At 50.6% G+C, this 57671-nt stretch carries 55 protein-coding genes and 1 pseudogene (2 of these 56 only partly in view); 30 read left to right on the top strand and 26 right to left on the bottom strand.

Features of this window, described 5'->3' with window-relative positions; all coding sequences use genetic code 11:
- The 6 genes from bamA to LVJ85_RS12585 form a co-directional block, all read right to left on the bottom strand.
- Window positions 1-276: the start of an outer membrane protein assembly factor BamA gene (gene bamA, locus LVJ85_RS12610; RefSeq protein ID WP_244740158.1), read on the bottom strand. It extends 2124 nt beyond the left edge of the window; 276 of the gene's 2400 nt are visible here — the first part of the coding sequence; its start codon is at window positions 274-276; the stop codon falls past the left edge of the window.
- 5 nt (window positions 277-281) lie between these two features.
- Window positions 282-1622: an RIP metalloprotease RseP gene (gene rseP, locus LVJ85_RS12605; protein ID WP_244743227.1), complete on the bottom strand. Its 1341-nt coding sequence runs from the start codon at window positions 1620-1622 to the stop codon at window positions 282-284.
- A gap of 224 nt (window positions 1623-1846) precedes the next feature.
- Window positions 1847-3037 carry a 1-deoxy-D-xylulose-5-phosphate reductoisomerase gene (ispC, locus tag LVJ85_RS12600; RefSeq protein WP_244740156.1) on the bottom strand — a complete coding sequence of 397 codons (1191 nt, stop codon included), beginning with the start codon at window positions 3035-3037 and terminating at the stop codon, window positions 1847-1849.
- Window positions 3038-3103: 66 nt separating this feature from the next.
- Complete coding sequence (locus LVJ85_RS12595) at window positions 3104-3862, bottom strand: SIMPL domain-containing protein (RefSeq protein ID WP_244740153.1); 759 nt, start codon at window positions 3860-3862, stop codon at window positions 3104-3106.
- Window positions 3863-3916: 54 nt separating this feature from the next.
- Window positions 3917-4714, bottom strand: a complete 798-nt coding sequence (locus tag LVJ85_RS12590; protein ID WP_244740151.1) for a phosphatidate cytidylyltransferase — start codon at window positions 4712-4714, stop codon at window positions 3917-3919.
- A 3-nt stretch (window positions 4715-4717) separates the two neighbouring features.
- A complete protein-coding gene (locus LVJ85_RS12585) occupies window positions 4718-5467 on the bottom strand; it encodes an isoprenyl transferase (RefSeq protein WP_244740149.1) in 750 nt (249 codons plus the stop codon).
- On the opposite strand from LVJ85_RS12585, the gene LVJ85_RS13385 reads away from it, so the two are divergent.
- Window positions 5429-5551, top strand: a complete 123-nt coding sequence (locus tag LVJ85_RS13385) for a hypothetical protein (RefSeq protein WP_255733922.1) — start codon at window positions 5429-5431, stop codon at window positions 5549-5551. The genes LVJ85_RS12585 and LVJ85_RS13385 overlap by 39 nt on opposite strands.
- A 33-nt stretch (window positions 5552-5584) precedes the next feature.
- Here the strand turns inward: LVJ85_RS13385 and frr are convergent, their stop codons facing one another.
- Both frr and LVJ85_RS12575 read right to left on the bottom strand, forming a co-directional pair.
- Window positions 5585-6142 (bottom strand): ribosome recycling factor, encoded by a 558-nt coding sequence (gene frr / locus LVJ85_RS12580; RefSeq protein WP_054600055.1) that lies wholly within the window; start codon window positions 6140-6142, stop codon window positions 5585-5587.
- 243 nt (window positions 6143-6385) lie between these two features.
- Window positions 6386-6574 carry a hypothetical protein gene (locus tag LVJ85_RS12575; protein WP_244740147.1) on the bottom strand — a complete coding sequence of 63 codons (189 nt, stop codon included), beginning with the start codon at window positions 6572-6574 and terminating at the stop codon, window positions 6386-6388.
- Between the two features lie 186 nt (window positions 6575-6760).
- Between LVJ85_RS12575 and LVJ85_RS12570 the strand changes: the two genes are divergently transcribed.
- Window positions 6761-9358: a TonB-dependent receptor gene (locus LVJ85_RS12570; protein ID WP_244740144.1), complete on the top strand. Its 2598-nt coding sequence runs from the start codon at window positions 6761-6763 to the stop codon at window positions 9356-9358.
- 84 nt (window positions 9359-9442) lie between these two features.
- On the opposite strand, the gene LVJ85_RS12565 is transcribed toward LVJ85_RS12570, so the two are convergent.
- Both LVJ85_RS12565 and LVJ85_RS12560 read right to left on the bottom strand, forming a co-directional pair.
- On the bottom strand, window positions 9443-10411 hold the full coding sequence (locus tag LVJ85_RS12565) for a DUF4349 domain-containing protein (RefSeq protein WP_244740142.1): 969 nt from the start codon (window positions 10409-10411) through the stop codon (window positions 9443-9445).
- 49 nt (window positions 10412-10460) lie between these two features.
- Complete coding sequence (locus tag LVJ85_RS12560; RefSeq protein ID WP_244740140.1) at window positions 10461-11039, bottom strand: gamma carbonic anhydrase family protein; 579 nt, start codon at window positions 11037-11039, stop codon at window positions 10461-10463.
- Window positions 11040-11258: 219 nt separating this feature from the next.
- On the opposite strand from LVJ85_RS12560, the gene LVJ85_RS12555 reads away from it, so the two are divergent.
- From LVJ85_RS12555 to pyrH, 4 genes are all read left to right on the top strand, one after another.
- Window positions 11259-11462 carry a hypothetical protein gene (locus LVJ85_RS12555; RefSeq protein WP_244740138.1) on the top strand — a complete coding sequence of 68 codons (204 nt, stop codon included), beginning with the start codon at window positions 11259-11261 and terminating at the stop codon, window positions 11460-11462.
- A gap of 164 nt (window positions 11463-11626) precedes the next feature.
- Window positions 11627-12352 (top strand): 30S ribosomal protein S2, encoded by a 726-nt coding sequence (gene rpsB / locus LVJ85_RS12550; protein ID WP_085363721.1) that lies wholly within the window; start codon window positions 11627-11629, stop codon window positions 12350-12352.
- 137 nt (window positions 12353-12489) lie between these two features.
- Window positions 12490-13344 carry a translation elongation factor Ts gene (gene tsf / locus LVJ85_RS12545; RefSeq protein WP_085360038.1) on the top strand — a complete coding sequence of 285 codons (855 nt, stop codon included), beginning with the start codon at window positions 12490-12492 and terminating at the stop codon, window positions 13342-13344.
- 276 nt (window positions 13345-13620) lie between these two features.
- Window positions 13621-14340, top strand: a complete 720-nt coding sequence (pyrH, locus tag LVJ85_RS12540) for a UMP kinase (protein ID WP_054600429.1) — start codon at window positions 13621-13623, stop codon at window positions 14338-14340.
- Window positions 14341-14417: 77 nt separating this feature from the next.
- Here pyrH and metE read toward each other — a convergent pair whose 3' ends face one another.
- The gene (gene metE, locus LVJ85_RS12535) at window positions 14418-16697 is read right to left on the bottom strand and encodes a 5-methyltetrahydropteroyltriglutamate--homocysteine S-methyltransferase (RefSeq protein ID WP_244740136.1); all 2280 of its coding nucleotides are present in this window, start codon (window positions 16695-16697) and stop codon (window positions 14418-14420) included.
- 178 nt (window positions 16698-16875) lie between these two features.
- A complete protein-coding gene (locus LVJ85_RS12530; RefSeq protein WP_244743225.1) occupies window positions 16876-17559 on the bottom strand; it encodes a 2,3-diphosphoglycerate-dependent phosphoglycerate mutase in 684 nt (227 codons plus the stop codon).
- Between the two features lie 334 nt (window positions 17560-17893).
- Between LVJ85_RS12530 and betB the strand changes: the two genes are divergently transcribed.
- On the top strand, window positions 17894-19357 hold the full coding sequence (gene betB / locus LVJ85_RS12525) for a betaine-aldehyde dehydrogenase (protein WP_244740134.1): 1464 nt from the start codon (window positions 17894-17896) through the stop codon (window positions 19355-19357).
- 87 nt (window positions 19358-19444) lie between these two features.
- Window positions 19445-19723 carry a hypothetical protein gene (locus LVJ85_RS12520; RefSeq protein ID WP_244740132.1) on the top strand — a complete coding sequence of 93 codons (279 nt, stop codon included), beginning with the start codon at window positions 19445-19447 and terminating at the stop codon, window positions 19721-19723.
- A 72-nt stretch (window positions 19724-19795) separates the two neighbouring features.
- On the opposite strand, the gene LVJ85_RS12515 is transcribed toward LVJ85_RS12520, so the two are convergent.
- A complete protein-coding gene (locus tag LVJ85_RS12515) occupies window positions 19796-21655 on the bottom strand; it encodes an acyltransferase family protein (RefSeq protein WP_244740130.1) in 1860 nt (619 codons plus the stop codon).
- A 493-nt stretch (window positions 21656-22148) separates the two neighbouring features.
- Here LVJ85_RS12515 and betA point away from each other — a divergent pair, with 493 nt between their 5' ends.
- Both betA and betT read left to right on the top strand, forming a co-directional pair.
- Complete coding sequence (gene betA / locus LVJ85_RS12510; RefSeq protein WP_244740128.1) at window positions 22149-23837, top strand: choline dehydrogenase; 1689 nt, start codon at window positions 22149-22151, stop codon at window positions 23835-23837.
- A 350-nt stretch (window positions 23838-24187) separates the two neighbouring features.
- Complete coding sequence (gene betT, locus LVJ85_RS12505; protein ID WP_244740126.1) at window positions 24188-26200, top strand: choline BCCT transporter BetT; 2013 nt, start codon at window positions 24188-24190, stop codon at window positions 26198-26200.
- Between the two features lie 76 nt (window positions 26201-26276).
- Here the strand turns inward: betT and LVJ85_RS12500 are convergent, their stop codons facing one another.
- The 4 genes from LVJ85_RS12500 to LVJ85_RS12485 form a co-directional block, all read right to left on the bottom strand.
- On the bottom strand, window positions 26277-26696 hold the full coding sequence (locus tag LVJ85_RS12500; RefSeq protein ID WP_085360290.1) for a L,D-transpeptidase: 420 nt from the start codon (window positions 26694-26696) through the stop codon (window positions 26277-26279).
- A gap of 6 nt (window positions 26697-26702) precedes the next feature.
- Window positions 26703-27170, bottom strand: coding sequence for an outer membrane protein assembly factor BamE (locus LVJ85_RS12495; RefSeq protein ID WP_244740123.1), 468 nt, complete (start codon window positions 27168-27170; stop codon window positions 26703-26705).
- A gap of 83 nt (window positions 27171-27253) precedes the next feature.
- Window positions 27254-28639: a YadA C-terminal domain-containing protein gene (locus LVJ85_RS12490; protein WP_244740121.1), complete on the bottom strand. Its 1386-nt coding sequence runs from the start codon at window positions 28637-28639 to the stop codon at window positions 27254-27256.
- A 1032-nt stretch (window positions 28640-29671) separates the two neighbouring features.
- Window positions 29672-30475, bottom strand: a complete 804-nt coding sequence (locus LVJ85_RS12485) for a carbon-nitrogen hydrolase family protein (RefSeq protein WP_244740119.1) — start codon at window positions 30473-30475, stop codon at window positions 29672-29674.
- Between the two features lie 158 nt (window positions 30476-30633).
- Here LVJ85_RS12485 and LVJ85_RS12480 point away from each other — a divergent pair, with 158 nt between their 5' ends.
- Complete coding sequence (locus LVJ85_RS12480) at window positions 30634-30945, top strand: porin (RefSeq protein ID WP_244740116.1); 312 nt, start codon at window positions 30634-30636, stop codon at window positions 30943-30945.
- Window positions 30946-30950: 5 nt separating this feature from the next.
- Here the strand turns inward: LVJ85_RS12480 and gluQRS are convergent, their stop codons facing one another.
- The gene (gene gluQRS / locus LVJ85_RS12475) at window positions 30951-31874 is read right to left on the bottom strand and encodes a tRNA glutamyl-Q(34) synthetase GluQRS (RefSeq protein WP_244740114.1); all 924 of its coding nucleotides are present in this window, start codon (window positions 31872-31874) and stop codon (window positions 30951-30953) included.
- A 227-nt stretch (window positions 31875-32101) separates the two neighbouring features.
- Here gluQRS and LVJ85_RS12470 point away from each other — a divergent pair, with 227 nt between their 5' ends.
- Window positions 32102-32950 (top strand): factor H binding family protein, encoded by an 849-nt coding sequence (locus tag LVJ85_RS12470; RefSeq protein ID WP_244740112.1) that lies wholly within the window; start codon window positions 32102-32104, stop codon window positions 32948-32950.
- Between the two features lie 107 nt (window positions 32951-33057).
- On the opposite strand, the gene LVJ85_RS12465 is transcribed toward LVJ85_RS12470, so the two are convergent.
- Both LVJ85_RS12465 and LVJ85_RS12460 read right to left on the bottom strand, forming a co-directional pair.
- A complete protein-coding gene (locus LVJ85_RS12465) occupies window positions 33058-34143 on the bottom strand; it encodes a DNA polymerase beta superfamily protein (protein WP_244740110.1) in 1086 nt (361 codons plus the stop codon).
- A gap of 97 nt (window positions 34144-34240) precedes the next feature.
- The gene (locus LVJ85_RS12460) at window positions 34241-35005 is read right to left on the bottom strand and encodes a nucleotidyltransferase domain-containing protein (protein WP_244740108.1); all 765 of its coding nucleotides are present in this window, start codon (window positions 35003-35005) and stop codon (window positions 34241-34243) included.
- Window positions 35006-35246: 241 nt separating this feature from the next.
- Here LVJ85_RS12460 and LVJ85_RS12455 point away from each other — a divergent pair, with 241 nt between their 5' ends.
- The 3 genes from LVJ85_RS12455 to LVJ85_RS12445 all read left to right on the top strand — a co-directional run bounded on the left by LVJ85_RS12455 (window position 35247) and on the right by LVJ85_RS12445 (window position 37862).
- Window positions 35247-35609 (top strand): hypothetical protein, encoded by a 363-nt coding sequence (locus LVJ85_RS12455; protein ID WP_244743222.1) that lies wholly within the window; start codon window positions 35247-35249, stop codon window positions 35607-35609.
- A 238-nt stretch (window positions 35610-35847) separates the two neighbouring features.
- The gene (rng, locus tag LVJ85_RS12450) at window positions 35848-37344 is read left to right on the top strand and encodes a ribonuclease G (RefSeq protein WP_244740105.1); all 1497 of its coding nucleotides are present in this window, start codon (window positions 35848-35850) and stop codon (window positions 37342-37344) included.
- 101 nt (window positions 37345-37445) lie between these two features.
- Window positions 37446-37862, top strand: coding sequence for an HIT family protein (locus LVJ85_RS12445; RefSeq protein WP_244740103.1), 417 nt, complete (start codon window positions 37446-37448; stop codon window positions 37860-37862).
- Between the two features lie 32 nt (window positions 37863-37894).
- On the opposite strand, the gene LVJ85_RS13380 is transcribed toward LVJ85_RS12445, so the two are convergent.
- Entirely contained in the window at window positions 37895-38020 is a 126-nt protein-coding gene (locus LVJ85_RS13380) for a hypothetical protein (RefSeq protein ID WP_255733825.1), read from the bottom strand.
- Here LVJ85_RS13380 and LVJ85_RS12440 point away from each other — a divergent pair.
- A complete protein-coding gene (locus LVJ85_RS12440; RefSeq protein WP_244740102.1) occupies window positions 38019-39188 on the top strand; it encodes an LD-carboxypeptidase in 1170 nt (389 codons plus the stop codon). The two genes, LVJ85_RS13380 and LVJ85_RS12440, sit on opposite strands and share 2 nt — an antisense overlap.
- Before the next feature lie 117 nt (window positions 39189-39305).
- On the opposite strand, the gene LVJ85_RS12435 is transcribed toward LVJ85_RS12440, so the two are convergent.
- The gene (locus LVJ85_RS12435; RefSeq protein ID WP_244740101.1) at window positions 39306-39623 is read right to left on the bottom strand and encodes a hypothetical protein; all 318 of its coding nucleotides are present in this window, start codon (window positions 39621-39623) and stop codon (window positions 39306-39308) included.
- A 139-nt stretch (window positions 39624-39762) separates the two neighbouring features.
- Here LVJ85_RS12435 and LVJ85_RS12430 point away from each other — a divergent pair, with 139 nt between their 5' ends.
- Window positions 39763-40143: a helix-turn-helix domain-containing protein gene (locus LVJ85_RS12430; protein WP_244740100.1), complete on the top strand. Its 381-nt coding sequence runs from the start codon at window positions 39763-39765 to the stop codon at window positions 40141-40143.
- Window positions 40144-40204: 61 nt separating this feature from the next.
- Here the strand turns inward: LVJ85_RS12430 and LVJ85_RS12425 are convergent, their stop codons facing one another.
- Complete coding sequence (locus LVJ85_RS12425; RefSeq protein WP_244740099.1) at window positions 40205-41110, bottom strand: DMT family transporter; 906 nt, start codon at window positions 41108-41110, stop codon at window positions 40205-40207.
- 92 nt (window positions 41111-41202) lie between these two features.
- Here LVJ85_RS12425 and LVJ85_RS12420 point away from each other — a divergent pair, with 92 nt between their 5' ends.
- On the top strand, window positions 41203-41406 hold the full coding sequence (locus tag LVJ85_RS12420; protein WP_244740098.1) for a lipoprotein signal peptidase: 204 nt from the start codon (window positions 41203-41205) through the stop codon (window positions 41404-41406).
- A gap of 138 nt (window positions 41407-41544) precedes the next feature.
- On the opposite strand, the gene tldD is transcribed toward LVJ85_RS12420, so the two are convergent.
- The gene (gene tldD / locus LVJ85_RS12415; RefSeq protein ID WP_244740097.1) at window positions 41545-42987 is read right to left on the bottom strand and encodes a metalloprotease TldD; all 1443 of its coding nucleotides are present in this window, start codon (window positions 42985-42987) and stop codon (window positions 41545-41547) included.
- On the opposite strand from tldD, the gene LVJ85_RS12410 reads away from it, so the two are divergent.
- The 12 genes and pseudogenes from LVJ85_RS12410 (at window position 42979) to istB (ending at window position 56468) form a co-directional block, all read left to right on the top strand.
- Window positions 42979-43143, top strand: coding sequence for a hypothetical protein (locus tag LVJ85_RS12410; protein WP_244740096.1), 165 nt, complete (start codon window positions 42979-42981; stop codon window positions 43141-43143). The genes tldD and LVJ85_RS12410 overlap by 9 nt on opposite strands.
- Window positions 43144-43632: 489 nt before the next feature.
- On the top strand, window positions 43633-43770 hold the full coding sequence (locus tag LVJ85_RS12405; protein ID WP_244740095.1) for a hypothetical protein: 138 nt from the start codon (window positions 43633-43635) through the stop codon (window positions 43768-43770).
- Window positions 43771-43794: 24 nt separating this feature from the next.
- On the top strand, window positions 43795-45870 hold the full coding sequence (metG, locus tag LVJ85_RS12400; RefSeq protein WP_244740094.1) for a methionine--tRNA ligase: 2076 nt from the start codon (window positions 43795-43797) through the stop codon (window positions 45868-45870).
- 154 nt (window positions 45871-46024) lie between these two features.
- The gene (locus LVJ85_RS12395; RefSeq protein WP_244740093.1) at window positions 46025-48556 is read left to right on the top strand and encodes a type VI secretion system Vgr family protein; all 2532 of its coding nucleotides are present in this window, start codon (window positions 46025-46027) and stop codon (window positions 48554-48556) included.
- A gap of 2 nt (window positions 48557-48558) precedes the next feature.
- Window positions 48559-49506 (top strand): hypothetical protein, encoded by a 948-nt coding sequence (locus tag LVJ85_RS12390; protein WP_244740092.1) that lies wholly within the window; start codon window positions 48559-48561, stop codon window positions 49504-49506.
- A complete protein-coding gene (locus LVJ85_RS12385; protein WP_095197826.1) occupies window positions 49499-50131 on the top strand; it encodes a hypothetical protein in 633 nt (210 codons plus the stop codon). Before LVJ85_RS12390 ends, LVJ85_RS12385 begins: the two co-directional genes overlap by 8 nt.
- A gap of 323 nt (window positions 50132-50454) precedes the next feature.
- Entirely contained in the window at window positions 50455-51090 is a 636-nt protein-coding gene (locus tag LVJ85_RS12380; protein WP_244740091.1) for a hypothetical protein, read from the top strand.
- A 168-nt stretch (window positions 51091-51258) separates the two neighbouring features.
- A pseudogene (locus tag LVJ85_RS12375) lies at window positions 51259-51756 on the top strand (IS1595 family transposase).
- Between the two features lie 76 nt (window positions 51757-51832).
- Window positions 51833-52546, top strand: coding sequence for a hypothetical protein (locus LVJ85_RS12370; protein WP_244740090.1), 714 nt, complete (start codon window positions 51833-51835; stop codon window positions 52544-52546).
- Between the two features lie 251 nt (window positions 52547-52797).
- Window positions 52798-53802, top strand: coding sequence for a quinone-dependent dihydroorotate dehydrogenase (locus tag LVJ85_RS12365; protein ID WP_244740089.1), 1005 nt, complete (start codon window positions 52798-52800; stop codon window positions 53800-53802).
- Between the two features lie 418 nt (window positions 53803-54220).
- Window positions 54221-55753 (top strand): IS21 family transposase, encoded by a 1533-nt coding sequence (gene istA / locus LVJ85_RS12360; RefSeq protein ID WP_244740088.1) that lies wholly within the window; start codon window positions 54221-54223, stop codon window positions 55751-55753.
- The gene (istB, locus tag LVJ85_RS12355) at window positions 55740-56468 is read left to right on the top strand and encodes an IS21-like element helper ATPase IstB (protein ID WP_370686940.1); all 729 of its coding nucleotides are present in this window, start codon (window positions 55740-55742) and stop codon (window positions 56466-56468) included. The genes istA and istB overlap by 14 nt, the downstream gene beginning before the upstream one ends.
- Window positions 56469-56498: 30 nt before the next feature.
- Here istB and LVJ85_RS12350 read toward each other — a convergent pair whose 3' ends face one another.
- Both LVJ85_RS12350 and glnE read right to left on the bottom strand, forming a co-directional pair.
- Window positions 56499-57029, bottom strand: coding sequence for a hypothetical protein (locus LVJ85_RS12350; protein WP_244740087.1), 531 nt, complete (start codon window positions 57027-57029; stop codon window positions 56499-56501).
- Between the two features lie 40 nt (window positions 57030-57069).
- Window positions 57070-57671: the final stretch of a bifunctional [glutamate--ammonia ligase]-adenylyl-L-tyrosine phosphorylase/[glutamate--ammonia-ligase] adenylyltransferase gene (gene glnE, locus LVJ85_RS12345; protein ID WP_244740086.1), read on the bottom strand. 2095 nt of this gene lie beyond the right edge of the window; only the last 602 of its 2697 coding nucleotides appear in the window; its start codon lies off the right edge, out of view — the gene reads right to left on this strand; its stop codon occupies window positions 57070-57072.

The following is a 57671-nucleotide window of genomic DNA, read 5'->3' as shown; positions in this document are numbered from 1 at the left end:
GGTGGGGCGCTCCACTACGGTCAGCAATACCTGATTGCCCAGAGTTTCTACGCGCACGTCGTCGAAGAAGCCGGTGGCATACAGGTTTTTGATGATTTCTTCGCTTTTGGCATCGGTAAAGGTGTCGCCGATTTTAACGGGCAGATAGTTGAATACCGTGCTGGGTTCGGTACGTTGCAGGCCTTCTACTCGGATATCCTGAATGGTGAAGTCGGCCAGTGCCAAAGGCGAGAGGCCGATTAACGTTAAGGTTGCAGCAATCTGTTTCAATTTCATAACATTTATCCAAACAAACGGGTTATATCGTTAAAGAAAGCCACCATCATCATCAGTAACATGACGGCAAGGCCGAAGCGTACGCCGATAGCCTGTATGCGTTCGCTCAGCGGTTTTCCGCGTATCCACTCGGCGGCATAATACACCAAATGACCGCCGTCCAAAACAGGCACGGGTAATAAATTCATGATTCCTAAGCTGATACTGACCAGCGCCAGAAACTCCAAATAACTCTGCAAACCGTGTTCGGCGGTTTTGCCCGCCACATCGGCGATGGTTACGGGGCCGGAAATGTGGCTCAACGAGGCTTGGCCGGTAATCAGTTTGCCGAAAAACTGCACCGTCATGGTGGAGTATTTGACGGTTCGCTCCCAACCCATTTGGAAAGCTTCTGCCAAACCGGGTTGGTATTCGTGGGTAATTTTTTTCATCCAAGCTTCGTCGCTTTGGGGTGCTACGCCGGCTCTGCCGATTAAGGTGCCGTCTGAAAGTTCTTCAGAGTTGGGGCGCAGATGGGTTTCGGCTACTTGCCCGTTGCGGACGTATTGGATGGTAAGGTTTTTACCGGGGCTGCGGCGGAACATTTCCGACCACTCCGCCCAAGTGTGGATTTGGCGGCCGTCGGCTGCCAGCAAGGTATCGCCTTTTTGCAAGCCTGCGCGTTCTGCGGGGCTGTCGGCGGCAACATGGCCGAGAGTGTTGGTGATTTTAACCGGCAGCAAACCGATATGGCCTTGCTGCTTGATCACTTTTTCCACTTCCGGCGTGCCGGCAACATTAATAGAACGCACGGCATTGCCGCCGGTGGGCGTGCCGACGGCAATATCGACTTTGCCCGATTCCAAATTCAACACGATTTCATTGCGCGCGTCAGACCATTTGTCGATGGCAACGCCGTTGACCGACAGGATTTTGTCGCCCGGCACGAAGCCTGCGCGGGCGGCGATGCTGGCCGGTTCTACGGTGCCGACAAAAGGACGCAGTTCGGTCACGCCGAATGAAAAGCTGAGGCCGTACAGCAATACGGCCAAAATCAGATTGGTCAGCGGGCCGGCCGCCACAATGGCGATGCGTTTGGCGGGGTGCTGTTTGTCGAAGGCGTAGGGCAGGTCGGCTTCAGACACATTGTCTTCGCGGGTATCGACCATTTTTACATAGCCGCCCAGCGGAATGGGCGCCAAACACCATTCGGTGTCGCCGCGTTTTTTCTTTAAAAACGGTTTGCCGAAGCCCACAGAAAAGCGCACAACTTTCACGCCGCACAAGCGTGCGACGATGTAGTGGCCGAACTCGTGCAGGCTGACCAAAATCAAAATGGCTACGATAAAAGCCAGTATGGTGTTCAACATAATTCCCCAAAATATTGCTGTATGTTTTTTTCAGACGGCCTGTTTGCTTAGAGGCCGTCTGAAAAATGTTTCATTGTATAAGAAGAAGCGGCGGATATAACAAGCGGGTTTGCACAATGATTACAGAACTTTATAAAACCATTAGGCCGGTAAAATGCATATTGGTTTCAGACGGCCTGTAAATTATCGGCAAATTTTCAAGTGCTGTTGCCGCCGCCGGTTTATTTCATGACCAATGCGCTGATGCCTTTTTGCGCTTGAATGCGGGTGAGCGCGTCTTGTGCGAGTAGGCTGTCGATGTCGCCGATGCCGTCTGAAAAGCCTTGCTCCAAGCAGTGCGACACAATGCGGGCGATGTCGGTAAAGCGGATTTTTCCGGCGAGGAACGCGGCAACGGCTTCTTCGTTGGCGGCATTGAGTACGCACGGCGCGCCGCCGCCGGTTTCCATCGCTTCGTAAGCGAGTTTCAGGCACGGGAAGCGTTTGAAATCCGGTTCGCGGAAGGTGAGGGCGGACAAAGTGCCGAAGTTTAACGCGCCTACGCCCGATTCGAGGCGTTCGGGCAGCCCCAAGCAATAGGCAATCGGCGTGCGCATGTCGGGATTGCCCATTTGCGCCAATACTGAGCCGTCGAGATAGCGTACCATGCTGTGAATCACACTTTGCGGATGGATAACCACTTCGAGCTTGTCGGGCGGGCAGTTAAACAGCCAATGCGCTTCGATCAGCTCCAAGCCTTTGTTCATCATGGTGGCGGAATCGACGGAGATTTTTTGACCCATCGACCAATTCGGATGTTTGACCGCTTGCGCAGGCGTGATGTGGTCGAAGGTGGCCAGATCGGTATCGAGAAAAGGCCCGCCCGAAGCGGTGAGTACGATGGATTGGATACCGTGCGCATTCAGACGGCCTGAATAGTCGTGCGGCAATACTTGGTAAATGGCGTTGTGTTCGCTGTCCACCGGCAGGATTTTGGCGCCGTTGGCACGCGCGGTTTCCATAAACAGGGCGCCGGAAACGACCAGCGTTTCTTTATTGGCCAAATAGATGGTTTTGCCTTTGCGGGCGGCAGCCAGCGCGGAGGGCAGGCCGGCTGCGCCGACAATCGCCGCCATCACGCCGTCCACTTCGTCGGCTGCGGCGATGTCGATCAGCGCTTGCGGGCCGTACAGCACTTCGGTGTTGCATTCGGCCGATTCTAAAAGTTGCTCCAATGCGGCGGCGTGTTCGGCATCGGCCACAACGGCAAATTGAGGTTTGAAGCGTTCGCATTGTGCGGCCAGTTTGTGTACTTGTTTGTGGCCGGCCAAGGCGAAAATGCGGAATTTTTCGGGATGGCGCGAGACAACGTCGAGCGTGCTTTCGCCTATGCTGCCTGTGCTGCCGAGGATGGTTAAAACGTGTTGTGTCATGATGTTTCTTGATATGAGGCCGTCTGAAAACGGGCGGAGCGGGTTTTGCAGAGGCCTCGGTTTTGCTTAATCTATATTGTATTCAATCGTTACCACCAAGCGGACCTGCTTGCCGATGGTGGATTTGTCGTAGGTGCCGCCGTAGTCTTCATCTTCAGCACCTTTGCCGCTGTCGGCATAAATATTAAACGAGCCTTGTGAAGCCGAGCGCATGGTACCGACTTTGCTGCTGCTGGTTTTCGCAAATTCCTGTGCGCGTTTGTGGGCATCTTGGGTGGCCTGATTAATCAGGTCGCGCTTGATGGTTTCAAGGTTGCCGAGCAGGTATTGAGGGTCGGAGAAGTCGATAAACTCGTTTTGCGCGCGCAGGTTGAGAATGGCTTTGTGCGCTGCTTGGATTTTATTCAGTTTGTCGGTACGTACGGTAATGGTTTGCGTGCCGTCGTAGCCGCTGGGAACGCGGCGTTCGTTGCGGTGTTCGTCGTATTCGGTGATGTAGGCACGGGTAATTTCAGGCGTGCCGGTTTGGATTTCGTTTTCGGCAAAGCCTTGTTCGAGTAAGAATTTTTTCAGCTTGGGGCGCTGTTTTTTGAGGGCGTCCAAAACTTCCTGATAAGTGTCAGCATGAAGGCTGACAGACGTATTCCACAAGGCTTGGTCGGATTGGAAATTCTTTTCGGCCAAGCCTTTTACGGTAATCGTGCCGGGTTGGCGGAAGTTTTTAAACTGCGTGCCGAGCACGAAAGCCGCCACAATCAAACCCGCTGCGAGCAGGCCGCCCAAGGTGCCCAAGCCTTTTGACATTGAAAAAGTTTTTTCCGACATTTTCATCTCCTCGTGTAAATCTTTATCAGGCCGTCTGAAAATCATACCGCCCGTTTAGCCGAATACTGCCATCATGGCCGTGTAAACGCTCAATACGGCAATCAGGCTGTCAGTACGGTCAAACACACCGCCGTGGCCGGGCAGCAGATTGCTGCTGTCTTTGATGCCGGCGGAGCGTTTGAACCAGCTTTCCAACAAGTCCCCGCCTATGCTGACGGCGGTAAGCACCCATCCCACCAACACGGCGCCGAACCACGACACATCAAACGCCAGCCAGCCGGCGTTCCACACCAAAATCATGTAAACCGCCACGCACAATGCGCCGCCGATTGCGCCTTCCCAGCTTTTTCCGGGGCTGATGGAAGGGGCGAGTTTGTGTTTGCCGAACGCTTTGCCGCAGAAGTAGGCAAAAATATCGGCCACCCACACCAAGCCCATGATGGCCAAGAGCGAAACGGCGGAATCTGCGTCCGGGCGCAGCGTGTTCAGGCCGAACCAGAAAGGCAGCATCAACATCAAGCCTGTGGCGTAGGCTTTCCAGTCTGCTTTCAACGGCCATTTTTTATACAGCCACAAAGGCATGATTACCAACCAAAAGGCCAGCACCAATACCCATGAAAACACCGGCAGCGTCCATCCTCCCGCGTAGGCGGTCAGGCCGAAAAATGCGGTGGCGGCCAAGAAGTGATGGTTTTGGGCTTTTTCCATGCCGCTGAGGCGGGCGTATTCCCACAAAGCCAACAGCGCAATCAGGCCGGTGAAGAACGCCCACAGGCCGTCTGAAGCCCAAAACAGCATGCCCAGCATTAAGGGCAGTAAAACCAAAGCGGTAAGAACGCGTTGTTTCAACATGGATTATTCACTCCGTTGCTGTTCGGGCGGAAGCTGCTCGGATGTGCGGCCGAAGCGCCGTTCGCGGGTTTGGAACGAGCGGATGGCGGCGTCTAAAGCGGCATCGTCGAAATCCGGCCACAAGGTATCGGTAAAATAAAGTTCGGCATAAGCCATTTGCCATAGCAGAAAATTGCTGATGCGGGTTTCGCCGCCGGTGCGGATAAACAAATCCGGCTCGGGTGCATCGGACAGCATCAGATGTTGCGCCAGCAGCTCTTCGGTAATTTCCGTTACGCCTTCCTGAATCAAGCGGTTGGCGGCTTGCAGGATATCCCAGCGGCCGCCGTAGTCGGCAGCAACGGTAATCGTTAAACCTGTGTTGGCGGCAGTGAGCTGTTCCGCCGCTTCGATTCCTTGGCGGATGTCTTCGCTGAAACGGCTGCGGTTGCCGATTACCTTCACACGCATATTGTTTTCATGCAAACGGCGCACCTGCTTTTGCAGCGCCTGCAAAAACAATCCCATCAGAAAAGACACTTCGTCTTCGGGGCGGCGCCAGTTTTCGGTGGAAAACGCAAACACGGTCAGATACTGCACGCCCAATTCGGCGCAGCGTTTTACCATATTTTCCAAAGCGTCCAAGCCGCGCTTGTGTCCCATCACGCGGGGCAGAAAACGCTTTTTCGCCCAACGGCCGTTGCCGTCCATAATCACGGCGATATGGCGCGGTATGTGAGTATGTTCCAAAATGGTCTGCGTGCTGCTGATCATCTGCGTCCCTTTGACGTTGAGGGTAAGGTCGGTGCGGCAAGAGTGGCGGATAAGATGGTGTTCAGGCCGTCTGAAAAGCTTTAAAAGTTTTCAGACGGCCTCTCCTTATGCCGTCATTTAAATCGCCATCAGGTCTTCTTCTTTGGTTGCCAGCATCTTATCGACTTCGCCGATGTATTTGTCGGTCAGCTTTTGAATCTGATCTTCGCCGCGGCGTGCATCATCTTCGGAAATTTCTTTGTCTTTCAACAAGCGTTTGAAATCGTTGTTGGCATCGCGGCGCACGTTGCGGATGGCTACGCGTCCTTCTTCAGCCTCGCCGCGCACGACTTTGATCAAGTCTTTACGGCGCTCTTCCGTGAGCATCGGCATCGGTACGCGGATCACGTCGCCCATCGCGGCAGGATTCAAGCCCAAATTCGATTCGCGGATGGCTTTTTCTACCGCCGCAGCCATATTGCTTTCATACACCTTCACACCGATGGTGCGGGCATCCAGCAGGGTAATGTTGGCGACTTGGCTCACAGATACGGGGCTGCCGTAATATTCCACTTCCACTTGATCCAAAAGGCCGGTGTGGGCGCGACCGGTGCGCACTTTGGCCAGATTTTCACGCAATACTTCCAGCGAACGCTGCATTTTGCTTTCGGCAGTTTTTTGAATGTCGTTAATCATTTTTACTCTTTCAAAATTATTAAAATCAATAAGATAAATATTGAATCTGACTGCACCGCATAGTTCGGACGGCCTTTGCAGCAGGATAACGAACCATAGTACCGCGCTTGGCCGTTTCCGACAAGCACGGAGGCTGTTGCGAGACTTATCGTTGTAGGGTATTTTCGTGCATTTTTTGCAAGGGTAAGCGTTTATTTCAGACGGCCTTACCGTAAGCCTACGGCAACACAATCTCACGCACGATTAAATATGTAGGACGCAATACACTTTATCGCCATCAAACCCTTTGCTGATCAGTTTAACGGTTTTAAAGGTTTCTCCTCCGTCTGCCGTTACAACTACAACAAGCTCTTGGTCTTCAAAGGTTTTTAACTCTTCAATCACTTGGCTGATGCTTTTCTGCCGCTCTTCCCATTCGGTCGTTTCGTTCATATTGCTTTCTCCTGCATGAGCGTTAAATCTCTAGGCCAAATTGCATGTTGCTCCGCTTTTTGTTGTTTTGCCTGCATGGTAAGTTGAATCGGGTAATTAAAAATTAAGAGCGGGTAAAGATATTGCTATTTGAGTAAACAAAACTTAAAATATTGTGTTACTTTATAACATTGCTAAAAATAAACTATGCGACATTTCAAATTTAGCGTTTCTCCCCTGCTGCTGATACTGAGCACGCAAGTATGGGCGGATGTTGGGGCAGAACATCAACAAACACTTGAAGAGGTGACTGTGGTCGGTAAACGCCAGTTGAGACCGCAGTCGTTTATCAGCGGCAGCCGCAAGGCTTCGGATGTGGTGATTGACGGCGAGAAGTTTAAAAGCCGTTCCGCCACTTTGGGTAATGCGCTCTCCGGAGAATTGGGCGTGCACAGCAATCCTTTCGGCGGTGGTGCGAGTGCGCCGGTGATTCGCGGGCAAGAGGGCGTGCGGATTAAAATTCTGCAAAACGGCTCGGATGTGGTGGATATGTCGAGTTTGTCGCCCGATCATGCCGTTGCCGCCGATACGCTGTTGGCGCAACAGGTCGAGTTGGTGCGCGGTACGCCTACTTTGCTTTATTCGACAGCTTCCCCGGCCGGTGTGGTTAATGTGGTGGACAAGCGAATCCCTGACCATATGCCGAAAAAAGGTATGGAAGGTGAGGCAGCATTGCGTTTTGATACGGCTGCGCGTGAAAAAGCTTTGAATGCTGGCGTTACGTTCGGCTTGGGCAGCAATGTTGCCGTGCGTGCCGAAGGTTTGGCACGAAAATCCGAAAACTACCGTGTGCCGGGTATCAATTTGGGAGAACGTCTGAAATATCTGCCCGATTCGCACAACCGTTCCAAAGTCGGTACGGCGGGCATATCTTGGGTGGGCGAGCAAGGCTATTTGGGTGCATCGTATAGTGTGCGCCGCGATAAATACGGGTTGCCCGGCCACAACCATATGCTCGATTCACTTTCGATGCATATTTTCAATATCGCCGCCGACGGTTCGCGTACGGAGCGCCGTTATCTGAACGCGTATCCGCATCTGATGGACGAAAGCGATTTGGGTTATGCCCACAGTCACGGCGGTTTGGGACATGAACATAATCCGGAACACAGCCACGAAAATCCCTACGGCCACGATCATGACCACAGTTCGGACGGCCCGATGGTGGATATGACCTCCAAACGTTGGGACGTGCGCGGCGAATGGCGGCAGCCCTTTGCCGGAGTGGAAAAACTGAAACTGGCGCTTTCCCATGCCCGATACCACCACGATGAGTTGCACGACGGTAAATTTTATGCCGAGAAAGGCGAAAACCGCCATATTCAGGAACGGCGCAAACAAGCCGCCGAAGCTTTGAAAGGAAAGCCTGAGAGTGTGTTTGATACCACCGGTTTCAACAGCCGTTTGGAAGTTTACCACCGGCCGGTTGCCGGTTTGCAGGGTATGGTTGGCGTACAGTTTTCCAAATTGCGTGGAAGTGCCGAAATTGCACCGCTGCCACGTCCCGGTTTTCCGAGCGGAGCCGATGCCGCCTACCGCCGCCGTCTGCTGCCCGACCATACCGACCGCCGTCTGAGCCTGTTCGGGCTGGAGCAGTACCGTTACAAAGATTTCACTTTCGAAGCTGCCGCCCGTTGGGAAAAACAGCGTATTCCCGTACATTACGACCATGCCGTGCTGGCAGCCCCTCCGTTTGCCGGCCCGGGTAAGGCTGTTCCCGATTTAAGCCCGCGTAAAGAAAAAGCCTTTTCCTATTCAGGAACGGCTTTGTGGAATTTCAGCCTGAGCGACCGTTTGGCTTTTACCGCTTCCCATAATGAGCGGTTGCCCTCGCCGATGGAGCTTTATTATCATGGGCGGCACCTGGCTACCAATTCGTTCGAGTTCGGCAATAAAGAGCTGAAAAAAGAAAATTCCAACAATGTAGAATTAAGCTGGCGGCACGCTTCTGACAAATGGGACGTGAAATTGAGTACTTACCGTAACCGTTTCCGCAATTTTATTCACAGCGAAACCATCCGCCGCGACGGTAATATCCATACCCGCCGCTATATCCAGTCTCAGGCGCGTTTTCACGGTATCGAAGGAGAAGTCGGCTATTCGTTCGCGCCGGGCAACAAGCTGACGTTCTTCGGCGATTATGTGCGCGGCAAACTGTTCAACTTGCCTAAAGTACGCGGCAAAGAAATGTTTCGTAATCCGAATCCGCGCCATGACGATGAAGACGACGATTACGATTGGACTGTAGACCCTAATTGGCCCTGTAAAGATGAAGAAGGTTTGAATCAAGAATGCGAACCCGAATCCTTAGGCGTACAGACCATTGCCCGCCCCAACCGCAATGCGCCGCGCGTATCGCCAGCCCGCATCGGTTTCCGCTGGGAAAAAGGTTGGGGGCCGAACTGGTCGACTTCGTTGGAATACACCCATGTCTTTACGCAAAACAAAACATCCGATTCACAGTTTGTCCGTGAAAAAACGAGAGATGAAAAAGAAATCGATCAAGCAGAAGGCATCGAAGGCCGTGATTTGACGACCGAACCCATCAGTGAAGATAAAACCAAAGGCTACCACTTGCTCAATGCCGGCATCGCCTACGACAAGCGCACGAAGTGGGGCAGCTATAAATTGTCTTTAAACGGCAATAACCTGCTGAATCAGAAAATCTACATCCACAACTCCTTCCTGCCGTATGTGCCGCAGCCGGGACGCAATTTTGTGTTTGGTGTGAATGTGAAGTTCTAAGCGCGGTAGTTTGAAGTATCAGGCCGTCTGAAAAACTGTTTTTCAGACGGCCTATATTCGATTAAACGCACATCAAGGCTTTATTTACTCTTGGTTGTCGTTTTCTTCTTTTTCTTCACTGCTGCTTTTGTTTCGTGCCCACAAGCGTCTGCCGAACCAGATAAGTGCGACCAGCAGCCACAGCGGCCATCCGGCTACGATAACTAAGAGAATGTTTTGGAACAGATACCAGCCTTTTTCCAGCATCGGCAGGATTTGTTCAAAGAACGACGGTTCGGACTGCTTGGCCAAGGTTTCGGGATTCGGTCTGCTGCGGCGGATGACCGTTTCGGGCTGGTTGAAGTGAAGCTGTATGGTGGCGAAGTCAACTTTGTCCTGCCAATAAGCTTTTTCCAACTCGGCGTATTCTTTTTGGGCTTTGGCGTCAAACTGCCAACGGGTTACTTGCGCCGAATCTTTTTTGTCGGACGGTTCGCTAGACTGCTTCACATCTGCCAATTGGTCGGCAAGCTGCTGTTGGCGCAGCGCTTCCAAAGCCTGTCTGCGCAAATCAAGGCTCACGTCTTCGGCGGAAAAATGCTGGTTATTCAAAAATGTAATGTGTGTTTGTATGTCGCGCAGAAATTCGGAAGCTTTGTCGGTAGGAATCCGCACCACTAAATCGGCGCGGTAGGTGTAGCGGCTGATTTCGAGCAGCGTGCCGTCGGTTTGCGGGAAAGAATCGGTGCTGCGGACGTCGGCATTAATCGTGTTGGAGGCAACGAAGCCGCCGTGTTTGGCGGTGAGCGCTTCGATATCGGTTGCCGTTTTGCGCGTGTCGGCGGTTTGGAAATCAATGTCCGCCGTTACGGCAAGCTGCCTGCCTTCTATTTTTTGCTCAACTACCGCGCTCGGCGTCAATTCGGCGGCCTTTTGGTCGGACGACGTCTCCGCTACGGCAGCAGCCGGGGCTTGTGCGTCGGAGGAAAAATGGCTGTTGTTTTCGCTGCCGCCACACGCAGTCAGCAGCAGCGAACCCAACAATGAAATATAGGCAAGGCGGCGAGTGTTCATGTTGATACCTTTGTAATGAAACAAGTGAAATAAAGTACGTTTTGATTGTTTATTTATTGGGAGCAGCGGAGGGCGCGTTTTCAGACGGCATCTCCGCCAAAGTTTTCTTATGATTGGCGGCCACACGCATATAGTGCTGCGCCGAATATACTAAAAATGCTTTTTCGTCGTCCGTCAGCGGGCGCACCTGTTTAACGGGCGAGCCGACATATAAATAACCGCTTTCCAAGCGTTTGCGCGGCGGCACCAAGCTGCCGGCTCCGATCATCACGTCGTCTTCGATAACCGTATCATCGAGAATTACCGTATTCATGCCCACCAGCACGCGGTTGCCGATGGTGCAGCCGTGCAGCATCACCTTGTGGCCGATGGTTACGTCTTCGCCAATCACCAGCGGCGAACCGTTCGGCTTGGCCGCCGTTTTGTGCGAAACGTGCAGCATACTCAAATCCTGCACATTACTGCGCGCGCCGATGGTAATGCTGTTCACATCCCCGCGCAGCACCGCAAATGGCCATATCGACACGTCTTGCGCGAGCGAAACTTCCCCGATCACGGCGGAAACCGGGTCGATGTAGCAACTTTCATCAATGTTCGGAAAATGCTCCAGATAAGGGCGGACATTCATATCGTTCTCCTCGACGGGTAAATGGTTTTTCAGACGGCCTGAAGGCTTCTTGGTTGGTATTGTAGCCGAACATCGCGCATCTTAGCCCAAACAGGCCGTCTGAAAACATCGCACAGCCAAACGGCAGCGAAGCGGGCGCGTTCGGGTTATCGGATTGACCGCAAACGGATTGATTGAGGATAAAATAAGCCGACCCCGCATTCAGATGAAAGGATCATCATGTGGCACATTATCGCCATCGGTTATCTATTCGTAGCCGTTTTATTTTCCGCCGCCCAGCCCACTATTGCCCGCGCCTTGATTTATCTCGTATTTTGGGCGGTGTTGCCCAGCCTGTTTACTTTTTGGGTCGTTAAAACACGGCGGCGCAACAAACGCATCAAATGGCTGGAAAAACAGCAGTCAAACCGCAAACCCGAATAAGCACTTTTCAGACGGCATCTTATCTTATATAATTCCGCGGTTTCCGTTTCGGCGGAATCATTTTTTATTGTTAACTCAAACGCCCGCACTTTGCGCGAAAGGGTGCTTACTTCGGTAAGTTCTATGCGACAAAGTGTATGCTTTAACCCTTTTAAGGAAAATTTATGTCACAAGTTACTATGCGCCAGATGCTGGAAGCAGGCGTTCACTTCGGCCACCAAACCCGTTACTGGAACCCGAAAATGGAGCAATACATTTTCGGCGCGCGCAACAAAATCCATATCGTAAACTTGGAAAAAACCCTGCCGCTGTTCCAAGAAGCGCAAGAAGCCGTTCGCCGTCTGGTTGCAAACAAAGGTACCGTATTGTTTGTAGGTACCAAACGCCAAGCCCGCGACATCATCCGCGAAGAAGCTACCCGTGCCGGTATGCCTTTCGTTGACTACCGCTGGTTGGGCGGCATGCTGACCAACTACAAAACCGTTAAACAATCCATCAAACGCTTGGAAGAAAAAACCGCAGCTTTGGAAAACGCTGCCGAGAGCGGTTACAGCAAAAAAGAAATTTTGGAAATGCAACGCGAAGTTGAAAAACTGGAGCGTTCATTGGGCGGTATCAAAAACATGAAAGGCTTGCCCGACGCGATTTTCGTGATCGACACCGGCTACCAAAAAGGTACTCTGGTTGAAGCTGAAAAACTGGGCATCCCCGTGATTGCCGTAGTAGATACCAACAACAGCCCCGACGGCGTGAAATACGTTATCCCCGGTAACGACGACTCTGCCAAAGCAATCCGCCTGTACTGCCGCGGTATGGCCGATGCCGTTTTGGAAGGCAAAAACCAAGCCATCCAAGAAACCGTAGCCGCTGCCCAAGCCGCTGCCGAATAAGGCTTTTCAAAAAGGGGCTTCATGCCCCTTTTCTCGAAACAGGCCGTCTGAAAATACATGAAATACCTTTTCAGACGGCCTCACAAAGATTCACAAGCACCACAAACCGTGCTTCCCAAATTTCTAGGAGATTCAAAATGGCAGAAATTACTGCAAAAATGGTTGCCGATCTGCGTGCCGCTACCGGTCTGGGCATGATGGAGTGCAAAAAAGCACTGGTTGAAGCCGAAGGCAACATCGAAAAAGCCGAAGAAATCCTGCGCATCAAATCAGGCGCCAAAGCCGGTAAATTGGCCGGCCGTACCGCTGCCGAAGGCGTATTGGCTTACGCTATCGAAGGCAATGTAGGCGCTTTGGTTGAAGTAAACTGCGAAACCGACTTCGTAGCAAAAGACGCCGGCTTCGTAGAGTTTGCCAACTTTGTTGCCAAAACCGCCGTTGCCAAAAAGCCCGCTTCTGTTGAAGAACTGAGCGCATTGGTTGAAGAAGAGCGCAAAGCCATCATCGCCAAATTGGGCGAAAACATGTCTGTACGCCGTTTCCAAGTTATCGAAACCGCCAACAGCCTGACCGCCTACATCCACGGTGCTTTGGCTACCGAAGGCGTATTGGTTGAATTCAAAGGTGCCGAAGACGTTGCCCGCAAAGTAGGTATGCACATCGTTGCCGCCAAACCCCAATGCGTGTCTGAAGCTGAAGTAGATGCAGAAACCGTTGAAAAAGAACGCCGCATTTACACCCAACAAGCCATCGAATCAGGCAAACCTGCCGAAATCGCCGAAAAAATGGTTGAAGGCCGCATCAAAAAATTCTTGGCTGAAGTTACCCTGAACGGCCAAGCATTCGTGATGAACCCTGACCAAACCGTAGCCCAATTCCTGAAAGAAAACGGCGCGGAAGTAATCAGCTTCGTACGTTACAAAGTAGGCGACGGTATCGAAAAAGCCGTTGTAGACTACGCTGCCGAAGTAGCTGCCGCTGCGAAAGTATAAAGCTTATGAAAAACAAAGCACTCAGATTCTTATCGAATCGGGTGCTTTTTTTTGAGGGCATTTTTCAGACGGCCTGCCGTTTATAGGCAAAACCCGCAGGCCGCAACGTTGCCTACGGGCAGAAAACAAACCGCCAGAGATTTGACTTAACGCTTTGAAAAGCCCTGAAAAACGCACTACAATCAGTGCAGTATCCTTTTCACCAAATAAAACATACAGGCCGTCTGAAACGGTTTCAGACGGCCTCCCCGCAACCCGAAGAAAGCAAGGTATCCCATGACACAGCAAACCAAATATAAACGCGTTTTATTAAAACTTTCCGGCGAAGCCCTGATGGGTAAAGACGCTTTCGGTATCAACCGCGACACCATTATGCAGATTGTCGGACAAGTGAAAGAAGTCGTAGACATGGGCGTGCAGGTTGCCGTAGTGATTGGCGGCGGCAATATCTTCCGCGGTGTCGCCACACAAGCCCAAGGCATGGATCGCGCCACTGCCGACTATATGGGCATGATGGCTACCGTGATGAACGCACTGGCCTTGAAAGACGCTTTCGAATCGCTGGGCATCAAAGCCCGCGTACAATCCGCCTTGAGCATGCAGCAGATTGCCGAAACCTACGCCCGCCCCAAAGCCATCCAATATTTGGAAGAGGGCAAGGTCGTGATTTTCGCCGCCGGTACGGGCAACCCTTTCTTTACCACCGACACAGCCGCTTCATTGCGCGGTGCGGAAATGAACTGCGATATCATGCTCAAAGCCACCAATGTTGACGGCGTTTATACCGCCGACCCTAAAAAAGACCCGTCGGCCACCCGTTATCAAACCATTACTTTCGACGAAGCCATCAACAAAAACCTGCGCGTGATGGATGCCACCGCTTTCGCCCTGTGCCGTGAGCAGAAGCTGAATATCGTTGTATTCGGTATTGCCAAAGACGGCGCATTGAAGCGCGTGATTGCCGGCGAAGACGAAGGCACGTTGGTGCATTGCTGATTCTTAGAGAAAGTTCAGGCCGTCTGAAACATTTGCTGTTTCAGACGGCCTCACTTCTCTATTTCACAGACTTGGCTTTATTTGGCAGCTAACTCGCTACGCAGTTTTTTGGTTACTTCCATCATCACTTCAAGCTGCTCGATGGTTTCTTTCCAGACGCGGGTTTTCAGGCCGCAGTCGGGGTTGACCCATAAGTGTTCCACCGGCACCACGTCCATGGCTTTGCGCAGCAAGTGTTCGATTTCTTTGGCTTGCGGTACGCGCGGGCTGTGGATGTCGTACACGCCCGGGCCGATGTCGTTCGGGTATTTGAAGTCGCCGAATGCGGTAAGCAATTCCATGTCGGAACGCGAAGTTTCGATGGTAATCACGTCGGCATCCATAGAGGCAATGGCGGGCAGGATGTCGTTAAACTCCGAGTAGCACATGTGGGTGTGGATTTGGGTGCTGTCTTCCGCGCCGGTGGACGACAGGCGGAAAGATTCGCAGGCCCATGCGAGGTATTCGTCCCATTGTGCTTTTTTCAGCGGCATGGCTTCGCGGATGGCGGGTTCGTCGATTTGAATCACTTTGATGCCGGCTTTTTCCAAATCCAACACTTCGTCGTTCAAGGCCAAGGCGATTTGTTTGGCGACTTCGCTCAACGGAATGTCGTCGCGCACAAACGACCATTTGAACATGGTTACCGGGCCGGTGAGCATGCCTTTCATCGGGCGTTTGGTCAGGGTTTGGGCGTATGAAGACCAGTAAACGGTCATCGGGTTCGGGCGGGAAACGTCGCCGAAGATGATGGGCGGTTTCACGCAGCGTGAGCCGTAGCTTTGCACCCAACCGAATTGGGTGAAGCAGTAGCCGGCCAGTTGCTCGCCGAAGTATTCCACCATGTCGTTACGCTCGGCTTCGCCGTGTACCGGCACGTCCAGCTCCAATTTTTCCTGCACTTCCACGCAGTAGGCGATTTCTTTTTTCATCGCTGCATCGTAATCGGCTGCGGAGAGTTCGCCTTTTTTGAAGGCGGCGCGGGCTTGGCGGATTTCGGTGGTTTGCGGGAACGAGCCGATAGTGGTAGTCGGCAATACGGGCAGGTTCATCCAAGCCTGTTGGGCTTTGATGCGCTCGGCAAACGGTGATTTGCGTTGATCGGCACCTTTAGGCAGGTTGGCTACGCGTGCTTTTACGGCATCGTTGTGGATTTTTTTGTTGGTGGCGCGGTCGGCAGCGGCGGTATCGGAAGCGGCAATCGCGTCTTTCACGCTGTCTTTGCCGTGTGCCAAGGCTTGTTTGACTACGCCCAGCTCAACCAGTTTTTGTGCGGCAAACGCCATCCAAGATTTGATTTCGCCGTCCAGTTTTTCTTCCACGGCCAAGTCTTGCGGGCTGTGCAGCAGCGAGCAGGAAGGAGCGATCCACAAGTTGTTGCCCAGTTTGGCTTTTACCGGCTCCAAAGTGTCGATCACTTTGGAGAGGTTGGCACGCCATACGTTGCGGCCGTCAATCAGGCCGACGGACAATACTTTGTTTTCCGGCCACGCGTCGGCGAATACGGCGAGTTGCTCAGGTGCGCGCACGCAGTCGATGTGCACGCCGTGTACCGGCAGGGCTTTGAGCAGGTTCAGATGCTCGGCTACGGTCGCAAAGTAGGTGCCGATGATGATGCGCACGCCGGTGTTGGCCAGTTCTTTGTACACGGCGGAGAAAGCGTCGAGATAAGGTTTGGGCGCGTCAACGGCCAAAATCGGCTCGTCGATTTGAATCCAATCCACACCTTCGGCGGCCAGTTCGCGCAAGAGTTGTGCGTAAACGGGCAGCAGTTTCGGCAACAGGGTGGCTACGCGGCAGCCGAATTCCTCTTTCTTTTTACCCAACCACAGCAGAGTCAGCGGGCCGACCAAAGTAGGCTTGATGTCGTGGCCTTGCGCTTTGGCTTCTTTGATTTGGGCAATCAGATTTTTAGCGTTGACTTTGAATTCGGTGTCGGCGTGCCACTCGGGTACGATGTAGTGGTAGTTGGTGTCGAACCATTTGGTCATTTCCATCGCAAACTGGGTGGCGTTGCCACGCGCCAGTTGGAAGTATTCGGGCAGGCTCAGATTAGCCGCGTCGAAACCGAAACGCTTGGGGATCGCGCCCAAAGTGCAGAGCAGGTCTAAAACGTGGTCGTAGAAAGAGAAATCGCCCACGGGCAGCAAATCGGCACCGGCGGCTTTTTGGGTCGCCCAGTTCAGGCGGCGGATTTCGGCGGCAACTTCTTGCAGCTCGGCTTCGCTTTTCGCGCCTTTCCAAAAGGCTTCAACGGCAAATTTCAGCTCGCGCTTCGCACCGATGCGCGGGTAGCCGGACAGATGAAATGTGTTCATGTTCAACTCCTGTTGTTAAATCAATTGCAGATGCTTATTCAGATGGTCGTATCTTGAAGGTTTTTCGGGCAAGGCGCAAACGAGTTATTTGCATGGCTGTATGAATGGATTTAATGTGAAGAGGCCGTCTGAATATTTTTCAGACGGCCTCGAAGGGTGTTTATGATGAAAACGGGGATTACAAATAGAATTTATCCACGACTTTCAAATTTTCGTCCAATTTATAAACCAAAGGCTGGCCGGTGGGGATTTCCACGCCCATGATGTCGTCGTCGGAAATGCCTTCGATGTGTTTCACCAAGGCGCGCAGGCTGTTGCCGTGGGCGGCGACGAGTACGCGTTTGCCGCTTAAAATGGCGGGGGCGATTTTGTCGTGCCAGAAGGGCAGTACGCGTTGGAGGGTAACTTTCAGGTTTTCGCCGTCGGGCACGACATCGGCGGGCAGGTGGGCGTAACGGCGGTCGTTATGGGCGGAAAATTCGTCGGCCGGGTCGAGCAGCGGCGGCAGGGTGTCGTAGCTGCGGCGCCAGATGTGAACTTGGTCGTCGCCGTATTTTTCGGCAGTTTGTTTTTTATCCAAGCCTTGAAGCTGGCCGTAGTGGCGTTCGTTTAAGCGCCATGTTTTGATTTGCGGCACCCACAATTGGTCGGATTCTTCCAGCACGATATTGCAGGTTTTGATGGCACGGGTTAACACGGAAGTGAAGACGATGTCGAACTGATAGCCTTTTTCTTTCAGTTTTTTACCGGCAGCGGCGGCTTCGGCCATGCCTTGTTCGCTCAGCTTCACGTCGCGCCAGCCGGTGAACAGGTTTTTGGCGTTCCATTCGCTTTGCCCGTGGCGGATAAATACTAATTCCATCATGTCGCTCCAAATTGTAGGTTTGAAAAACACCTTTATAACATATTTTGCCCCCGCCGTTGCCGGTTGGCGCTGTGTATTTGCGTGCAGATTCGGTGAGGCCGTCTGAAAAAAAACGGCTTTCGGGCTTAGGGCTTTGCCATGACACAGCTATGAAAATATGTTATGGTAAAAATGAAATTCGCTTCAATAAGGTAAAAATATTCACTTTTGCGCACAATATACGGCAGTTAGCCGCTTTTCAATACTGTTTGCAGAGCCTAGAACCTGACTGCCGATTCGTGCGATACGTTCGGGCAGGCCGCCTGAACCGTTTAAGACGAAAGAGGTTCACATGCAAACACTCACCGCATACATCAACGGCGCTTATGTTCCCGCCGATTCCCAAGCCGAAACATTCAGCAACATCAATCCCGCCAACGGCGAGGTTTTATCCACCGTTCAACAAAGCAGCGCATCCGAAATCGAAACCGCCGTTCAGACGGCCATAGCAGGCCAAAAAGTTTGGGCGGCGATGACTGCTGTGGAACGCAGCCGCATCCTGCTCAAAGCCGTTGCCATTCTGCGCGAACGCAACGACGAGTTGGCGCGCGTCGAAACCCTGGATACCGGCAAACCCCTGTCTGAAACCCTGTATGTCGATATCGTGACCGGCGCGGATGTGATTGAATATTATGCAGGTTTGGCGCAGGCTATCGAAGGCCGCCAAATTCCCCTGCGCGATACCGCATTTGCCTACACCCGCCAAGAGCCGTTGGGCGTGGTGGCCGGCATCGGCGCGTGGAACTATCCGATTCAGATTGCCATGTGGAAAGCCGCGCCTGCGTTGGCGGCGGGTAACGCCATGATTTTCAAACCCAGCGAAGTTACGCCCGCCGGCGCGCTGAAACTGGCGGAAATTTTCACCGAAGCCGGACTGCCCGACGGCGTATTCAACATCGTTCAAGGTGATTGGCGCGTGGGCGAGGCTTTGAGTAACCACCCGCAGATTGCCAAAGTATCGTTTACCGGCGGCGTGGCGACCGGCAAAAAAGTGATGTCGCAGGCCGCCGCGTCTTCTCTGAAAGAAGTGACGATGGAGTTGGGCGGCAAATCACCGCTGATTATTTGCGACGACGCCGATTTAAACCTCGCCGCCGACATTGCCCTGATGGCCAATTTTTACAGCTCCGGCCAAGTCTGCACCAACGGCACGCGCGTGTTTGTGCCGGTGAACAAAAAAGAAGCGTTTGAAGCCAAAGTGTTGGAGCGCGTAGCCCGCATCCGCGCCGGCGACCCGCTCGACGAAAACGTGAACTTCGGCCCGTTGGCGAGTTTTCCGCACATGGAAAAAGTGTTGGCCTATATCGAAAAAGGCAAAGCCGAAGGCGCGCGTCTTTTAGCGGGCGGAGGCCGTCTGAAAGAAAACGGCATGGCAAACGGCGCTTACGTTGCGCCCACCGTGTTCACAGACTGCACCGACGACATGACCATCACCCGCGAAGAAATCTTCGGCCCCGTGATGAGCATTTTGGCCTACACCACCGAAGAAGAAGTGATCGTGCGCGCCAACAACACCGAATACGGCTTGGCCGCAGGCGTGGTTACGCCCGACGTAAAACGCGCCCACCGCATCGTCGGCCGGCTTCAGGCAGGCATCTGCTGGATCAACGCTTGGGGCGAATCGCCCGCACAAATGCCCGTGGGTGGCTACAAACAATCCGGCATCGGCCGCGAAAACGGCGTCCAAACGCTGATGCACTACACCCAAACCAAATCGGTGCTGGTGGAGCTGGGGGATTATCAATCTGTGTTTTGAGGCCGTCTGAAAAGCAGTTTAATTCAGGCCGGTTGAAAAACCGATACTTCTTATTTTTCAGACGGCCTTTCATCCCAAAGGATTGCCATGAAGCCCGACCATTCCATGCGGCACACAGTAAACGTCGAACTCAGCCTCGGCCATGTGCTGATGTTGTGTCAAACGCTTTCAGACAGGCTTTCCGCCCTGCGCGAATACGAAACGTGGACGGAAGAAGAGCGGCGCGCCGTATGGGCTTTGCAGGACACGCTCGACCGGGCTTTAGCCCGTCTGGGCTACGACGTGATGCCGTCTGAAGAATGGGATAGCTTGTTGGCACAGGCGCAGAAGCATATGTATGACATTCATGTCGAATGTTTGGATTAGCTTTCTAAATAATCCACACCCACATCATCTTTTCAGACGGCCTCTAAGCCTGATGCAGACTCGGATGGCGGCTTATTGCAGCAAAGTCTGCCGGTCGCGGATATACATTTCTGCCAGTTTGCGCGAGCCATAGGGGTTTAGGTGATCATTGTCGCGGTAAATCGGCAGGCCGTTGATGGTTTTGTCTTCTGGGATATAAGCGCTTACATCGACCCATTTAACTTCGGGATATTTTTTAACGATATCTTCGATCAATTTGTCGGCTTCTGCCGAGCGTTTGACTTCGGCCTTTTTTCTCTCTGAAACATAGTCGACGTCTAATCCGAGGCGTTGTTTCAGATAGTAGCGGCGCAACGGAATTTGGGGCGACATGGGCGTATCGGCAAATACGTAAACTTTCTTGCCGTCTTTGAGCAGGGTTTGCAGGGTTTGTTCGAAATATTGCAGATAATCCGGTTTGTCGTAATGTAAAAACCAGCGGCCGGCAATGAACACGTTGGGATAGTCTTTCACACGGTTTGCAATGTGGTCGGTGTATTCGTTGCAGCGTTCTGCGCGGCGGTCGTCGGCGGGCAGGCGGAAATTGAATACGGCGGCGCAACTGTTGGAGGAAACGATATCGGCAGACCATTTTTCATGTTGGCCGACTTTGTCGAAAAATTCTTCAAAGTGGGCGGCATGGGAATCGCCGATAACGATAATTTCAGACGGCCTGCCGGTTTTAAAACCTACGGCGCAATCGGTTTTGTGAATATCGTCCGCACAGATTTTACTGCTGACGGCCAAATCAAATTCATTTTCAAACTGTGTCGGTTTTGTAGTAAAGAGATAGGCGGCTATCGGTGCGAGTAGCGCGAAATAGGCGGCCATGCTCAGAGTGAATTTTTTGTCGGTAAAGTTTTTGATATGGCGGGCGGGAGATTCCACCAGCTTGTACGAAAGCACAGACAGCACAAACGTTGCGATCACGGCACAAATAATGGCTCCGCCCGGCAAATCGTAGTCCATATACACATAGCGCATGATTGAAAGCACCACCCAGTGCCACAGATACAGCGAATATGAGATTAAGCCGATACCGACAAGGGCACGATGGCAAAGCAGTTTGGATGCATTAAAACCGTGTTGGGTTTGCGCTTGAGCACCGGAGTAAATCAGCAAACCGACGGCAAAGCAGCAGAGCAGGCGTTCGATGTAGCCGCCTCCGGGTAACAAACCGCCGGGAAGAAAGAGCATAGCTGCAACGACGGCCAACATCGCCCAATTGAGTATATTGGGTATGCGCTTTGTTAAAGAGGGGATAAAGGCAAACAGCGACCCGATCAGCAATTCGTAAGCGCGTACATGAGGCAGGAAGTAAGCATCCATACCGAAAGTGGGCAAGAAAGCGGAGAGGAGGCTGAGCGAGATTAACAGAATAATAAAATTGCGCCCGTTGCTGTTGGGTCTGAAACGGTAAAAGCCCAACAGTAAAACGGGAAACACAAAGTAAAACTGCTCTTCCAACGATAAAGACCAAATGTGCTGCAAAGGTCTTTCCGCAGATGAAACCTCGAAATAACCGCCGCGCCGTGCAAAAAACAGGTTGGCGGCAAACATCAGCGAGGCGACCGTAGATTTAAGGTATTGCTTGAAGTCGGCGGGGAGGAAAAAAATGGCAGCGGCAATCGTGGTACACAAAAGCACGAAAATAAATACCGGCAAAATGCGTTTTGCTCGCCGTTTGTAAAAATCAATAAAAGAAAAGCTGCCGCGCAGCATTTCTTTGCTGATGATTTTGGTAATCAGATAACCGGACAAAACGAAAAAAATATCGACACCTAAATAACCGCTCGGCATCCACTGGTTATTGATATGAAAAACAATGACTGCCAATACGGCAATAGCGCGTAAACCATCTATATCGGCGCGATATTTTAGTTCTTTGCTCATTAGGGAAATATCTTTAGCAGAGAAGAGTTTATGATGATTAAATTTATTAAATAACAATGTGATAATTTACTGATTTATTAGATTTATTTATCCAAAGTTTTTTGAGGTTATTTAATAAATTGGTTAGATGATTAGTGAGCGCAAAACTGTCATTAGGTTTCGGTAAATTAAATTCTTTTACGAAAAATGACGAGTATGTAAAGAACAATAATTTTGAGTGAAGGTTTTAGACGAACGTTTTGTTATTTTGTCTCTCAAACCAAGCATACAAAACATGGCGACTTAACTACTTTTTGATTGAAAGCGGCGGTTGTGCCGTATAAGCAGCATGAACCGATTCCGTTACCGCTTTGGCGGTTTACACACAATCTTGCTATCGGAGCAGAAACGCAACTACATCGCAGTAAAAGTTGCTGATTGACTATATTGACTTTTCAGACGGCCTAAATGTTGAGGCCGTCTGAAAACCACACACTAAAAGAAAAGGAAACCCATGACTCTAAAATCCACTTACGACTACATCATCATCGGCGCGGGCAGTGCGGGCAATGTGTTGGCGGCGCGGCTGACGGAAGACGAAAATGTATCCGTGCTGCTGCTGGAAGCCGGCCTGCCCGACTACCGTTTGGATTTCCGCACGCAGATGCCGGCGGCGTTGGCGATGCCGTTGCAGGGTTTGACGTATAACTGGGGCTACAAAACCGACCCCGAACCGTTTATGAACAACCGCCGTATGGATTGCGGGCGCGGCAAGGGTTTGGGCGGTTCTTCGTTGATTAACGGCATGTGCTATATCCGCGGCAATGCGCTGGATTTCGACCATTGGGCGAAAATTCCCGGTTTGGAAGATTGGACGTATCTCGACTGCCTGCCTTATTTCAAAAAGGCCGAACACCGTGATGCGGGCGAAAACGATTACCACGGCGGCAGCGGCCCGATTCATGTAACTACTGCCAAGCCGAATGTGAATCCGCTGTTTGAGACGATGATTCAGGCAGGCGTGGATGCAGGCTATCCGCGTACCGACGATTTGAACGGCTATCAGCAGGAAGGCTTCGGCCCGATGGACAGGTTTGTTACGCCGCGCGGCCGCCGTTCTTCTACTGCGCGCGGTTATTTGGATATGGCCAAACACCGCGAGCGGCTGACGATTCTCACCGGCGCGCTCACCGACACGATTTTGTTTGACGGCAAACGCGCGCGCGGTGTGCGCTTTACCCACCAAAACCAAACGCACAGCATCGAAGTGCGCCGCGAAGTGCTGCTGTGCGCCGGTGCGATTGCGTCGCCGCAGATTCTGCAACGCAGCGGCATCGGCCCGGGCGAATGGCTGCGTGAGGCGGGCGTGAGCGAGGTGTTGGATTTGCCGGGTGTGGGCAATAATCTGCAAGACCATCTCGAGCTTTACATGCAGTATGAGTGCAAAGAGCCGGTGTCGATTGCGCCGGCGACGAATTGGTGGAACAAGCCTGCCATCGGCGCGGAATGGCTGTTGATGGGCACGGGTTTGGGCGCGACCAATCATTTTGAAGGCGGCGGTTTTATCCGTTCGCATGAAAAATTCGAGTGGCCGAATATCCAATATCACTTCCTGCCGATTGCCGTGCGCTACGACGGCCGCAACGCCAGCAAGTCGCACAGTTTTCAGGCACACGTCGGCTCGATGCGTTCGCCCAGCCGCGGCCGCATCAAGCTGAAGTCGCGCAATCCGGCGGAGCATCCGAGCATTCTGTTCAACTACATGAGCCACGAGCAGGATTGGGAAGAGTTTCGCGCCGCCATCCGCATCACGCGCGAAATCATGAACCAACCCGCGCTCGACCGTTACCGCGGCGCGGTGATCACGCCGTCTGAAAACATCCAAACCGACGAGCAGCTTGACGAATATGTGCGCCAACACGCCGAAACGGCTTACCATCCTTCGTGTACCTGCGCGATGGGCGAGGGCAACGATGCGGTGGTGGACGGCGAAGGCCGCGTGCACGGCATCGACGGCCTGCGCGTGGTCGATGCGTCGATTATGCCGAACATCATCACGGGTAATTTGAACGCCACGACGATTATGTTGGCAGAGAAAATCGCCGACAAAATCCGCGGCCGCCAGCCGTTGCCGAAATCGACGGCGGATTATTATGTGGCTAACGGCGCGCCTGTTCGAGGCGAAGCGAAGCGTAAGGCGTAGGGGTCGGTTGAGGCCGTCTGAAATGATGGATGTTTCTTAAATATAGTGAATCAACTTAAAAATAGTACGATCGTCATACTCGGGCTTGACCCGAGTATCTCCTAAAGTTACTGAAACTCGAGATACTCGGGTCAAGCCCGAGTATGACGGTATGGTTGTGATGTAAGTGGATTGATGATGGAGCGGATTAGTGATCAGCTATCCCCGCCTGAGAAGTAAAAGCAAGGTCATTCGGTTGTGTGGTTTCGCAGCCGCAAACCGTTCAAAAGATTTTTTCAGACGGCCTCAAGCCATCCCAGCCTATCGAGGCCGTCTGAAAATCTCAAAACCATAATAAAAGGAGGACACACATGCACAGTGCACCCAACCCTGAAGCGGCGGAAGCGCCCAAGTTGGCGGTGAACAAAACCGTTTTTGTCGCCGCTTCGGTGATTACCGTCGCCCTGATTCTGTTTACCATTCTTTTCCCCGCCGTCGGCGAGGCAGTGCTCGGCAATTCGTTGCGCTGGGTTTCCGACCATTTCGGCTGGTATTACATGCTGGTGGTGGCGGCGTATTCGATTTTTTCGCTGTTTGTCGGCATGTCGCGCTACGGCGATATCAAACTCGGCAAAGACCAAGACAAACCCGATTTCCCTTTTTTGGCATGGGCGGCGATGCTGTTTTCTGCCGGTATCGGCATTGATTTGCTGTTTTTCGGCGCGTCCGAACCGCTGACCCACTATCTCACGCCCAATGTCGGCGAAGGCGGCACACCCGAAGCGGCCCGCGCGGCGTTGGCGCAGACGTTTCTGCACTGGGGTTTGCACGGCTGGGGCATTTACGCCTTAATCGGTATGGCGTTGGCTTATTTTGCCTACCGCAAAAACATGCCGCTTGCGCTGCGCAGTGCGTTGGTGCCGGTGTTCGGCCAAAAACGTACCGACGGCTGGCTGGGCAATACGGTGGATACCTTCGGTGTGGTGTGTACGCTGTTGGGTATTGCCACCAGCTTGGGTATCGGCGTGTTGCAGGCCAACGCGGGTTTGAGCCATGTGTTCGGCATTCCCGGCAGCCAGTTTGTGCAGGCGGCAATCATCATTTCGGTGGTGGTGGTCGCCGGTTTGTCGGCCATGTCGGGCGTGGAGCGCGGCGTGCGGCGTCTGTCTGAAATCAATATGCTGGGCGCGACGTTTCTGCTGATCGCGCTGTTGGTAATGGGTTCGTCGGTATTTCTGCTGAACGCGCTCACGGAAAACATCGGCGATTATTTCCAAACGCTGCTCGGCAAAACGTTTCAAGTGTATGCCTACGCCGGCGACAAAGGTGCGGAATGGAAATCGGCGTGGACGATTTTCTTCTGGGCTTGGTGGGTGGCATGGGCGCCGTTTGTCGGCCTGTTTATCGCCCGCATTTCGCGCGGCCGTACCTTGCGCGAATTTGTGTTCGGCGTGATGTTTATCCCGCTCGGCTTTATCTTTGCTTGGTTCTCGATTTTCGGCAACAGCGCGATTGAGTTGGTGAACAACGGCGCGGTAGAGCTGGGCAAAACGGCGCTGGAAAACCCGGCGATGGGCATGTTTGCGCTGTTTGAGCATTATCCGCTCTCTTCGCTGTGGTCGTTTATGGCGGTGATTATCGGGCTGATTTTCTTTGTTACGTCTGCCGACTCGGGCGCGCTGGTGTTGGCGAATTTGAGTTCGCGCAACTTGGCTTCCGGTGCCGATGCGCCGATTTGGCTGCGCTTGTTTTGGGCGGCAGCCACAGGTTTGGTTACACTCGGCCTGCTGTTTGCCGGCGGTTTCAGCTCGCTGCAATCCGTGTCGGTGGTGGCAGGGTTGCCGTTTTCGCTGATTTTGGTGGTGTACATGATTTCGATGTGGATCTGCCTGCGCCAAGAAGGCAATAAACGTAAAGCTACCCAAATCGACAAAGCGATGGTGCTCGACGACGGTCGCAATTGGCGCAACCGCCTGAGCCGTTTGGTGGATTTTCCCAACGCGAAGACCGCACAGCGCTTTATGGTGCAAGAGCTGCAACCGGCCATGCTCGAAGTGGCGCACGAGTTACAGGAAAAAGGCATTGAAACCAAGCTGACGGAAGATAAAGAAAACCATGTATTCAAGCTGGAAGTGCTGCACGGCGAAGAAGTGGATTTTCTCTATGAAGTACGGCTAATTGAGGCCATCAAGCCTGTGTTTGCGCTGGGGCAAGCCGGTAATATCGCGCCGCAGAGCGAGCAGGAAAAATACTACCGTGCTGAAGTGTTTTTGAACGAAGGCAGTCAGGATTACGATATCGTCGGCTACACCAAAGAGCAGATTATTATCGATATTCTGAACCAATACGAACGCCACATGCAGTTTTTGCATTTGGAGCGTTAAGCTGCGGCGCATAAAGAAAAGGCCGTCTGAAAATATTTCAGACGGCCTTTTGATATTGTTGCCTTGCTCTCAAGCATTACAATACTTCGAGCACGAAGTAAGCTTTGAGTTTTTCATACAGATCATCGGTTACATTGATGCAGCCGTTGGTCATGATGCGGTCTTTCACTTTGGGGGAGGCGATTCTTTCCAAACGCCGCTCTTCAGGTTTCAGCGTCCACACGCGGTGAACGGCAAACATGAAGTTGCCTTCTTCCTTGAATTTCATCACGTCGCCGCCGTAGCCGCGCCAGTTGGTTTTGACGATATTCAGGTCGAACGTACCCTTGGGCGTGGTTTTACCGATTAGCACAGGGTAGCAGCGGTTGTTTTCCAAACACAATTCCGCCCTGTCGGTATGCACCACTGCTTTACGCTTCAAATGCGGCGTGCTGCCCGCCTGAGCATGAACGCTCAGGCCAAGCAGCACGGCGGCAATTACTGCACAATTTTTCATCACGAATTATTGGCGGATGCGCTTCGGAGAAGTTTCCACTTCACGGATGATAACTTCGCGAACTACTTCGGGTGCTTTGGCTTTCGGGCCGCAGCCTTCGGGCAGCCAGAAGAAGCTTTGAGCGTTCATCTTCTTGTCAAACAAGATTTTGTATTGGCAAGTCTTGTGTTGGCCGTCTTCGCGGTAGTTGAACAGGTAGTCCCACTCGCGTACGAAGTATTGGCCTTCATTGAAGTGCGGGCGGCCGATCAGGTTGTAGATTTGATCTTTGTTCATGCCGGCTTCGATTTGGCGCACGTTATCCCAGTTCGGCCAAGAACCGTGTTGTGAACCGCTGTGGCGGAAAGTGGTTTTTTCAGGGTTAGGCCATACCGGATTGTCGGTCGTGCCTTCTTTGCTAACTTTGCTCAAGTTGCCGCAAGCCGCCAGTGCCAACGCAGCAGCCAAAGGTACAATCATTGCAGACAGTTTCATTATGGTTTCCTTTCGATCATTCTTTGATTCGATTCATTCTTTAGCTTAAACAGGCCGCCCGTTTCAGACGGCCTCGCAAGTCATTACCACTGATAGCCCAAGCTGGCGCCCCAGTTCACGTCTTTACGGGTGTTCACACCCACACCGAACTTGGTAGACCACTTGTTGTTGTCAGAGTTGTGTGCATAACCCACTGCCAAAGCTTGTTGGTTTTTGTAACCGCCCACAGCGGCAGATACCAAGCTCTTACCGGCTTCGTTCGGGCGTTGCAAGAAACCGATAGCAGTAGCACCGGCGATACCCGCACGCAGGTCTTTGTCCATGTCGCCAACTTTGTTGTTGATGTTGGTGATTTGGTTGTTGATATTGGTAATGTTACCGGCGTTTTGGTTAACTTTTTCAGACAGGCTGTACAGTTGGCTACCGTTGATCGCATCGGTGCTGGTCGGAGTAATGCGGCCAGCAGCTACATGGCTGATAGTACGCTCGGCACCTACAGAACCTACACCTACTGTACCCACAGGAGCGTTACCGGCAAAGCCGCCGTAAGTCAGGCCGCCTACCGTAGCAGAATTGGTGTCAACATAGGCTGAAGTTACAGAGTTAGCACCCAAAGCTACTGAGTTAGAAAGGCTTGCAACAGCATTGTTACCCAACGCTACGCCGTCCTGTGCAGTTGCACGGGCACGAGAACCCATTGCGGCTGAATTGGCACCGCTGGCCTGAGAAGCAGCGCCGATGGCAATGGCTTGTGTTTGGCTGGCGGTAGCACTTTTACCGAAGGCAACGCTGTTGACGGCAGTTGCTTTAGCACTTTGACCGATAGCAGCAGCATTGGTTTCTGAGGCCTGAGCCCAGTTACCCATAGCAATAGAAGTATCGCCACTGGCTATCGATGATGCGCCGATAGCGGTTGCTACTTTGCCTGAACCGTTAGCAAAAGAACCTACAGCAACAGAACTGATACCGCTAGATTTTGCACTGCCGCCCGCAGCAAAAGAGCGATCGCCGGTTGCTTGAGAGAAAGCACCCACGCCGGTAGCATTATTACCTGATGCAGTAGCAGTCGAACCGAGAGCGGTGCTGTTGCCGCCAGTTGCTTTTGATTTACGACCGAAAGAGCTGTCACCATAGCCGGTTGCTTGAGTGTGCTCACCAACGGCAATCGCAGATACACCGGATGCAGCAGAATAGCTACCTACGCTGATAGCACTACCGCCGCTGGCAGTTGTTCCTGTACCGATTGCAGTAGAACCTAAACCGCTAGAAGATGCGTTCGGGCCGATAGCGATAGCGTTGTCACTGGTAGCACCTTCGCTTTTATGGTTACCGCGTACGACACCATTGGTATTCACGGCAAAATACGGAATGCTGGCTTGTGCACCGGAAGCAAAAGCCATCAGGCCGACAGCAATAGAAGTTGCCAGCAAACGGGGTTTTACATTGGTGTGAACATTTTTATGGTTCATGGTTATCTCCCAAACTAAAGAGTATCGTTTAAGCCTTCAACCAACTCTTAACTCCGGCCATTCAAGCGGTTTTGCATAGGTATGCATAACCGCTCCCGATACAGTTAAAACAAAAATTAATGAAACCCAAACAGAACCGTCCAATTTCATTGCTTACTCTTATCCGTTTCTTTATCCCCATAATAAAGCTTAACTGCATTTGACTAAAGTAAATTCTGACAATCAAAACTTTCCTTTCTCTTGCAAATATCCTAATCAAATATTTAAATTAACTTGTGTTATATTAAATAAAAGTACTTTATAGGTTATTATCTTTACATTTTTACATTAAATTCTTAATGTTTCTTTTCAATATTTGAACAAATTTAAATTTATATGATTAAATTTAAATTATTTAATAATATGGCATAAAATTTCGTGGGCTTTGGCTGAATTTAATATAGGAAATATTCAATTCATTTATTTATGAATAATGAATATTTTGTGATTTGGAGGGTTTTTCTCTTTCTAAAAAGGTGTGAAAAACTGTTGCATTTTTTACACTTTTTTTGATTTATGACGGGATTTGTCGGGGTTTGTGTAGGCTTTTAGGCATAGTTGTTGATGCGAAATTTAAATGTTATTTGCATAAAAACGAAATAATTTTATCTATATTTTTTTCTTGGGTCTGATGATGTTTCACACTTTACGGCTCGATATGGTTAATGAAGTAGATGTAGATATGGAAGCTATGTATGGATAAAAAGACGGAATGGATGTTTAACCTTGTTTGCCAGACTGCTTGAAATCAATAGACAGACGGTAAAACAGCGTGCGCCGGTACTAAACCGTTTGGCACGCTGTTGATGTTATGGGCTTGCTGAAATATCGGGTTGAGACCTTTGCAAAACCCTCAGATGTGGATGCAGTTCAAGGTGTAGCAGCGCAGCGGGGGCAGACATATCACACGATAGGCAAACGAGCGGGCAGTACCTTTAGGGCATAAACGCACAACGCAGAAATGCGCCGCAGATGGGGGCAAAGGTTCTTAGGCTATAAGCAGCGGTGGCTTAAAGCAGGTAGGCGTGTGCGGACGCTGTTGAGCCGTGCGGCATCGAGTTCGGCGATCACCATGCCTTCGCCCTCTGGCAGTACGTCCAGCACTTCGCCCCACGGGTCGATAATCATGCTGTGGCCGTATGTGCGTCTGCCGCTTTCGTGTACGCCGCCTTGTGCAGAGGCAATCACGTAGCATTGGTTTTCTACGGCGCGGGCGCGGAGGAGCAGTTCCCAATGGGCTTTGCCGGTGGTGTAGGTGAAAGCGGCGGGAAGTAAGAGTACGTCGAAGGGTAGTTGGGCGCGGAAAAACTCGGGGAAGCGCAAGTCGTAGCACACGCCTGCGGCCAAGCTGATGCCGTCGGCTGCAAAACGGGGAACTTCCTGCCCGGCTGTTATGGTGTCGGCTTCGGAATAGCGTTCGCCCAAGCCTGAGTAGCCGAACAAATGTATTTTGTTGTAGGCGCCGACACATTCTCCGCTGCGGTTGTACACCGTCATGGTGTTCAACACTTTATTAGCGTCCGGGCTTTGTAAGGGTATGGTTCCGCCGAAGAGAACGACGCCGTTTTGTTTGGCTGCTTCGCTTAAGGCCGTCTGAAATGTTCCTGCGCCCAAAGTTTCGGCAAACGCGAGCTTGTCTGTATCGTTTTTGCCCATCAACGGCCAGTATTCGGGCAACAATACCCACGCGGCACCTGCGGCGGCGGCTTTGGCAACCAAGCGTTGCATGGTTTGGATATTGGCTTCGGGGTCAATGCCCGACACCATTTGAATAGCGGCAACTCTCACGGTATGCATGGATGGGTCTCCTTTTTTCAGACGGCCTTATCATGGCAATGCCCGATGTGCCGACATACTTTATATATAGAATAGACGGATGCCTGTTTTAGCTTAGACAAGCCCGTTGATGTTTTACTGTACAATATTTTGCGACAGAGTTTTTCAAAGGCCGAACCATGTATATCAAAACCCTTATCACATTATTGGTGTTCGCTCCAATGACCGCATCCGCCGACGTCCAACTCTACGGCAATATCCGCAGCGGCGTTGCCGTGTCGCAAACCAAAACGCATGGCAGCAGCCACGTTACCCGCACTGCCGTCGAAGATTTGGGCAGTTATATCGGCTTGCGCGGTTCGCATCCCATCGGAAACGGCAGCAAAATGATTTGGCAGTTTGAGCAGGACACGCCCGTCGGCAGCAGCGGTTCGATGCGCGAATATTTCAAACACAAAAAAGACAACAGCACGATACATACGGGCGGTTGAGCCGTTTAATCCGTTTCCGTACACAAAGCCGTTTTCGGCACTTTGCGCATATCCCAATGTTGCACCGCCCATGCCAATAATTCAGACGGCCTCTCCACTTCCGGCGCGGCAGGCAGATTCAGGTAAGCCATAACCTGCCGCAACAGCCGTTCCCTCTGATTCACATCCAATGCAGGCGCAAGTGTTTGTTTCGACCATTTCTGCCCCTGCTTGTTCACCAATAAAGGCAGATGAGCATAGTGCGGCGTATCCGCGCCCAAGCAGCGTTGCAGCCAAATCTGCCTCGGCGTTGACACCAGCAAATCCTGTCCGCGCACAATATGTGTGATGCCTTGCTCGGCATCGTCTGCCACCACCGCCAACTGATAAGCCCAATAACCGTCGGCACGCAGCAAAACAAAATCGCCGATATCGCGTGCCAGATTTTGGGCGTAATGTCCGACAATTTCATCGTCAAAGCCGATTTCCCCGTCCGGCACACGCAGCCGCCACGCAGGTGTTTTGGTCAAATCGTTTTCAGACGGCCTGTAATCCGCTTGGCCGCAGCGTCCGTTATAAACAAACCCGTCCGCCCCCATCCGCGCCGCCGCCTGCCAGTCTTTACGGCTGCAATAGCAGGGATACACCCGCCCTTGTTTTTTCAGACGGCCTAATGCCTCTTCATAAAGACCATAACGGCGGCTTTGGTAAACCACTTCGCCGTCCCACTCGAAACCGAACGCCTCCAGTGTACGCAGAATATCGTCGGCCGCCCCGGCCATTTCGCGAGGCGGGTCGAGGTCTTCCATGCGTACCAGCCACCGCCCGCCGTGCGCTTTGGCATCGGCATACGAAGCAAGGGCGGTCAGCAACGAACCGATATGCAGCAACCCCGTAGGGCTGGGGGCGAAACGTCCGGTGTAGGGGGAAGGGGTGTTGGAAAGTGGCATGTTTTTCTTAAAATTCAAAATGATTAATATGTAAACTATTATTCAAAAATTAATTATTTATTTTAATTTATGTTAAAATACATTTCCAAAAGATAATATTAAAAAGGAAAGTCATGAATAAAACTTCTTTTGTTATGTGTGCGGCGTCTGCTTTATTGCTGGCAGCTTGCGGCGGCAGCGGCAAAGTTGCTCGTCCTTCAGCACAGGGTGCGTCCAACGCTTCTGAAATGGCAGATGCCATGAAAAGAGAAAGCGGAAATGCTCCTGCCGCACAACAGGTTTCAAACGGTTATTCGTTTTTGACCGTTCCTGATTTTGAAAATAAAGTCATCGACACGTCTAATAAGTATCTTAACGGAGAATTGATCAGTTCCGAAAAGACCATCAGCAGTAATTATGAGCTGCAATTAAACGGAAAAACTTACCGCAGTAAAGATAAAATCGACCTCTCCGGTTTAAAGCCCGGTTTGAGCACGCTGCCTTTCAAATCATCCATAACCCAAACCGTGGGCAGTTCTCCCAGCTATAAAACCGTTTCCGAAGGCGAATTACGTCTTTATAAGCAAAACTATTCCGTATTTGCCGGCACCTTCATTAAAAAATCATTTGATCCTGCTGAGCCGGATCAAGTTGAAGAAGAAAACACATTCGGTTTTGATGATGTAGGTTTGATGAACGGCCATATTACTCCGTACGGCAAGCTTCCAAAAGAAGGTGTTTATACCTACAACGGTAAGGCATTCAATGAAAAAGCCGAAGGCACGCTGAAATATACCATCAACTTTGAAAAAAGAGAGGGTAGCGGCAGCATTTCCGGCATGAAGGAATTCGGTGATATCAAGCTGAATCAAGCATCTATCAAACCAATCACAGATAAACATCCGGTGCTTAAAAACGGCGGAGAAATCGCCGGAGCGGCTGTGTCTGAAAAATTGGGCAAAGGTGAATATTCCTTAAGTATATTCGGCCCCAACGCTCAAGAAGTTATCGGTGTCGCCGATTTCGTCAAACCGGGTAATAGTGAACAAGGGATTGAGCAGGAAGACGTTCAAGTAGGCTTTGGCGGTCAACGTTAATCGTTTGCTTTGTCCTATTCATGTTGCACATTTAAATAAAATGCCAACCGGTCGGTTGGCATTTTATTTTGTTTGAAATTGCCTGAATTGGCTGGTTTTCAACCGCCTTAGTTTTGTGTGGATTCAAAGCCGCCGCAATAAATATCCTCCCGCACCTTAACCAAAGCCGCCAGTGCTGCATCGCGGTTGACGTGTTCCGGCAGAGCGGATTGTTCAAACAGCGCATCTAGCTGCTGCATCAAAGCTTCTGCTTGTGCGGTGAGCGTATCGTAGGCAAATTCGCCGCGCTTGATGGCCAGCAGGGCTTCGCGGTTGGGGCGGCGGACGCGGATTTCGCCGTGGCGGGCGATGTCGAGCGCGGTTTCCAGCAGGCGGAAGGTGTGCATCATGTTTTTGGCGTCGTAGCCTTGTCCGTGGGCTTGTGTTCCGCTGTAACGGGTTTCGTTGCGTTCGTTTTCCCATTGGCGGTAAGAGGCGTATTCGCGGCAGTAGCTGCTGTAACCGTCTTGGTTAAACGATAAGTAGGCCAACGGCGTTTCGCCGGGCGGGATGCTGCTGAGCAGCAGGTTGTTGGCTTCTTCTTTCTGCATGATGCCGCGATAGCCTTTGAGGCCGTCTGAATCGTGGAAAACGGCGTAGAGGTGGCGGGCATGGTTGATGTTGCTCAAACCGATTTCCTGTTGCCGCAAGCCTTGCTGTTCGAGCCATTCGGTTAGGGGAACGGTTTGCGCGCCGCTGACGATGTGGCAGAAATCGAGTACGGTTTTTTTAAGGGGCGGTATCGGGTTGACGATTTTTTTGTTCAAGCCGCGGGCTTTTTTGATTTGACCGTAAGCATAGCCGGCGAAACTTTGCCGGCACGCTTGCGAGATAAACCACTCGGGTTTGAACGCATCCATCAAGGGGGAGCGGATGCGTACGCATTCGGGCGGGGAGGCCAGCAGCTCCAGCGTGTTGGGGTTGCTGGCCAACAGCAGTTCGATAAACCGCCCCAATTCGTAATACACGATATCGTTGGTTTCGTTGCTCACTTGCGGAATGTAGTCCAAACCGTAAAACAGCCGGCGCGGCAAATAAAATACGCCTTTGATGTCGGTGTCGGATTCGGGCGTGTCCAAACCGTAGGCGCGGCTGCCGGACACGGCTTCAAAGAGAATAAGCTTGTGTTGCTGCAAATCGTTGATGGTCAACATATTTCAGACGGCCTCGTGGTGGTGTATGTGATGTGTACTGATTAAATAAGGTCTCGGCTTGCCTTCGGTTGCGGCAGATGGAATGTTCAGCGGGTATTCAGCAACCCGCATCCGGCCGCTTCAGCGTTTTTCTAAACAATTCATCCAGCGGGGCGGTGTCTGTTTCGTGTACGGGCGCGGCTTGCAGTTCGGCCACTTCTTGTGCCAAATCCAGCGTCAGTTTGACCAAAGCCGGGCTTAAACGGTGGCGGTAGCTTTCGTCTTTTTCCGATTTTAGCGACACCAAGGCGGCAATTTCGTTTTTGGCGGTGCTGCCCCAAGTTTGCATTAATTCGTTCAACGTCATCGGCGGTACGCCGCCTTCGAGCACAGCCCAGCGGGCGGCCAGCAAGGGGCGCAGTATGTAAAACCATTTTTTCAGGCGGATTTCGCCGTTCAAATCCATGCTTTTCAAAGCATTGCCGGCAATGCCGCGGTAATGGTGCAACAGCGGCGCGGCTTGGGCGTATTGCGGCAGCAGGGCGTTGATGTCGCGGATAAATTCATCGTCTTGGCAATACACAATGGGCGAACGCAGCCATTCGAGCAGCACGGCATTGCTTTTGCGCAGCAGGCGCAGGGCTTTGCGGATGTCCCAGCCGCCGACGTCAAACCATTGGTCTTCAATAAATTCAAAAGTGTCTTTCCGCTCTTCGATGCCCAAATAATATTCAGACGGCCTGATATACACGGCGCGCACATCGTAATCGCTATCGGGCGAAGCAAAGCCCCAAGCACGGCTGCCGCTTTCAGCTGCGAGCAGGAAATGCAGCGGTTCGGTGAGGGCGATGTGGTTGAGTTTGTCAATAATGCGTTGTTTCATTGTGCTTTCCCCAAAGTGGGCTTGAGGCCGTCTGAACCGCTTTTCAGACGGCCTCGAACAGAATTTCGGGCTAAAGTTCCCGTCATATTCATGCTATTTGTGAAATGAAGTGTAAGTATAAAGCAGCCAAATGCAGCATGGGCGTAAAACAAAGTTTAACGGCTTGATGCGTGCGGGGGCCGTGGTTATATTGTGCGCACTTTCAATAGAATCAACATGTAATCTGAATGAAGGTGTAATGATGAAACAGTCGAAAACCCTTTTGATCACAGGCATTATGGCACTTTTCTCCGCCGCTGCGGTGGCGGCTCCGCTGCCGGGCGAGATTTTCCAGCCGCGCGGCGCGAAAGTTGTGAAAGCCGACAAACAGAGCGACGGCGGCTATGAAGCCGAGTTCCGTATCGACGCGGGCAACACCAGCGTGGCGCATTTGGTTGACCGGGTGCGCGCCCATGCACGCCAGCATGGTTTTGAAGTGGTTGAATCCGATATCAAAGGCGACGATGCCGATTTGAAATTCAAACGCCGCAATCAGGCGCTGGATGTGTCTATCGAACGCAATAAGCAGGGTGTGATTGAATATAAAGCCGATTTGGATTTATAAACTAACCGTTCCCATTATTTAATGGCAGGCCGTCTGAAACTGTTTTCAGACGGCCTCAAACTTTCCTGCTGTCGGTTTGTATTGCAGATTCGGTAAAACGCCCCCCCGTGCATCATGCTGTGAAGGTTTATTAAAGCATGCCTTTAGCGTATCATTGAGACGTTTCAAGAACACTTTTGCCATCGTCTTTTTCTTCGAGGCCGATTGCAAAAGTATTTTTATATTTAAAGAGCGACTTATGTTAAACGGTATTCCCTTGCCCAAAGACACGGTGCGCCCGCCCGAAACCGTACTCGTCAACATCACGCCGCAGGAAACGCGCGTGGCCATTCTTGAAGAAAACAATATTTGCGAACTGCATATCGAGCGCAACAGCGGCCACGGTTTGGTCGGCAACATTTATCTCGGCGTCGTGCGCCGCGTGCTGCCCGGCATGCAGAGCGCGTTTATCGACATCGGCCTTGAGCGCGCCGCGTTTCTGCACATTGTCGATGTGTTGGAACAGCGCCGCAATCCCGAAGAAACCCAGCGTATCGAACACATGCTGTTTGAAGGGCAGTCGGTATTGGTGCAGGTAATTAAAGACCCCATCAACACCAAAGGCGCGCGCCTTTCCACGCAGATTTCGCTGGCAGGGCGCTTTCTCGTGCATCTGCCGCAGGAAGACCACATCGGCATCTCGCAGCGCATCGAAGACGAAGACGAGCGCAACACCTTGCGCAGCCGTTTGGAAAGCCTGTTGCCGCAAGACGGTTCGGGGCAGGGCTATATCATCCGCACCAGCGCCGAAACCGCCACCGATGCCGAATTGCAGGCCGACATCGACTACCTGACCAAAGTGTGGGAAAACATCCAGCATCAGGCCAAAACCCGTCCGCCCGAAACCCTGCTTTATCAAGACTTGCCCTTGAGCCTGCGCGTGCTGCGCGATATGTTCAGCGAAAACACGCGCGAGATTTTGGTCGATTCCACCGAAAACTACCAGCGCATGCGCCAATTTGCCGAGCTGTATGTGCAAGGCGCGACCGACAAAATCACCTTGTTTAAAGGCGACCGGCCGCTGTTTGAAACCCACAATGTCGAGCAGGAAATCAACCGCGCCCTGCAACCGCGCGTCAACCTCAATTTCGGCAGCTATCTGATTATCGAAGCCACCGAAGCCATGACCACCATTGATGTGAACACCGGCGGCTTTGTCGGCGCGCGCAACTTTGACGAAACCATTTTCCGCACCAATCTCGAAGCCTGCCATACCATCGCCCGCGAACTGCGTTTGCGCAACCTCGGCGGCATCATCATCATTGATTTCATAGATATGGCGCACGACGCGCACCGCGAAGCCGTGTTGCAAGAGCTGGCCAAAGCCCTGAGTTTCGACCGCACCCGCGTAACGCTCAACGGCTTCACCAGCCTCGGCTTGGTCGAGCTGACCCGCAAGCGCACCCGCGAAAACCTCAGCCATGTATTGTGCGAGCCTTGCCCGTCGTGTCAGGGCAGAGGCCGTCTGAAAACGCCGCAAACCGTGTGCTACGAAATCCAGCGCGAAATCGTGCGCGAAGCCCGCCGCTACGATGCCAAGAGCTTCCGCATTCTCGCCGCGCCCAATGTGATCGACTTATTCTTAGACGAAGAATCGCAATCGCTCGCCATGTTGATCGACTTCATCGGCAAACCCATTTCGCTTGCCGTTGAAACCGCCTACACCCAAGAGCAATACGATATTGTGTTGATGTAAAGACAAAGAGAGGCCGTCTGAAAAAGTTTTGGAAAAACCCGCAAACTCATTTCAGACGGCCGCAGACATTTGCAGGTTTAAACACCCGAGAAAGCCACACCATGAACACCACCTGCCCGCTGTGCCACCCCGAAAACGAAGACGTATTATGGCAAAACGACACTTTGCGCGTGATTGCCGTCCACAACGAAACGCACGCCCCCGCCTTTTGCCGTGTGATTTGGAACGCGCATGTGGCCGAGATGACCGACCTCAAGCCCGAAGAACGGCATGAGCTGATGGAAGCCGTGTACCGCGTTGAAGCCGCCATGCGCCAAGTGTTCCAGCCCGCCAAAATCAATCTCGCCAGCTTGGGCAACGTCGTGCCGCACCTGCATTGGCATGTGATCGCCCGTTTCAACGACGACGCGCATTTTCCCGCGCCCATTTGGGCCGTACCGCAACGGGCTGGCAATCTGGATTTGCCGGAAGATTGGACGGCGCAGCTTAAACAACTGCTGCACGCTTCAATGGCTTAAAACTTATTGTTAGCAAAGCCCGCAAGTTTGCTTTAGTGAAGTTCGCTTTCAGACGGCCTCAATACCAAACCCGCGCGGTTGTGTTGAAATCGGCACCGTTTTACAATCCGCACCAACACATATCGGCACCACGCCCGACCATTACAAGGAATTTTCATGACTTGGCAGCCTTCCCGCCGCAGTTTTTTCAAAGCATCCGCCGCAGCAGCCGGCGCAGGCATTCTCACCGCCTGCGGCACCGGCGGCACCACCCAACCCAGTTCGCAATCCACTCAGGCCAAACCCGTGCAACCGAAACGTACCTATCCTGCCCGCAGCGGCGACAACGTATTGCGCGTTGTCGCCCCATCCGGTTTTGCCGAAAACGCAAGCCGCACCGAAACCGGCCTGACCCGCCTGTATAACGCCGGATTCACCGTAACCAACCAGCAGGCGGGCTTCCGCCGCTACCAACGCTTCGCCGGCACCGACGGCGAACGCATCGCCGATTTTCAAGACATCGCCCTCGGCAAAGCCGCCGCACCGAAAGTGTTGATGGGCTTGCGCGGCGGTTACGGTGCCGTGCGGATTCTGCCGCACATCGACTTTGCCCGTTTGGGCGCCAAAATGCGCGAACGCGGCACGTTGTTTTTCGGGTTCAGCGACGTGTGCGCCGTGCAGCTTGCCCTGCTGGCCAAAGGCAATATGCCCAGTTTCGCGGGGCCGATGGTTTATAGCGAATTCGGCAAACCCGAACCGAGCGTTTATACGATGGATTCGTTTATCCGCGGTGTGACCAACGCCCAAAACACCATCAGCGTACATGCCATCCAACGCAGGCAGTTCAACGCCGAAGGCACATTGTGGGGCGGCAACCTCAGCGTACTCGCTTCGCTGGCGGGCAGCCCCTATATGCCCGATATTCAAGGCGGCATCCTCTTTTTGGAAGACGTCGGCGAACAACCCTACCGTATCGAGCGCATGCTGCAAACCCTGCATTTGGCAGGCGTATTGTCGAAACAGCAGGCCATCGTGTTCGGCGATTTCCGCATGGGCACCATCCGCGACGTGTACGACAGCAGCTACGACTTCACATCGGTGGTCAACAACGTCAGCCGCATCACCAAAGTGCCCGTGTTAACCGGCTTCCCGTTCGGCCACATTACCAACAAAGCCACCTTCCCGCTGGGCGCGCACGCCCGAATCCGCGGCGAATCCAACGGCGGCTACTCGGTAACTTTCAGCGGCTACCCGACGCTCAACGCCTCCGGCCTGATGCTCGATACCTTGCTGCCGCAGATTACTTACGAACCGGTAAACGTGGTTGAAGACCCGATTCAGGAATAAGCACAGGTATTCCAGAGCCGAGAGGCCGTCTGAAAAAGTTTTTCAGACGGCCTTTGGTTGTTATATGTGCAAATATAGTGAATCCGCTCATAATGATTTTGAAGTTTCAATCAAAATTCAACGGAAAACGGCAGGGAGTTTTTCTTTAAGTTCTGTTTGAACATCTTCATCATTTTTAAAGTAATAAGTGATTGAATACTTATTTTCTTTAATATCCTTTATAGCTTGTTTGCATTCTTCACTAACTGATACCAGCTTATGTATTTTTTCGAATACAGACGATTTGGATTCATCCCTCTTGCTACTGTTGGTATCACAATTTATGCTTAGTTTATAGTGTCTCCATACTTGGGGAACAGGCCATATTGTTATCAAGAATAATATAATTATTGTTGCTATTAATACTTTTGCTTTTCCATTCATCGGTTTATTCATTAGGAATCTCCGTTTCTCTTAAAGTGGGGTTTTGAATTACATAAAGATAGATTCTATTGGATACGGCACTTGCTTAACCAGTTATCGGAAGTTTAAAATTCAACCTTAAAATTCAATTTCCAATCAAAAGGTTCAATCAATGGAAACCCACGAAAAAATTCGCTTAATGCGTGAGTTGCATAAGTGGTCGCAGGAAGAGGTAGCCGAAAAATTGAAAATGTCGGCGGGAGGTTATGCCAAGATTGAGCGGGGCGAGACACAATTGAGCATTCCGCGCTTGGAGCAGCTGGCGGCAATTTTTAATGTGGATATGTGGGATTTAATCCAATCAGGAAAAGGCGGGTTGGTGTTGCAGATCAATGAAGGAGATAGCGAAGGAGATATTTCGCTTTATGCTTCAAACGATACTGCTGCGAAGATTGAAATGTTGAAATTGGAACTCAAACACGCCCGCGAGCTTTTATCTCAGAAAGACAAGGAAATCGAATTGTTGCGGAGATTGGCGCAACCTCAAGGGTAGAGAATGGGTAGGCAGAGGCCGTCTGAAAAACTTTTTCAGACGGTCTCTCGGCTTGAAACCATCACCGCCGGCATTTGCCCAAATACATCACCAACATGCCGCACACCGCCAAAATCCCGCCCGACACCAGCGAAAAATGCAGCGGTTCGCCCAAAAAGGCCACCGACGACAGCACGCCGAACACCGGCACCAGCGTGATATAAGCCCCGGCCGTGCCCGAACCCAATACCTTCACGCCTTCAAAAAACCACACATAAGCCAGAGCCGTTGAGCCGATGGCCAAGGCAATCAAACTCAGCCAGACCGTATCCGAAGTCTGCCACACCCAAGCGAAAGGTTGCGGTTCCGCCGCCACCGCCGTGATGGCGAGCATTATCCCGCCTATCCAAGCCGTTGCCAGCGTTACCGTGAGCGCATCAATCCCTTTCAGCACAAACCGCCCCACGATGGTATAGCACGCCCAACACAGCACGCAGCCGAGAATCAGCATCTGTCCCAAGCCCATTTTCTGCTGAAACAGCATGAGCGGATTGCCGCGTGTGATGCAGATTAACGAGCCGGCAAACGCCATCGCCATGCCCGTGCCGATGAGCGCTGTGATGGTTTCTTTAAAAATCAGCCGCGAAAGCAGCATAATCAGCACGGGGTTTAAAGAAATAATCACCGCCGCTTCACCGGCAGGCATATGTTTCAGGCCGGTTAGGAAACAGACCGCATAAGCAAACACGCCGAAAAAAGCCGAGATCGTCAGCCCCAGCCACTGTTTGGGCGACAGGTTTTTGAGTTTGGGAAATTTGCCCATCAAAAACAGCCCCGCTGCCAGAGCCGTGCCCGCCAGCAGAAAACGCATGGCACTGGCACTCACGGGCGGCAGGCTTTGGGCGACAACCCTTCCCCATACCCACGACACGCCCCAAAGTGCGGCCATGCCCGACAATTTCAGATGAACATTGAGCTTTTTATTCACGAAACACCAATCAGGATAAACGCATTAAGGGCGTTATCTTACTGCAAGCAGCCGGCATACTTTAGTATTTTTTGTTTCAGACGGCCTGATGCTTGTTAAGGTTTGCTTGGTCCTTATCTGAACCGTGCAAAAGTTTCAGGCCGAGACCTTTGCAAAACCCACATCTGCGGCGCATTTCTGCGTTGTGCGCTGCTCGCTCGTTTGCCTATCTATATGATATGTCTGCACTCGCTGTGCTGCTACGCCTTGAACTGCATCCACATCTGTGGGTTTTGCAAAGGTCTCAGGCCGTCTGAATTTCCGATTTCATTTGGTATGGAAAGAGGGAGGCTTGGTGCGGCGGCATGTGGTTTTAATCAAGCATCAGGCCGTCTGAAAAAATTTTCAGACGGCCTGTATTGATCAAATGCCGTTAAAAAGGCTTTAAAGCAGCATCACACCTCGCTGCCGCCCACGGTCAAGCCCGCGTCAATCCGCAAAGTCGGCTGACCCACACCCACGGGAACGCTTTGGCCGTCTTTGCCGCACACGCCCACGCCGGTGTCGAGCGCGGTGTCGTTGCCGATCATCGAAACGTGTTTCAACACTTCGGGGCCGTTGCCGATGATGGTGGCGCCTTTTACGGGATATTGCAGCTTGCCGTTTTCCACCCACCACGCTTCGGACGCGCTGAATACGAATTTGCCGCTGGTAATGTCCACCTGCCCGCCGCCGAAGTTCACCGCATAAATGCCTTTATCGACCGAGGCGATGATTTCTTCGGGATCATGGCTGCCGTTTTCCATAAAGGTGTTGGTCATGCGCGGCATGGGTGTGGACGAATAGCTTTCGCGGCGGCCGTTGCCGGTAACCGATACGCCCATCAGGCGGGCGTTGGTTTCGTCTTGCATATAACCGGTGAGGATGCCGTCTTCAATCAGCACGGTGCGGCGGGTTTCGTTGCCTTCGTCGTCGATATTGAGCGAACCGCGGCGGTCGGCAATATCGCCTTGATCGACTACGGTCACGCCTTTCGCCGCCACGCGCTCGCCGATACGGCCGGCAAATGCGCTGGTTTCTTTGCGGTTGAAATCGCCTTCCAAGCCGTGCCCCACCGCTTCATGCAGCAACACGCCCGGCCAGCCGTTGCCGAGCACCACGGTCATGGCACCGGCCGGAGCGGGGCGGGATTCGAGATTGGTTAAGGCTTGTTGGACGGCGGCATTCACAAACTGCTTGATGCGGTTTTCGTCGAAATAATCCAAATGATAACGCCCGCCGCCGCCCGCACTGCCTTGTTCGCGGCGGTCGCCCTGCTTGGCGATCACGGTTACATTCAGGCGCACCATCGGGCGGATGTCGGCAGCGTGTTTGCCGTCCAAACGGGCGATATAAACCATGTCGTATTCGCAGGTCAGCCCCGCCATCACTTGCACGATGCGCGGGTCGGCGGCTTTGGCGAGGGCTTCGACTTGATTAAGCAGAGCCACTTTGGCGGCGGAGTCCAAACCGATAATCGGGTTCACCGCGGCATGAACGTTTTTGCCGTAATGCGCCGTCGCCACCGGCACGCGGCCTTGTTGCCCAGCCGCTCCGATTGCGCGCACGGCTTGGGCGGAGCGGTTGATGGAAAGCATGTCGAGGCTGTCGGCATAGGCAAAAGCGGTTTTGTCGCCCGAAACGGCACGCACGCCCACGCCCTGATCAATCTGAAAGCTGCCCGATTTCACCATGCCTTCTTCGAGATGCCAGCTTTCAAACGCAGTGCGTTGGCAGTAAATATCCGCATAATCAACATGATGGCTGCCGATAATGCTCAGGCTTCGGGATAAAATTTCGGGAGAAAGGCTGTTGGCTTCGAGTAAGTCGCGTTGTACGATTTGATAGGTGTGAAACATAAAGTCGGCTCGGAAATGTCGATGCGTTCAGACGGCATCGAGCTTGGGTCGATGTGGATGAGTGGTCGGTTTAAGGTTGGTTTTATGGGTGGCGGCAATACAGGTAAGGGGTTGAAACCTTGTCGTTATCTGCTGCAACCGGCAGTTTTGCGTTAAGTGCCCTTATTTGATCAATTATACGGGATTTACCCCGCGCTTGATATGCCGGTTGGCCTTCACTATGGGGCGGATTGAGAAAAATTCAAGCCGAAAGTAAATTAATTTTATTTGTTTTCATGTAGTTATAAAAGTTAACTGATTTTCTCAATCTTTCTTATTGATAATTATTATTATTTCGTGCAAAATAAAAACCACTTGGCAGACATCCTGAAAAAGCCGAGTCCATTAAACACCTGAAAAGATAATTTCCTTTTGTTATCCCTCTTTACTTACCGGAGTGCGCATATACGAGATATACAGTTCCCTTTACATCAAATACTCAAAACCGAAACGCCAAACCGCTGCCCGATGCAGCGGTTTGGCGTTTTAGGGTAGGGCGTTTAAAAAAGCTGGAAGTGTCCGCCCTTGAGGCCGTCTGAAAAAAGGTTGTGCAAGTCTTGTCGAACACTTTCCGAGGGGCAATGAGCTTTTGTGGGTGCGGCGGGCATGAAATCACATTTTCGTGTTTCCCAAGCTTGGGACGCGAAACATATCAGGCCGTCTGAAATCTTGCGCCCGACTTTATCCCGCCAACGCTTTCAGACGGCCTATATACATTTTATACGCTATAATTCACCACTTTAAATTTCCGTTTATCGAACACCTACCATGACCCAACGCAAAATCCTCGTTACCTCCGCCCTGCCGTATGCCAACGGCAGCATCCACTTAGGCCACATGGTCGAGCACATCCAAACCGACATCTGGGTGCGCTTCCAAAAAATGCGCGGCCACGAATGCTATTACTGCTGCGCCGACGACACCCACGGCACCCCCGTGATGCTGGTCGCCCAAAAACAAGGCATCAAGCCCGAAGACATGATTGCCAAAGTGCGCGAAGAGCATTTGGCCGACTTCACCGGCTTCCACATCGGCTACGACAACTATTACAGCACCCATTCGCCTGAAAACAAAGCCTTTTCCGAGCAGATTTACCTCGCCCTGAAAGCCAACGGCAAAATCGAAAGCCGCGTGATCGAGCAGCTTTTCGACCCCGAAAAAAACATGTTCCTGCCCGACCGCTTCGTTAAAGGCGAATGCCCGAAATGCCACGCCAAAGACCAATACGGCGACAACTGCGAAGTCTGCGGCACCACCTACTCGCCCACCGAGCTGATCAACCCCTATTCCGCCGTATCCGGCGCCACCCCCGTGCTGAAAGAATCCGAACACTTCTTCTTCAAGCTCGGCGAGTGCGCCGACTACCTGAAAGAATGGACTTCAGGCAACACTGAGCTTTCAGACGGCCGTATCCAGCCGCACCTGCAAGCCGAAGCCCTCAACAAAATGAAAGAATGGTTGGGCGAAGGCGAAAACACCCTTTCCGATTGGGACATCAGCCGCGACGCACCTTATTTCGGCTTCGAAATCCCCGGCGCGCCCGGCAAATACTTCTACGTATGGCTCGACGCACCCGTCGGCTACATGGCCTCGTTCCAAAACCTGTGCGACCGCATCGGCTTGAATTTTGACGATTATTTCCGCGCTGACAGCGATGCCGAAATGTACCACTTCATCGGCAAAGACATACTCTACTTCCACGCCCTGTTTTGGCCCGCCATGCTCAAATTCAGCGGCCACCGCGCCCCCACCGGCGTGTTCGCCCACGGCTTTTTAACCGTCGACGGCCAAAAAATGTCCAAATCGCGCGGCACCTTCATCACCGCCAAATCCTACCTCGACGGCGGCCTCAACCCCGAATGGATGCGCTACTACATCGCCGCCAAACTCAACAGCAAAATCGAAGATATCGATTTGAACTTGAACGACTTCATCGCCCGCGTCAACAGCGATTTGGTCGGCAAATACGTCAACATCGCCGCCCGCGCCTCAGGTTTTATCGCCAAACGTTTCGAAGGCCGTCTGAAAGACGTTTCAGGCAGCAAATTGGTACAACAACTTGCCGCCGAGCGCGACAACATTGCCGCCGATTTTGAAAACCGCGAATACGCCAAAGCCCTGCGCGAAATCATGGCGCTGGCCGACGCAGTAAACGAATACGTCGATGCCAACAAACCGTGGGAATTGGCCAAACAAGAAGGCCAAGACGCGCGCCTGCACGAAGTATGCAGCGAGCTGATCAACGCCTTCAAAATCCTCAGCATCTACCTCGCGCCCGTGCTGCCCAAAGTCGCCGAACGCACCGCTGCCTTCCTCAATCTCGACAGCCTGCGCTGGGCCGATGCCGCAACCGTGCTGCCCGAAGGCCACGCCATTAACAAATACGAACATTTAATGCAACGAGTGGAGCAAAAACAAGTGGACGATTTAATCGAAGCCAACAAACAAAGCATTGCCGCGGCCGCAGAGCCGGCCGCGCCTACTGAAACCAGCCAATACGCGCCCGTCGCCGAACAAGCGAGCTTCGACGACTTTATGAAAATCGACATGCGCGTCGCCAAAGTGCTGAACTGCGAAGCCGTCGAAGGCAGCACCAAACTGCTCAAATTCGACCTCGACTTCGGCTTTGAAAAACGCATCATCTTCTCAGGCATCGCCGCCAGCTACCCCAACCCCGCCGAACTCAACGGCCGCATGGTGATCGCCGTTGCCAATTTCGCCCCGCGCAAAATGGCCAAATTCGGCGTATCCGAAGGCATGATCCTTTCCGCCGCCACGGCGGACGGCAAATTGAAGCTGCTGGACGTGGATGCAGGCGCGCAGCCGGGGGATAAGGTGGGTTGATTTCTCCGATTTAAGCAATATCAATAAAGAAAGGCCGTCTGAAATTTCAGACGGCCTTTTGTCATATGCAAATAGAAAATAAATATTCAATTTGATATATTTCAGTTTAAATAAACGCATCAATCCCGCTTTACTGATTTGAGAAAGTGTCACGATGACCCCGACCCAATCCTATCACCTCAGCTTCTCCCGTTTCAGCCCCTCCCTCTCCGTCGTCTCCTTCACCGCCACCGAAGCATTGAATACGGCCTACCGTCTCGACATCGAACTGACCTGCGCCGATGCCGATTTGCCGCTGTCGTCGTACATCAACCAGGCGGCCAAGTTTACGGTAACGCCGGTAAGCTCTGATGCGTTGGGATTGATTGAGGGAATGATCGCCCCCCAAGCGTTGAAGGAATGGAGCGGTATCATCACTTCCTGCGAGAAGCTGTCGGTATCGGCGGACGAAACCCGTTACCGTATGGTATTGGAACCGCGCATCGCCGCATTGAAGCACCACCGCACTTCACGGCTGTTTCAAAACCAAAACGTTCCCGACATTATTTCATCGCTGCTGAAACACCACGGCTTCTCCGGCGTCGATTTCCGCTTTAACACTTCCCGCGAATACGGTGTGCGCGAGTATGTGACCCAGTATCAGGAAAGCGACTTCGCCTTTATCAACCGGCTGTGTGAAGAAGAAGGCATCTGGTACGCCTTCGAGCAGAACGCCCAATATGGCGAGGTGGCGGTATTCGGCGACGATGCCGCCCATTATTTTCGTGACAACCGTCTGCCGTATCCCTACCGCCCCCACGGCAGATTGGAGAGCGTCGGCAAGGAAGCGGTGTTCGCCTTACAGGTAAAACACAATCCCATTCTCGAATCCATCCGCGTCGGCGACTACAACTACCGCGATGCCGATACCGACTTATCGTCCACAGTAACGGCCAAGGGTACGGAGACCGACGGCAGCGTCTTACTCGGCAGTGACAGCCATTGGGGTTTGCATCACAAGACACCCGAAGAAGCCCAACTTCAGACGGCCTTACTGCAACAGCTCGACCACAGCCGCCGTATTGTTGCTTCCGGCAGCGGCAACATCACCGCGCTTAGCCCCGGCCAAGTGTTTCAGACGGCCCCAAGCTTCAGCGAAGCACCCAACGGCTGGTTGGTAGTGTCGCTTACCCACAGCGGCAGCCGCGACCAAGCGTACAGCCATACTTTTACCGCCATTCCCGCCGACAGCATCTTCCGCCCCGAACGCATCACCCCGTTGCCCAAGATTCAGGGCAGCCTTCCCGCCAGAATCACCAGCCCCGGCAACTACACCTATGCCTATATCGACAATATGGGCCGTTACCGCGTCAAACTGCCGTTTGACCTCGACGAATGGAGCCCGGGCGGAGAAAGCCGTCCCATCCGTCTGGCCAAACCCTATGCCGGCCCCGACTACGGCCAACACTTCCCGCTGCACGAAGGCACCGAAGTGATGCTGTCGTTCGTACAGGGTAATCCCGACAGACCCTACATCAGCGGCGTGATGCACGACAGCTCCCACCCCGACCACGTCCCTGCCGACTGGAACACCCGTAACGTCATCCGTACTTGGGCGAATAACAAACTGCGGATGGAAGACAAACAGGGTCAGGAACATATCAAACTGGCGACCGAATACGGTAAAACCCAACTCAACCTCGGCCATATCGTCGACAGCCAAAGACAGAAGCGCGGCGACAACGGCGAAGGCTTCGAGCTGCGTACCGACAGTTGGGGCTCATTACGGGCGGGGAAAGGTTTGTTTATCTCTTCAGACGGCCAAAGCGGTGCACAAGGAACAGTATTAAACCGCGACGAAGCCATCGCCAATTTGGAACAGGCATTGTCATTGGCGAAGAGTTTGAATAAAGCAGCAAACACAGCCAAAGCGGAAGGAACCTTAACCGAGGAGCAGGAAGGCCGTCTGAAAAACTGTATCAAAGATTTATACCAACAAGTGATTTTACTGTCCGCCCCCGACGGTATCGCCACTGCTACCCCACAAAGCCAACTGCACACAGCCGGCCAACACATCCACCACATCAGCGGCGGCGACACCGATATCAGCGCCGGCAGCAACTTCACCGCCCATGCGGTCGGGAGCGTCAACCTGTTTGCGCAGAGCAACGGGGCGAAGTTACAGGCCAATCAGGGCAAGGTGGAGATACAGGCACAGAACGATGAAATGCAGATTAATGCGCTGAAAGACGCCACCATTACCAGCAGCGCCGGCAAAGTGACCGTGGCGGCCAAAGACGAAATCCTGCTTACCAGCGGCGGGGCGTACATCAAGATTAAGGATGGCAACATTGAGTTGGGCTGTCCGAAGATGGTGTGGGTGAAGTGTGCGGGGTTTCAGGTGATGGGGCCGAGTAGTTTGAATAATCTATTGCCACTTTTATCGAACAATCAGCAGCAAAAAGAAACAATGGGGATTCAAATTAAGCGAATAGGAACTCAAAAAATCTCAGGTATTTCTTTAGATTACAAGTTAAAAACTGCCGACAATAGAACATTGTTTTCATCTACAACACAAAATGAAAGCGGTTTAGGTTCTAAGCATGATAGAGAGCAGATTCATACTGGCAGCTATTTATTAATAGGAAGAGAAAGTGATGATTGGCAATTGTTTGTTTATGAAGAAGACAACAATGAGGAAAATTAAAAATGGTCAAATCAAAATTACTAATTGTATTTAAGGACTCTTTAGCTGGTGCGCCAGAAAATCTACACTATAGAATCTATATAAATGGGATCAAGGTATCGGAAGGCAAGGTTGATAAAGATAAGGATACAGTCTCTTATCAAATTATATGGGCAAATGGTAAATTAAGTATAGAAGGAAATTCTTTAGCCATACCTGAGAGACTATCAAATCGGGTTGAAATTAAAGTTGTATCTTCCGGCGGTTCGGAAAAGAAAGTTGGAGAGCATGAACTGAAAAGAAAAAATACTACATTGACGCTAATTTCTCCGTGGACAAGGATTCCATTGGCAGGAGGTGGGAAGTTCGAAGGAGATTTCTTTGAAGTGGAATATAATGTCAAACGGAAAAATAATAACCTTTTTGCAAAGGTGATTATCAAGGATATCCCGAGAAAGATCGTATTGACCGCTTTGAAACATAGAGGTAGTACAACATGGGCTGGAAATACTTCTAAAACATCAGTTCATTTAACAATGAAAGATAAAAATGTAACTTTTAATAACAGAACAAATAAATGCAATGTATTTGTCCATGATGTATTAACAGAAGCTGGAATCGCTGTTCCTTGGATTGAACATGGGAAAAGTAAATATATCCCATATTATTCAAGAGTTTCTCCTCCGACAGCTGAAGAGTGGGCAGACACAAGTAAGTTACAAAAAAACTGGTCTTCGAATAAAACGCCTTTACCGGGAGATATAGGAGCATATATGTTGCCTTATACGGATGCTACCGGGCATGTAGGCATAATACTAACTAAGGGAGTATGTATTTCCGCCGGATGGGAAAAGGTGGAAGTCAACGATGTTGGTTTTAGATTACAGAATGGTACTGCTGATTTAGAAACGGATAAATCTGATTTTACGAATTTTAGAAGATATAAACATAAGGTAATTAAAAATGATTAAAAAGTTATTATTTATAATTATTGGATTTATGTTTTTTAGCTTGGGTAATTATTTATTTTTTACAGGGCATATTAGTTCGGAAAAAAAAATATTAAAATCTTGTGACAATTTGGAAAAGAAAGAATTAAATGTTTTTTTTCAAAAAATTGAAAACTTATCCGAAAAAAATCGAAAAAAGAAATTAGAAGATAGAAATCTTATCAGTGGCTATACTTGGAAAGATTATGACCTTTCCAGATATCAAATTATAGCTGGGCATGAAGAAGAGCCAATTTATAGTAATTCAAATCCATATATTTGTGCCGCAGTCGATATTATCAGTTCTCCAAATTATGACCAATCACAAAAAATGTATACGATTATGTTAATGCACTATGCTTCTATTGAGCAGCATATATTTTTGTTAAAAGCAGCAAATAAAGCTTATGAGCAAAAAATCTTAACCGATAAAGAAGTATTAGCAGAATTACTATATTCTCCAGAGCTGCAAGGCAAAAGCACTAATTCCAAATATACATGGCTTCCTGCATGGCGGAGGGAGTTTAAAAAGCATGCAAACGAAGTCTTAAGTGAAGAAGAGCAAGAAGAAGTATTATCAGGGAAAACATTGCTGTGGGGATTATAACTGTTAAATCCCTATGCTTTTATGAATTTGGTACCTTGCAAAACAGATATAAACTGAAATTTACTCTTGTCGTCAATATGAAATGGGAAAATAAAAATCTAAAAAATATTAAAGTAATCGGAAGTAACATGAAAAAATTTACTTTATTGTTTTTTTATAATTAGCACTTTTGCCATTGCCAAGCAAGGTGTATGTATTTCTGCAGGGGCAGATAAAATTGAAGTGAATGATGCGGGTTTTAGAATTCAGAGTGGAACATTTAATGCTGATGATAAATATGATTTTTCTAATTTCAGACGATATAAGCATAAGGTAATTAAAAAATGATAAAGAAAATAGAAAAAATACTGTTATTAACCATAGTTGGACTGTGTGTTTTATTTTTGATATATAGTGAAATAGATACGTATTCGTGTCAAGAAAAGTATGCCAAAACAGGTAATAATTTTTTTAAATTTATAAATGGTGAATCAGAAAAAAGTAGGGAAAATTTTAATAAAGAAAGAGGATTAATAGGTGGTGTTACATGGAATGAATCTGATCGAGATACGTCAAAATATACAGTAATGGAAGGAAAAGGAGCAAAGGAAATATACGAAAGTCCTCATAAATATATTTGTGAAGCAGCTTATGTTCTTAAATCTCCCGAATATGACCAGTCTCAAAAAGCTTATGCGATCATGCTGATGCATTTTTCATCAATAAAAGATCAGATTTATCTGTTGAAAACAGCCAATGAAGCATATGAAAAAGGGATTATTACAGATAAAGAGGTATTGGCAGAGCTGCTGTATTCCCCCGAATTAGGCGGAGCGAGCACCAATTCAAGATATACATGGCTGCCCGCATGGCGAAGGGAATTCAACAAACATGCAAACGAAGTTTTAGACGAAAAAGCGCGGGAAAAAGTGCTGTCGGGAAAAACTTTGGCTTGGGGGTTGTATGGCAGGGAAATTTAGTATAGGAGAAACATCAAAATAGAGGCTGTCTGAAAAACTTTCAGACAGCCTCTATACTAATGCTTTAGCTAATAATAAATATCAAAGACTTTCAAGTAGAGTTTAATGATTTTGGTTTTGGAATATAAAAGGGCTGACGTAGATTGGCAGTCATGATAGGCTGCCAAAATGAAGATAACCCACTGTAAGTTAAAGAAAAGTCTGCAAAGAAAACTGCTTGAATATTTTGTATTGGAAGTAACCGCACGTTCTGCTGCCGATATCTTGGGTATTCAGCCCAATACGGCCATTCTCTTTTACCGCAAAATCCGTCTTGTTATCAGCCATCATTTGGCTTTGGGAGCAGATCAGGTTTTTGAAGGCGCTATAGAATTGGATGAGAGCTATTTCGGCGGCAAGCGTAAAGGAAAGCGCGGTAGGGGAGCAGCAGGTAAAGTGGTGGTTTCGGTATCCTTAAACGTGGAGGTAGGTTTATACGGTTGTTACTATCTCAACATCAATTACAGCGAACAGTTTGCTAAGTGCCACACTCATATTGACGATATAGAAAATTTCTGAGTACAAGCTAAGTGTATTTTATATAACTACAATGGAACTGATCGGAAGTTTTTTTGGCTACTTTTGAAAGAATGTGAGTTTCGTTTTAACTTTGGAACACTAAAGTAGTAAATAAAAATCCCTGCTGCTTTGGTATATTTTTAGGGTTAATCTACTTCATCCTATCTGTTTTAGGTAATGGTATATGAATGTAATTCTTAATCATTTTGATTTTGAAATAATTAACAGTTTAAAAATCAATAAATATGCTAAGTGGGCGACAATAATTTTAATATGCCAGATAATCCCCATCATTTTTATTGATTTAAATATAATAATTGAACAGAAAGTCATCATTATTATTTCTTATGCTCTTTTTGAATTTTTATATTTTTTAATAACTTTAAAAGTTATTAAATATTTTTATAATTCAGGTAGAGTTATAAAATCAATGTTTTATCAGTCTATTTTCCTTAATTTAGGTGTAATTTTTACAATGCTATTTTCCCCATTGTTTATTGTTGCATTTATAAGATATATTCATTTATATAAATATTATTTCTCGTTGGTTTTATTAATTTTTTTATTATCTTTCATATATATATGTAATATAAGTCCTAATAAAGTAATAGAGACGAGTAAACGTCATTATTTTGTGAAAAAAGATGAAAATAATATTTCCATCTGTTTTGTTTCAGATACGTTACCTAAAATCTTTCAAAAAATACCTATAATTTCCTATATTCCTTATATGGCAGCCATAGGTTTTTGTTTGTATGCGTTTGTTAATAGAAAAAATGAAGAAAGCTTATACTATTTAATATTGTCATGCATGACGCTATCTGCAATATCGTTATATTCTGAGTTTTGTTATTTATTGTTAGGAATTAAATACTTAATGAATAGAAAAATACCCTAAATATACTGTAGAAAGTGTAGAAGTTAACCTGCTGAGATTTCTAGTTTATTGCAGTTTAAGATAAACTTGATATTCTAGAAAAGATTAAAAGCAATACTTTGAAGAGAAAGCAGGTAATTGACTTTTTGAGGCCGTCTGAAGATTTTCAGACGGCCTCATGTTTTATTCCCAGCACATTCATAAAGCTGCCCGAAACGATACCGTTCAGGTAAAATATCTGAATCAGAAATCACTTACAAACGGCTTATTCTATGTATTCTTTTGTGCGTCCGTTGTTGTTTAAAACAGACCCTGAAAAATCCCATCATCTTGCTTTAAATGCGTTGAATGCTGCTTATCGTTTGGGGGTGTTGCCTACTATCGACCGTGATACCCGTCCGACCCGTTTAATGGGTTTGGATTTGCCCAATCCTGTTGGGTTGGCAGCGGGGTTGGATAAAAACGGGGCTTATATTGATGCGTTGGCGGCGTTGGGTTTCGGCTTTATCGAAGTTGGCACGGTAACGCCGCGTCCGCAGAGCGGTAATTCTCAGCCGCGTTTGTTCCGCCTGCCCGAGCATCAGGCGATTATTAATCGGATGGGGTTTAATAACCATGGCATCGACGCGATGATTGGGAATATTAAAAACAGCCGCTACACAGGCGTGCTCGGCATCAATATCGGTAAAAATGCCGATACGCCTATTGAGCAGGCGGCGTCTGATTATTTGATTTGCTTGGAAAAAGCGTATCCCTACGCCAGCTATATTACGGTTAACATTTCTTCGCCCAATACTAAAAACCTGCGGGATTTGCAGGGCGGGGATGAATTGACGGCGTTGTTGGGCAAGTTGAAAGACAAGCAGCAGTCGCTGTCTGCTGCGCAAGGCCGTTATGTGCCGTTGGCGGTGAAAATCGCGCCTGATTTAGATGAAGAGCAAGTGGCCGAGATTGCGCGTGTGGCGTTGGCAACGGAGATGGACGGCATTATTGCGACCAATACGACGATTGATAAATCTTCGCTGGGCAACCATCCGCAAGCAGGTGAGCAGGGGGGCTTGAGCGGTTTGCCTGTGCGTGAAAAAAGTAACCGTGTGTTGTCGCAGTTGGTGAAAGAGCTGGAAGGCCGATTGCCGGTTATTGGGGTGGGCGGTATTGTGAACGGCGATGATGCTGCGGAAAAAATGCGCTTGGGTGCAAGTGCGGTGCAGGTTTACAGCGGTTTGATTTACCGCGGCCCGGAATTGGTACGCGAATGTTTGAAAGCCTGCCGTTGATAGTTGATAAAGGTTTGAGGCCGTCTGAAAAACAAAAAGAGCAGAAATTTCTGTTCTTTTTGTTTTTCAGACGGCCTCAGGCTTAATAGGGTAAATGGGCTTATATCTGAAACGCTAGATTCTTAATCCAATAATTTAAGTTGGCTTTTGTGTATATATCCGTGAATATTTTGTTTCATATCGGAGCCGTCATCATTCAGCAAAGCAACATAAAACCAGCCATTCGGAAAGGTTTTTAATTTCTTAACTAACTTGTTATCAGCTAAGATTTTGAGTACTTTAGCATTGCCGGCGGGCTTTTCTTGTTAAATATCGTGCAAAACTGAGCCGGGGAAACGGGGAGTTGTGCTCCAAAAGTGAGCCACTCTCCGTTTGTTATAAACTGCTCCGCTTTATCACACAGCGGAGCCCAACCTGGATGTTATGCATGGAAACCATCGCAAAAGTGCACCGGCTTTTTCACCGACAGAAACTCTCACAACGTGAAATCGCCAAACAACTCAAACTCTCCCGCAATACAGTCGCCAAATATCTGCAGCACGCCACAGTCGAACCCCCCGTCTACCGCAGAGAACAAACCCATTACCCCAAGCTCGGTCCTTTTCTTGACGTGTTGACCCAACAGTTGCTCCAAGAAGCCCGGCTGCCCAAACAGCAACACCTTTCTGCCCGTCGACATTTCGAACGCCTCAAAGATGCCGGTTATGCCGGACAGTACAGCGCCGTTGCCGTATTTATCCGCAAATTCCGCCAACAGCACCAACCCAAGCCGGTTCCGGTCTTTATGGCTCAGGCTTTTGCTCCGGGTGATGCTTATCAGTTTGACTGGAGTATCGAAACCGTTTGTTTGGCCGGACAGACCGTTAAGGTAAATATCGCTCATTTCCGCTTATGCCACAGCAGGGCTTTTTCCGTTTGTGCTTATCCCAATCAGAAAGCCGACATGTTGATGGATGCGCACAACCGCGCATTCGCTTTCTTCGGCGGCGTACCTGCCCGCGGTATCTACGACAATATGAAGACCGCCGTTACCCGCATCGGCAAAGGCAAGGAGAGAGAGTTTAACGCACAGTTTTTACAGATGATGACCCACTTTCTCATTGAACCGGTTGCCTGTACCCCGGCTTCCGGCTGGGAGAAAGGCCAGGTCGAGCGGCAGATACGCCACCTGCGCGAAAGATTGTTCAAGCCGACTTTGGCTTTTGATTCCTTTACCTCTCTCAACGACTACCTGCAACAGCAATGCCTGCGGCTGATGCGGCAGCACAAACATCCCGAATACAGGCAGCCGGTTAACGACATATGGGAAAGGGAGAAGCATTCGTTGGCTGCTTTCCGTCCCTATCCGGCAGAACGTTTGGAGATACTCAAAGTCAGCAACCAATCTTTGGTTACCGTCGAACGCCACCGTTACAGCGTGCCGGTCGAATGGGCGGGCAATACGGTTAGGGTTTATATCGGCGCACAGACCGTCCGCTTTTGTAGCGATACCGACTGCATTGCCGAACATCCGCGCAGCTTTGTGAAAGACGGCATCAGCTATAACCCTTGGCATTTTTTGCCCTATCTGCAAAAGAAACCCGGAGCGTTAAGAGACGGCAGGGCTTTTATCGGCTGGGTACTGCCGCCCGTCATAGAGCGTCTGAAAGCCTGTTTGCTTAAGCAGCCCAAAGGAGACCGGGTGATGGTCAAACTGCTGAACCTGATGGCCGAATACGATGCCGACTTGGCATTGACGGCAGCGGAATTGGCATTGGACGAAGGTATGCCGACTCCGGAGGCAGTCTTGAACATCATCAACCGTCTGAAAGAACCGCCTCCACCCCGTTTCCATATTAGGGACATCCCGCTTACCGTCCCGCCGTCAGTTGATTGCAGCCGTTATGACTGCTTACTGAGTCTGTCGGGCAAACAAACGGATACGATGAAGGAGAAGCATCATGCAGCATGAACGTCTGGCGGGACTGTTGAAAGAATTGAAACTCGGTGCGATGGCGGAGCAGTGGGATGAAATCGTAGTGGACGGCATCCGTCGCAAACGGGGTACGCTGGATATTCTGGAGCGGTTGTTGACTGCCGAACATATAGCCAAAACCGCAAGGAGTATCCAAAACCGGATTAGCCAGGCAAGGTTTCCGCAACACCGCAGTTTGGCCGACTTCGATTTTGAGCAGAGTTTGATACACCGTCCGGCATTGGAACTGCTTTTGGGCGGGGACTATATCAGACAGAAGCGTAATGTGGTGTTGGTAGGCGGACCGGGTACGGGCAAAACGCATATTGCCACAGCATTGGGTATCGAAGCGGCGACACAAGGATTTAGGGTACGTTTTTGGAATGTACTGGACTTGGTCAACAAATTGGAAGCAGACAAAGACGAAGGCCGTCTGAAACTGACCGAGCAGCAATGTCGGTACGATTTGTTGATTCTTGATGAGTTGGGGTATCTGCCGTTTAGTCAGAAAGGCGGTGCGCTGCTGTTTCATCTGATGAGCCAACTGCATGAAAGGACGAGTGTTGTCATGACAACCAATTTGGCCTTTAGCGAATGGGTGAAGCTGTTTATGGATGAAAAGATGACGGGTGCTTTACTGGACCGCCTGACTTATTGCTGTGATATTTTTGAGACGGGCAATGATTCTTACCGGATGAAACACCGCTCATAGGGTGGCTCAATTTTAGACCACAACTGTGGCTCAGTTTTGGAATGGAATTGACAGCTTTTCTCTTAAGTTGACGCCTTTTTCATCAGTGGATTTAATTAAATAAATATCATCACGCAGATAAGCGTCTAAGCATTTTGCTTTGGGTATTTTTGTGATTTTTGTGTGCTTGATTTTTCGTAATTTCACAAAGTCAGCGTAATAGTATTTGCTGTCGCAAAATGTTTCTTGTCCTATATTTGAAAGCGTAATGCTGACCGGCTGGGTTGCGATTCCTTCTTGATAAGAGTAGAAGCCGGACGGAATGGTAGAAAATGTTTTCAAAATGTTTTGCTGATCTTGCTTCTTAGTTAATATCGAAATCTCGTTGCCGTTAGAGATGCTTTGATTTTCAGGAATAAAATCAAAATACAATATTTTTTTGTTGTTGTCGGCGTCAAGGCTTTTTCCCCAAGAAGCCACGAGCAGCCCTCTCGCTTGGATATCTTTTGCAAGGGAGAGCATAGGGGTACCAATCATGAGAATACTGCAAACGGCAAAAGAGAAAAATCGATTGTTGTTCATAATCTTAAATCCAATGAATGCTTTTGATTTTACGGTTTAATCAGTTTGTGGCCTCAAACCTTACCTCTTCCCCAAACACCTGTTCCCACAGCTTTTTCACGCTGTCGTAATACGAGCGTATCTGCCCGTTTATTTCCGGTTTGTCGGCATCGCGCAGCTTGGTGTTGTGTTGCTGTTGGCGGTAAAAACGGTAGGCGGTGCGCGATTGTTCGGCCAGTGTTTTATCTATCAAACCGGCATCGGCGGCGATATTGAGCAAGGCGATGTTGCCGTAGTTGTCGAGCAGTTGCGGATGTTCGCCCGCATAAGCCAGTATCAGGTATTGCACGATGAATTCCACATCGACCACGCCGCCGCGGGCGTATTTGACATCGTTGTCTTCGGGCGGATGGGTGGGGAACATTTTTTCGCGCATGGCGATGATTTCGCGGGCGAGTTCGGCCCGGTTGCGCGGGCGGGTGAGGATTTCGGTGCGCAGTGTGTCGAAGGCGGTGCCGATTTCGGGTTTGCCGCAGATGAAGCGGGCGCGGGTGAGCGATTGGTGTTCCCACGTCCACGCGTTTTCGCGCTGGTATTTTTCAAATGCGGCGATGCTGTGGGTAAGGAAACCGCTGTCGCCGTTCGGCCGCAAGCGCAAATCGA

Source organism: Neisseria sp. Dent CA1/247 (assembly GCF_022870825.1).
GTDB lineage: Bacteria > Pseudomonadota > Gammaproteobacteria > Burkholderiales > Neisseriaceae > Neisseria > Neisseria zoodegmatis.
Note: the sequence above shows the minus strand (reverse complement) of the source record. Positions and strands in the feature narration are given on the sequence as shown.

Coding starts and splice junctions, on each gene's coding strand:
- ispC (WP_244740156.1), bottom strand. CDS start 3,037: ATGACACAACACGTTTTAACCATCCTCGGCAGCACAGGCAGCATAGGC.
- LVJ85_RS12595 (WP_244740153.1), bottom strand. CDS start 3,862: ATGTCGGAAAAAACTTTTTCAATGTCAAAAGGCTTGGGCACCTTGGGC.
- LVJ85_RS12590 (WP_244740151.1), bottom strand. CDS start 4,714: ATGTTGAAACAACGCGTTCTTACCGCTTTGGTTTTACTGCCCTTAATG.
- LVJ85_RS12585 (WP_244740149.1), bottom strand. CDS start 5,467: ATGATCAGCAGCACGCAGACCATTTTGGAACATACTCACATACCGCGC.
- frr (WP_054600055.1), bottom strand. CDS start 6,142: ATGATTAACGACATTCAAAAAACTGCCGAAAGCAAAATGCAGCGTTCG.
- LVJ85_RS12575 (WP_244740147.1), bottom strand. CDS start 6,574: ATGAACGAAACGACCGAATGGGAAGAGCGGCAGAAAAGCATCAGCCAA.
- LVJ85_RS12570 (WP_244740144.1), top strand. CDS start 6,761: ATGCGACATTTCAAATTTAGCGTTTCTCCCCTGCTGCTGATACTGAGC.
- LVJ85_RS12565 (WP_244740142.1), bottom strand. CDS start 10,411: ATGAACACTCGCCGCCTTGCCTATATTTCATTGTTGGGTTCGCTGCTG.
- LVJ85_RS12560 (WP_244740140.1), bottom strand. CDS start 11,039: ATGAATGTCCGCCCTTATCTGGAGCATTTTCCGAACATTGATGAAAGT.
- LVJ85_RS12555 (WP_244740138.1), top strand. CDS start 11,259: ATGTGGCACATTATCGCCATCGGTTATCTATTCGTAGCCGTTTTATTT.
- rpsB (WP_085363721.1), top strand. CDS start 11,627: ATGTCACAAGTTACTATGCGCCAGATGCTGGAAGCAGGCGTTCACTTC.
- tsf (WP_085360038.1), top strand. CDS start 12,490: ATGGCAGAAATTACTGCAAAAATGGTTGCCGATCTGCGTGCCGCTACC.
- pyrH (WP_054600429.1), top strand. CDS start 13,621: ATGACACAGCAAACCAAATATAAACGCGTTTTATTAAAACTTTCCGGC.
- metE (WP_244740136.1), bottom strand. CDS start 16,697: ATGAACACATTTCATCTGTCCGGCTACCCGCGCATCGGTGCGAAGCGC.
- LVJ85_RS12530 (WP_244743225.1), bottom strand. CDS start 17,559: ATGGAATTAGTATTTATCCGCCACGGGCAAAGCGAATGGAACGCCAAA.
- betB (WP_244740134.1), top strand. CDS start 17,894: ATGCAAACACTCACCGCATACATCAACGGCGCTTATGTTCCCGCCGAT.
- LVJ85_RS12520 (WP_244740132.1), top strand. CDS start 19,445: ATGAAGCCCGACCATTCCATGCGGCACACAGTAAACGTCGAACTCAGC.
- LVJ85_RS12515 (WP_244740130.1), bottom strand. CDS start 21,655: ATGAGCAAAGAACTAAAATATCGCGCCGATATAGATGGTTTACGCGCT.
- betA (WP_244740128.1), top strand. CDS start 22,149: ATGACTCTAAAATCCACTTACGACTACATCATCATCGGCGCGGGCAGT.
- betT (WP_244740126.1), top strand. CDS start 24,188: ATGCACAGTGCACCCAACCCTGAAGCGGCGGAAGCGCCCAAGTTGGCG.
- LVJ85_RS12500 (WP_085360290.1), bottom strand. CDS start 26,696: ATGAAAAATTGTGCAGTAATTGCCGCCGTGCTGCTTGGCCTGAGCGTT.
- LVJ85_RS12495 (WP_244740123.1), bottom strand. CDS start 27,170: ATGAAACTGTCTGCAATGATTGTACCTTTGGCTGCTGCGTTGGCACTG.
- LVJ85_RS12490 (WP_244740121.1), bottom strand. CDS start 28,639: ATGAACCATAAAAATGTTCACACCAATGTAAAACCCCGTTTGCTGGCA.
- LVJ85_RS12485 (WP_244740119.1), bottom strand. CDS start 30,475: ATGCATACCGTGAGAGTTGCCGCTATTCAAATGGTGTCGGGCATTGAC.
- LVJ85_RS12480 (WP_244740116.1), top strand. CDS start 30,634: ATGTATATCAAAACCCTTATCACATTATTGGTGTTCGCTCCAATGACC.
- gluQRS (WP_244740114.1), bottom strand. CDS start 31,874: ATGCCACTTTCCAACACCCCTTCCCCCTACACCGGACGTTTCGCCCCC.
- LVJ85_RS12470 (WP_244740112.1), top strand. CDS start 32,102: ATGGCAGATGCCATGAAAAGAGAAAGCGGAAATGCTCCTGCCGCACAA.
- LVJ85_RS12465 (WP_244740110.1), bottom strand. CDS start 34,143: ATGTTGACCATCAACGATTTGCAGCAACACAAGCTTATTCTCTTTGAA.
- LVJ85_RS12460 (WP_244740108.1), bottom strand. CDS start 35,005: ATGAAACAACGCATTATTGACAAACTCAACCACATCGCCCTCACCGAA.
- LVJ85_RS12455 (WP_244743222.1), top strand. CDS start 35,247: ATGAAACAGTCGAAAACCCTTTTGATCACAGGCATTATGGCACTTTTC.
- rng (WP_244740105.1), top strand. CDS start 35,848: ATGTTAAACGGTATTCCCTTGCCCAAAGACACGGTGCGCCCGCCCGAA.
- LVJ85_RS12445 (WP_244740103.1), top strand. CDS start 37,446: ATGAACACCACCTGCCCGCTGTGCCACCCCGAAAACGAAGACGTATTA.
- LVJ85_RS12440 (WP_244740102.1), top strand. CDS start 38,019: ATGACTTGGCAGCCTTCCCGCCGCAGTTTTTTCAAAGCATCCGCCGCA.
- LVJ85_RS13380 (WP_255733825.1), bottom strand. CDS start 38,020: ATGAAAATTCCTTGTAATGGTCGGGCGTGGTGCCGATATGTGTTGGTG.
- LVJ85_RS12435 (WP_244740101.1), bottom strand. CDS start 39,623: ATGAATAAACCGATGAATGGAAAAGCAAAAGTATTAATAGCAACAATA.
- LVJ85_RS12430 (WP_244740100.1), top strand. CDS start 39,763: ATGGAAACCCACGAAAAAATTCGCTTAATGCGTGAGTTGCATAAGTGG.
- tldD (WP_244740097.1), bottom strand. CDS start 42,987: ATGTTTCACACCTATCAAATCGTACAACGCGACTTACTCGAAGCCAAC.
- LVJ85_RS12405 (WP_244740095.1), top strand. CDS start 43,633: ATGAAATCACATTTTCGTGTTTCCCAAGCTTGGGACGCGAAACATATC.
- metG (WP_244740094.1), top strand. CDS start 43,795: ATGACCCAACGCAAAATCCTCGTTACCTCCGCCCTGCCGTATGCCAAC.
- LVJ85_RS12395 (WP_244740093.1), top strand. CDS start 46,025: ATGACCCCGACCCAATCCTATCACCTCAGCTTCTCCCGTTTCAGCCCC.
- LVJ85_RS12390 (WP_244740092.1), top strand. CDS start 48,559: ATGGTCAAATCAAAATTACTAATTGTATTTAAGGACTCTTTAGCTGGT.
- LVJ85_RS12385 (WP_095197826.1), top strand. CDS start 49,499: ATGATTAAAAAGTTATTATTTATAATTATTGGATTTATGTTTTTTAGC.
- LVJ85_RS12380 (WP_244740091.1), top strand. CDS start 50,455: ATGATAAAGAAAATAGAAAAAATACTGTTATTAACCATAGTTGGACTG.
- LVJ85_RS12370 (WP_244740090.1), top strand. CDS start 51,833: ATGAATGTAATTCTTAATCATTTTGATTTTGAAATAATTAACAGTTTA.
- LVJ85_RS12365 (WP_244740089.1), top strand. CDS start 52,798: ATGTATTCTTTTGTGCGTCCGTTGTTGTTTAAAACAGACCCTGAAAAA.
- istA (WP_244740088.1), top strand. CDS start 54,221: ATGTTATGCATGGAAACCATCGCAAAAGTGCACCGGCTTTTTCACCGA.
- LVJ85_RS12350 (WP_244740087.1), bottom strand. CDS start 57,029: ATGAACAACAATCGATTTTTCTCTTTTGCCGTTTGCAGTATTCTCATG.